At 57.0% G+C, this 57671-nt stretch carries 47 protein-coding genes (1 of these 47 running past the window's edge); 15 read left to right on the top strand and 32 right to left on the bottom strand.

The window, feature by feature from the left end; all coding sequences use genetic code 11:
* A protein-coding gene (locus AABO57_17430) for a hypothetical protein (GenBank protein ID MEK6287528.1) crosses the window boundary here: on the top strand, nucleotides 1-431 show its end. It extends 754 nt beyond the left edge of the window; 431 of the gene's 1185 nt are visible here — the last part of the coding sequence; its start codon lies off the left edge, out of view; it ends in the stop codon at nucleotides 429-431.
* Here the strand turns inward: AABO57_17430 and AABO57_17425 are convergent.
* The 4 genes from AABO57_17425 to AABO57_17410 all read right to left on the bottom strand — a co-directional run bounded on the left by AABO57_17425 (nucleotide 404) and on the right by AABO57_17410 (nucleotide 2596).
* On the bottom strand, nucleotides 404-646 hold the full coding sequence (locus AABO57_17425) for a hypothetical protein (protein ID MEK6287527.1): 243 nt from the start codon (nucleotides 644-646) through the stop codon (nucleotides 404-406). The genes AABO57_17430 and AABO57_17425 overlap by 28 nt on opposite strands.
* A 67-nt stretch (nucleotides 647-713) precedes the next feature.
* On the bottom strand, nucleotides 714-1124 hold the full coding sequence (locus tag AABO57_17420; protein ID MEK6287526.1) for a CoA-binding protein: 411 nt from the start codon (nucleotides 1122-1124) through the stop codon (nucleotides 714-716).
* A 35-nt stretch (nucleotides 1125-1159) separates the two neighbouring features.
* Nucleotides 1160-2017 carry an aminotransferase class IV gene (locus tag AABO57_17415; GenBank protein ID MEK6287525.1) on the bottom strand — a complete coding sequence of 286 codons (858 nt, stop codon included), beginning with the start codon at nucleotides 2015-2017 and terminating at the stop codon, nucleotides 1160-1162.
* Between the two features lie 147 nt (nucleotides 2018-2164).
* Nucleotides 2165-2596 carry a thioesterase family protein gene (locus AABO57_17410; GenBank protein ID MEK6287524.1) on the bottom strand — a complete coding sequence of 144 codons (432 nt, stop codon included), beginning with the start codon at nucleotides 2594-2596 and terminating at the stop codon, nucleotides 2165-2167.
* Nucleotides 2597-2907: 311 nt separating this feature from the next.
* On the opposite strand from AABO57_17410, the gene fusA reads away from it, so the two are divergent.
* Nucleotides 2908-5013: an elongation factor G gene (fusA, locus tag AABO57_17405; GenBank protein ID MEK6287523.1), complete on the top strand. Its 2106-nt coding sequence runs from the start codon at nucleotides 2908-2910 to the stop codon at nucleotides 5011-5013.
* Nucleotides 5014-5253: 240 nt separating this feature from the next.
* On the opposite strand, the gene AABO57_17400 is transcribed toward fusA, so the two are convergent.
* The 3 genes from AABO57_17400 to AABO57_17390 form a co-directional block, all read right to left on the bottom strand.
* Nucleotides 5254-6240 (bottom strand): YncE family protein, encoded by a 987-nt coding sequence (locus AABO57_17400; GenBank protein ID MEK6287522.1) that lies wholly within the window; start codon nucleotides 6238-6240, stop codon nucleotides 5254-5256.
* 46 nt (nucleotides 6241-6286) lie between these two features.
* The gene (locus AABO57_17395) at nucleotides 6287-6880 is read right to left on the bottom strand and encodes an SCO family protein (protein MEK6287521.1); all 594 of its coding nucleotides are present in this window, start codon (nucleotides 6878-6880) and stop codon (nucleotides 6287-6289) included.
* Between the two features lie 83 nt (nucleotides 6881-6963).
* A complete protein-coding gene (locus tag AABO57_17390) occupies nucleotides 6964-8805 on the bottom strand; it encodes a multicopper oxidase domain-containing protein (GenBank protein ID MEK6287520.1) in 1842 nt (613 codons plus the stop codon).
* 826 nt (nucleotides 8806-9631) lie between these two features.
* Here AABO57_17390 and AABO57_17385 point away from each other — a divergent pair.
* Nucleotides 9632-10183, top strand: coding sequence for a hypothetical protein (locus AABO57_17385; protein MEK6287519.1), 552 nt, complete (start codon nucleotides 9632-9634; stop codon nucleotides 10181-10183).
* A gap of 424 nt (nucleotides 10184-10607) precedes the next feature.
* On the opposite strand, the gene AABO57_17380 is transcribed toward AABO57_17385, so the two are convergent.
* The 16 genes from AABO57_17380 to AABO57_17305 all read right to left on the bottom strand — a co-directional run bounded on the left by AABO57_17380 (nucleotide 10608) and on the right by AABO57_17305 (nucleotide 30917).
* Complete coding sequence (locus AABO57_17380) at nucleotides 10608-11105, bottom strand: CopD family protein (protein MEK6287518.1); 498 nt, start codon at nucleotides 11103-11105, stop codon at nucleotides 10608-10610.
* A 134-nt stretch (nucleotides 11106-11239) separates the two neighbouring features.
* Nucleotides 11240-12511, bottom strand: a complete 1272-nt coding sequence (locus AABO57_17375) for an MFS transporter (protein ID MEK6287517.1) — start codon at nucleotides 12509-12511, stop codon at nucleotides 11240-11242.
* A gap of 225 nt (nucleotides 12512-12736) precedes the next feature.
* Nucleotides 12737-14005, bottom strand: a complete 1269-nt coding sequence (locus AABO57_17370) for an FAD-dependent monooxygenase (protein MEK6287516.1) — start codon at nucleotides 14003-14005, stop codon at nucleotides 12737-12739.
* A 258-nt stretch (nucleotides 14006-14263) separates the two neighbouring features.
* Nucleotides 14264-14866 carry a hypothetical protein gene (locus tag AABO57_17365; protein MEK6287515.1) on the bottom strand — a complete coding sequence of 201 codons (603 nt, stop codon included), beginning with the start codon at nucleotides 14864-14866 and terminating at the stop codon, nucleotides 14264-14266.
* On the bottom strand, nucleotides 14859-16163 hold the full coding sequence (locus tag AABO57_17360) for a lanthionine synthetase LanC family protein (GenBank protein MEK6287514.1): 1305 nt from the start codon (nucleotides 16161-16163) through the stop codon (nucleotides 14859-14861). Before AABO57_17360 ends, AABO57_17365 begins: the two co-directional genes overlap by 8 nt.
* 58 nt (nucleotides 16164-16221) lie before the next feature.
* On the bottom strand, nucleotides 16222-16914 hold the full coding sequence (locus AABO57_17355; GenBank protein MEK6287513.1) for a hypothetical protein: 693 nt from the start codon (nucleotides 16912-16914) through the stop codon (nucleotides 16222-16224).
* 404 nt (nucleotides 16915-17318) lie between these two features.
* Nucleotides 17319-18221 (bottom strand): hypothetical protein, encoded by a 903-nt coding sequence (locus tag AABO57_17350; GenBank protein MEK6287512.1) that lies wholly within the window; start codon nucleotides 18219-18221, stop codon nucleotides 17319-17321.
* An 83-nt stretch (nucleotides 18222-18304) separates the two neighbouring features.
* Nucleotides 18305-19735: a SpoVR family protein gene (locus tag AABO57_17345; GenBank protein ID MEK6287511.1), complete on the bottom strand. Its 1431-nt coding sequence runs from the start codon at nucleotides 19733-19735 to the stop codon at nucleotides 18305-18307.
* A 47-nt stretch (nucleotides 19736-19782) separates the two neighbouring features.
* The gene (gene yhbH, locus AABO57_17340) at nucleotides 19783-20943 is read right to left on the bottom strand and encodes a sporulation protein YhbH (protein MEK6287510.1); all 1161 of its coding nucleotides are present in this window, start codon (nucleotides 20941-20943) and stop codon (nucleotides 19783-19785) included.
* Nucleotides 20944-21333: 390 nt separating this feature from the next.
* A complete protein-coding gene (locus AABO57_17335; protein ID MEK6287509.1) occupies nucleotides 21334-21606 on the bottom strand; it encodes a hypothetical protein in 273 nt (90 codons plus the stop codon).
* A 104-nt stretch (nucleotides 21607-21710) separates the two neighbouring features.
* Nucleotides 21711-23621, bottom strand: coding sequence for a protein prkA (locus tag AABO57_17330; protein ID MEK6287508.1), 1911 nt, complete (start codon nucleotides 23619-23621; stop codon nucleotides 21711-21713).
* Nucleotides 23622-24027: 406 nt separating this feature from the next.
* Nucleotides 24028-24966 carry a tRNA pseudouridine(55) synthase TruB gene (truB, locus tag AABO57_17325; GenBank protein MEK6287507.1) on the bottom strand — a complete coding sequence of 313 codons (939 nt, stop codon included), beginning with the start codon at nucleotides 24964-24966 and terminating at the stop codon, nucleotides 24028-24030.
* A 104-nt stretch (nucleotides 24967-25070) separates the two neighbouring features.
* Complete coding sequence (locus AABO57_17320) at nucleotides 25071-25439, bottom strand: YbaN family protein (GenBank protein MEK6287506.1); 369 nt, start codon at nucleotides 25437-25439, stop codon at nucleotides 25071-25073.
* A gap of 34 nt (nucleotides 25440-25473) precedes the next feature.
* A complete protein-coding gene (locus tag AABO57_17315) occupies nucleotides 25474-27024 on the bottom strand; it encodes a SagB/ThcOx family dehydrogenase (protein MEK6287505.1) in 1551 nt (516 codons plus the stop codon).
* Nucleotides 27021-29165, bottom strand: a complete 2145-nt coding sequence (locus AABO57_17310; GenBank protein ID MEK6287504.1) for a tetratricopeptide repeat protein — start codon at nucleotides 29163-29165, stop codon at nucleotides 27021-27023. The genes AABO57_17315 and AABO57_17310 overlap by 4 nt, the downstream gene beginning before the upstream one ends.
* A gap of 12 nt (nucleotides 29166-29177) precedes the next feature.
* A complete protein-coding gene (locus tag AABO57_17305) occupies nucleotides 29178-30917 on the bottom strand; it encodes an alkaline phosphatase family protein (GenBank protein MEK6287503.1) in 1740 nt (579 codons plus the stop codon).
* Nucleotides 30918-31095: 178 nt separating this feature from the next.
* Between AABO57_17305 and AABO57_17300 the strand changes: the two genes are divergently transcribed.
* Together AABO57_17300 and AABO57_17295 are read left to right on the top strand one after the other, a co-directional pair.
* Nucleotides 31096-34341: a CHAT domain-containing protein gene (locus tag AABO57_17300; GenBank protein ID MEK6287502.1), complete on the top strand. Its 3246-nt coding sequence runs from the start codon at nucleotides 31096-31098 to the stop codon at nucleotides 34339-34341.
* A 144-nt stretch (nucleotides 34342-34485) separates the two neighbouring features.
* Nucleotides 34486-35199 (top strand): hypothetical protein, encoded by a 714-nt coding sequence (locus tag AABO57_17295; GenBank protein ID MEK6287501.1) that lies wholly within the window; start codon nucleotides 34486-34488, stop codon nucleotides 35197-35199.
* A gap of 581 nt (nucleotides 35200-35780) precedes the next feature.
* Here AABO57_17295 and rlmB read toward each other — a convergent pair.
* Nucleotides 35781-36509, bottom strand: coding sequence for a 23S rRNA (guanosine(2251)-2'-O)-methyltransferase RlmB (gene rlmB, locus AABO57_17290; protein ID MEK6287500.1), 729 nt, complete (start codon nucleotides 36507-36509; stop codon nucleotides 35781-35783).
* A gap of 236 nt (nucleotides 36510-36745) precedes the next feature.
* Between rlmB and AABO57_17285 the strand changes: the two genes are divergently transcribed.
* Complete coding sequence (locus tag AABO57_17285) at nucleotides 36746-37678, top strand: phosphatase PAP2 family protein (GenBank protein ID MEK6287499.1); 933 nt, start codon at nucleotides 36746-36748, stop codon at nucleotides 37676-37678.
* A gap of 27 nt (nucleotides 37679-37705) precedes the next feature.
* Here AABO57_17285 and AABO57_17280 read toward each other — a convergent pair whose 3' ends face one another.
* The 3 genes from AABO57_17280 to AABO57_17270 are packed head-to-tail and all read right to left on the bottom strand — an operon-like array spanning nucleotide 37706 to nucleotide 40082.
* The gene (locus AABO57_17280) at nucleotides 37706-38863 is read right to left on the bottom strand and encodes an FAD-binding oxidoreductase (GenBank protein ID MEK6287498.1); all 1158 of its coding nucleotides are present in this window, start codon (nucleotides 38861-38863) and stop codon (nucleotides 37706-37708) included.
* Nucleotides 38864-38907: 44 nt separating this feature from the next.
* Nucleotides 38908-39294: a plastocyanin/azurin family copper-binding protein gene (locus tag AABO57_17275; protein MEK6287497.1), complete on the bottom strand. Its 387-nt coding sequence runs from the start codon at nucleotides 39292-39294 to the stop codon at nucleotides 38908-38910.
* A 20-nt stretch (nucleotides 39295-39314) separates the two neighbouring features.
* The gene (locus AABO57_17270; GenBank protein ID MEK6287496.1) at nucleotides 39315-40082 is read right to left on the bottom strand and encodes a DUF420 domain-containing protein; all 768 of its coding nucleotides are present in this window, start codon (nucleotides 40080-40082) and stop codon (nucleotides 39315-39317) included.
* A gap of 222 nt (nucleotides 40083-40304) precedes the next feature.
* Here AABO57_17270 and AABO57_17265 point away from each other — a divergent pair, with 222 nt between their 5' ends.
* Entirely contained in the window at nucleotides 40305-41141 is an 837-nt protein-coding gene (locus tag AABO57_17265; GenBank protein ID MEK6287495.1) for a lysophospholipase, read from the top strand.
* A 19-nt stretch (nucleotides 41142-41160) separates the two neighbouring features.
* Here AABO57_17265 and AABO57_17260 read toward each other — a convergent pair whose 3' ends face one another.
* The 3 genes from AABO57_17260 to AABO57_17250 are packed head-to-tail and all read right to left on the bottom strand — an operon-like array spanning nucleotide 41161 to nucleotide 43878.
* Nucleotides 41161-42150: an ornithine cyclodeaminase family protein gene (locus tag AABO57_17260; protein MEK6287494.1), complete on the bottom strand. Its 990-nt coding sequence runs from the start codon at nucleotides 42148-42150 to the stop codon at nucleotides 41161-41163.
* Between the two features lie 33 nt (nucleotides 42151-42183).
* Complete coding sequence (locus tag AABO57_17255) at nucleotides 42184-43032, bottom strand: response regulator (protein ID MEK6287493.1); 849 nt, start codon at nucleotides 43030-43032, stop codon at nucleotides 42184-42186.
* Between the two features lie 18 nt (nucleotides 43033-43050).
* Nucleotides 43051-43878: a DUF1028 domain-containing protein gene (locus AABO57_17250; protein MEK6287492.1), complete on the bottom strand. Its 828-nt coding sequence runs from the start codon at nucleotides 43876-43878 to the stop codon at nucleotides 43051-43053.
* Between the two features lie 324 nt (nucleotides 43879-44202).
* Between AABO57_17250 and AABO57_17245 the strand changes: the two genes are divergently transcribed.
* The 4 genes from AABO57_17245 (at nucleotide 44203) to AABO57_17230 (ending at nucleotide 47524) form a co-directional block, all read left to right on the top strand.
* Nucleotides 44203-45321, top strand: coding sequence for a phosphotransferase family protein (locus AABO57_17245; GenBank protein MEK6287491.1), 1119 nt, complete (start codon nucleotides 44203-44205; stop codon nucleotides 45319-45321).
* A 105-nt stretch (nucleotides 45322-45426) separates the two neighbouring features.
* Nucleotides 45427-46146 carry a histidine phosphatase family protein gene (locus AABO57_17240; protein ID MEK6287490.1) on the top strand — a complete coding sequence of 240 codons (720 nt, stop codon included), beginning with the start codon at nucleotides 45427-45429 and terminating at the stop codon, nucleotides 46144-46146.
* A 211-nt stretch (nucleotides 46147-46357) separates the two neighbouring features.
* Nucleotides 46358-47026, top strand: coding sequence for an intradiol ring-cleavage dioxygenase (locus tag AABO57_17235; protein MEK6287489.1), 669 nt, complete (start codon nucleotides 46358-46360; stop codon nucleotides 47024-47026).
* Nucleotides 47027-47314: 288 nt separating this feature from the next.
* Complete coding sequence (locus tag AABO57_17230; protein MEK6287488.1) at nucleotides 47315-47524, top strand: hypothetical protein; 210 nt, start codon at nucleotides 47315-47317, stop codon at nucleotides 47522-47524.
* A gap of 397 nt (nucleotides 47525-47921) precedes the next feature.
* On the opposite strand, the gene AABO57_17225 is transcribed toward AABO57_17230, so the two are convergent.
* Complete coding sequence (locus AABO57_17225) at nucleotides 47922-50243, bottom strand: penicillin acylase family protein (GenBank protein ID MEK6287487.1); 2322 nt, start codon at nucleotides 50241-50243, stop codon at nucleotides 47922-47924.
* A gap of 247 nt (nucleotides 50244-50490) precedes the next feature.
* Here AABO57_17225 and AABO57_17220 point away from each other — a divergent pair, with 247 nt between their 5' ends.
* The 4 genes from AABO57_17220 to AABO57_17205 all read left to right on the top strand — a co-directional run bounded on the left by AABO57_17220 (nucleotide 50491) and on the right by AABO57_17205 (nucleotide 56967).
* Nucleotides 50491-53127, top strand: coding sequence for a GAF domain-containing protein (locus AABO57_17220; GenBank protein ID MEK6287486.1), 2637 nt, complete (start codon nucleotides 50491-50493; stop codon nucleotides 53125-53127).
* 55 nt (nucleotides 53128-53182) lie between these two features.
* Entirely contained in the window at nucleotides 53183-54073 is an 891-nt protein-coding gene (locus AABO57_17215; protein MEK6287485.1) for a hypothetical protein, read from the top strand.
* Between the two features lie 244 nt (nucleotides 54074-54317).
* The gene (locus AABO57_17210) at nucleotides 54318-54722 is read left to right on the top strand and encodes a toll/interleukin-1 receptor domain-containing protein (protein MEK6287484.1); all 405 of its coding nucleotides are present in this window, start codon (nucleotides 54318-54320) and stop codon (nucleotides 54720-54722) included.
* A gap of 43 nt (nucleotides 54723-54765) precedes the next feature.
* On the top strand, nucleotides 54766-56967 hold the full coding sequence (locus AABO57_17205; protein MEK6287483.1) for a cobaltochelatase subunit CobN: 2202 nt from the start codon (nucleotides 54766-54768) through the stop codon (nucleotides 56965-56967).
* 187 nt (nucleotides 56968-57154) lie between these two features.
* Here AABO57_17205 and AABO57_17200 read toward each other — a convergent pair whose 3' ends face one another.
* On the bottom strand, nucleotides 57155-57331 hold the full coding sequence (locus AABO57_17200; GenBank protein MEK6287482.1) for a hypothetical protein: 177 nt from the start codon (nucleotides 57329-57331) through the stop codon (nucleotides 57155-57157).
* Nucleotides 57332-57671 lie beyond the last annotated feature (340 nt).

Below are 57671 nucleotides of genomic sequence, written 5' to 3'. Positions count from 1 at the left end.
ACGGCACGGGACAGCAGAAGCGCTGGACCTGGATTACCCGAGACGCCGGCTGGCTGGTCAACGATCCACACCACACGGGCAAGGTCACCTCGGCGCTGCAGCTCTTCGGCAACGTGACGTTCTGGATGTTCTGGGAGAACGGCTACCAAGCGTTGGCCGCGCTGGACGACGACCGCGATGGAATGTTGGCGGGCAAAGAATTGGAGGGCCTGGCGATCTGGCAGCACCTCAATGGCAACGCACTTAGCGAGCGCGGCGAAGTAAAGCCGCTGGCGGAATGGGGAATCGTTGCGGTCTCCTGTGGATACGTGACGGATATGAAGCGCCCAGACCGGATCGCCTACTCGCCACGGGGAGTCTTCTTTTGCGACGGCTCGAATCGCCCGACGTATGACATCATTCTTCACCCGGCGACAGCGACGGTTGATTGAACCACCGTATTGCAGATGCCTAACTTCAAAGCATAGTGTTGATCCGCCGAACGGACGCGCATCAAGAGCACTTCAGAATAGCCATTTCTTTGCGCGTCTTGCTGTGCCTCATAGGCGTCCGCCCCTGTTCCGACAATCCTCTCTTCGGGCTCCAGTATGGCCACCCACTGATTTTCATACTTCATTAACTCGTAAGACAGGTCTTGATTCTCCATCGTGGTACACCTCCATCGTCGTACATATCCCACTGCCGCAGGCGGAGACCTTGAACAAGAAGGAATCTCACCGCGTTCGCTTGAGATGTTCTTTCAGAATGCAGCGGTCCATCACGACGGCGAGTCCCGCATCGAGCGCACGCCGAGCCGCTTCTTCATCAATCACTCCTTCTTGAAGCCACACACCTCGAGCGCCCAGTCGAATTGCTTCATCGACGTGGTGACCCGCTTCTTCGCTCCGCCGAAATATGTTCACAAGATCAATCTTGTCGGGCACGTCTTCAAGCTGTGCGTAAGCCTCTTCTCCCAGAACGCTGGTCTCGTTCGGGTTCACCGGGATGATTCGATAGCCGTGCGATTGCATGTAGCGCGACACGCTGTTGCTCGGGCGCGTCGCGTCGGACGACAGACCGACGACCGCGATTGTTTTCATTTCGTCTAGAATTGTGTCTATTGCTTCCGGATCATTGATCTCCAAAATTAGCTTCCCCCTTGTTAGACCGGTCTGCTCGCTCAAGAACCGATCGTAGCATCACGCACCAGCTTTTGGAATTCTCGGCCGATGAGCTTCGCAATGCGAGCCTGCTTGTTGCTGTACTCCTTGGAGTCGAAGCTCGAAACCAGGGTCACCTCTCGCGCGGTTGAAGTGAGAAACACTTCTCTCGCATCGAGCAATCTCTGGACTGGAAAACTTCCTTCCACAAGGTGAAGTTTCCATTGCGTCGTTATTTCGCGAATAAACCGGCGGGTGATGCCCGCCACGCAACCGGTCCCGAGCGATGGCGTGAAAACTTCGTCGCCTTGCACCCAGAAAATGTTTGCGGCCGCCGCCGACACGATCTCTCCACGCTCGTTCAACAGCACTGTCTCATTGAAGCCCCGCGCTCGGGCCTCCTCGAGAGCAAACAGGTTTTCGAGCATCGCCGTCTGCTTGACCCCGGCGAGCAACGCGGTCGATAGCAGGCGATAAGGCGACAACGTCAGCGCTAAATCAGCGGCAGCGCGCGGGACTTCCGAAGAAGTGAAAATCAGAAACTCGGTTTCCGGACCGGGGTCGACACGCCACGCGCCTGCATCGCCTTTCAGCAAGGTCAGTCTTGCTCTTCCATGCTCTACCGAGTTTGCCGCGATCAGTTTGTGGATCGCGCGCCTGGCCTGTTTGAGATCGAGAGTCACCGGCAGGCGAATCCGTTCGGCATGAAGCATCAGCCGTTTCCAGTGGCGATCGAAGGCAAAGGCTTTGCCGTCGTAAATCCGCAAGGTTGTAAACACGCCCCAACCGTAAAGCAGCCCCGCCGTTGTCGGCGCGATCCTGACCTCGGCTGCATCGACGATTTGATCGTTGTGGTAGATCAGACGGTGCATACTCATGGGACGAAAGCATTGAAAATTGAAAAATGAAAAATGAAAATTGCAAATTGAAAACTGGCCCGCGTACTCGGTCCGCAAGTTCTCAATTTGCAATTGTCATTTTTCAATTCTCAATTTTCAATATTCTCAGGGTCGCGCCTATGCTAGTTACCCTCGCAACAGCGCCAGGTATTTCTCCGGGAAGCTCGAGGGCCGGCCCTCGGCGTTGATCAGCACGTGAAGAGTCTCGCCAACGGCAACCGCAGCCTGGTCTGTGCGTTCAATCTCATATTTGAACCTGAGAGTTCTTCGCGTGAGCTCGGTGATTCTGGTCCGAATGATCAACTCGTCTTCGTATCGGGCCGGGGTCTTGTAGCGGCAACTCGCCTCGGCGACGATCAGAAACAGACCGGTTTCTCGCTCCATGTCGCGGTACGAGAAGCCGCAGTCGTTGCAGTACTGGCTGCGGCCCACTTCGAACCAAATGAAGTAGTTCGCGTAATAGGCCACTTTCATCTGGTCGGTCTCGGCATAGCGCACCTTAACGCGAGACTCGGCAGTCTGATTGGAAAGTACGTCTTCGTGTTTGCTTCTCTTCATCTGAGGAAAGACGGTGCAGCAACCCTCTCGGACTGGCGATTGTAGCGGCCTTGATGATGAACACTCAAGGCGAGAAAAAGCGACACGCACCTCAAACGCCTCCTCGCTTGCGCATCCAGCTTGCTCGGTTATAAGCTCACTTGGGCGAGAGCTCGGACGGCACTCATCCTCAGCCAGCCATCATCTTTGGAAGCGATGAGAAAGTTTAACTCAGCGAGTATACGCAACGAGCAATCCGTGTCAGACGGAGACTCGTCCGCGCCACCGCAGGACCGGACAACCCCAGCATTCATCAAAAGGAGACCGATTCTATGAAGGTCTATGGCACGAAGGAGATCAGAAACGTTGGCATTGTAGGTCATGGCCACGCAGGCAAAACGTCGCTGGTTTCGGCGATGCTGTTTGACGCGGGGGCCACCAACCGATTAGGCCGTGTAGACGACGGAACCACCGTCACCGATTATGATGAAGACGAGGTTGCGCGGAAGCTGACTATCATAAGCTCGCTCGCTTACTGCGAGTGGAACGGAACAAAGATCAACATACTGGACACACCGGGATTCGCTGCATTCATACTCGACGCGAAGGCTGCGCTGCGCGCTTCCGACTCGGCGCTTGTGGTCGTCGACGCTGTGAGCGGCGTCGAAGTGCAAACTGAAAAAGCATGGAGCTATGCGGAAGAGTTCGGCATCCCGCGACTGATCGTCGTTTCAAAGATGGATCGTGAGCGGGCCGACTTCGCCCAGGCGGTTGCAGGCATCACCGAGGCATTCGGCCGTTCGGCAGTGCCGATTCAAATGCCCATCGGAAGCGAACATGGCTTCCGCGGGGTGATCGACCTCGTTCACCTGCGCGCTTACACCTACGAAGCAGACGGCACCGGGAAAGCCACCCAGGGCGAGATACCCGATGATCTCAAGGATGCGGCGCAGACCGCGCGTGAAAAAATAATAGACGTTGTCGCCGAGAGCTCCGAGGCGTTGATGGAGAAATATTTCGCCGACGGCACTCTCAGCGACGAAGAGTTGATTCCGGGTATAAAAGCCGCGATCACCGAGCGCAGGCTATTTCCGATCCTGGTCGCATCCGGCATTCCGAATATCGGCATCCAGCCGCTGCTGACTTCTCTGGTCGAACTGGCTCCAGCCCCTGATGAACTCGGGCCAGCGAAGGGCCATCCCAATACCGACAGCGATGAGTGGATCGAGCGAGAAGTGAAAGACATCGCTCCATTCTCGGCACTGGTATTCAAGACCGTTGCCGATCCGTTCGCCGGCCGCATCACTGTGTTCAAGATTTTTTCGGGGCACACCAAGTCCGATGCCAACGTGTACAACATAACCAAGAACACAAGCGAACGCCTCGGCCCGCTGCATGTGATCCAGGGCAAAGCGCTCGAGAAGGTCCCGGAAGCTCACGCAGGCGACATCATCGCGGTAACCAAGCTGAGAGAGACTCACACCGGCGATACGTTTTGCGATAAGGCTTCGCCGATCGTTTATGAGACCGTTCACTTTCCGAGGCCCGCCGTCGCTTTTGCCATCACGGCGAAAACGCGCAGCGACGAAGACAAACTCTCGCAGGCCCTTCACAAGATGCTCGAGGAGGATTTGGCGCTGAGATTTGATCGCGAACCTCAAACGAATGAGTTTTTGCTTTCCGGTTCGGGACAAACTCACGTCGAAGTCGCGGTGAATAAGTTGAAACGGCGCTACGGCGTTGAAGTCGAGCTTCATCCTCCCAAGGTGGCTTACCTCGAAACTTTCAGGGGCCGCGCCGAAATTGTCGGACGTCACAAGAAACAAACAGGGGGCCGCGGCCAGTTCGCCGAGGCGACTTGCATATTTGAAGGCGTGCCTCGCGGCGAAGGGTTCCAGTTCGTCGACAAGATCTTTGGGGGTTCAATACCGCAACAGTGGAGGCCGGCGGTAGAGAAGGGAATCAAGGACGCCGCGGCGCGCGGAGCGATTGCCGGTTATCCAATGATCGACTTCAAAGTCGAGCTGATCGACGGAAAGTTTCACGCGGTAGACTCTGACGATCATTCGTTTCAGATGGCGGGGCGCAAGGCGTTTCGTACTGCGATTGAGAGGGTGAAGGCTGTGTTGCTCGAGCCGGTGATGAACGTCGAGATAACTACACCGCAGGAACACTCAGGCGACATACTCGGCGACATCAACTCGCGCCGAGGCCGCGTCTCCGGTATGGATACTAAGGGGAACCAGGCAGTGGTCAAGGCCCAAGTGCCTTTGTCTGAGATGCTGTCCTATCAATCGACCCTCAACTCGATCACCGGCGCGCGCGGTTCGTACACGATGGAGCTTGACCACTACGATGAAGTGCCCGCGCTGATCGCGCAGAAGATCATCCACAAGGCGCAGGAAGAAGGAAGAATCAGACCGACGGAAGAAGAGTAATTGCGCGACGAGCAGAGATTCACTGCCCAAGTTCGTAGTCCCGCCTTCAGGCGGAAGCTTGTAGCGGAAGGTCGTCGTCAGGATACCAACTTCCGCCTGAAGGCGGGACTACGAACTTTGGCCTACGCGGCTCTATCGCCGGCTCTCCTTTCGTAGAAAGGGCGGCGTGGCAAGAACCAGCGCCGCCCGAAGTTGGTTGGCAAAGATTGTTGTGCTTCAGTGCCGGCGCAACCCTCGCCATCAGTTCATTGATTGAGAATCTTTCTGACGCATTTTTAGTACTGAATTGCTGCCGGAGCTTGCGATCCAGATGTTGCGTCCGTCGAACAGAACCGGCGATGGACCTTTGCCGACAACAAAGCTGCTGACCAGGGACCCATCGCGCGGCTCTATCTTGGAGACGGTGCTGGCTCCGTAGTTGGATACCCAGATGTATCCGCCGGCGAAAGTAACACCGGTCGGGCCGTCTTGCACTGGGTAGGTATCGAGGATGGCTCCATCACTGGCCTGTAGCTTCGTCAGGCTACTCCCATAGAAGTTAGCCACCCATATGTTGTCTCCATCGAACGCGATGCCGATGGGCCTGCTCCCTGCATTGAACGTGCCGAGCACTTCTCCGTCGCTCGCACGCAGCTTGGTCACGCTGCCTGCTCCATTATTGGTCACCCAGATGTTGGCTCCATCATAGGCTATCGCCATGGGGCTTGAGCCGACCTTAAAAGTGCCAAGGCTGCTGCCGTCGCTAGCGCGCAGCTTGGTCACAGTGCCGCTCTGCTTATTGACCACCCAGACGTTGGCTCCGTCAAAGAGCAACGCCGTGGGCTGCTTCCCGACTCGATACGTTCCCAGGACAACCCCATCCGACGCGCGCAGCTTCATCACCGTGTTCTCGAAAAGATTTGCCACCCAGATGTTGCTTCTATCGAAGGCAAGTGCAACCGGGCGCTGGCCCACATCAAACTTACCGAGCTCGACTCCATCTTTAGCTCTTAGCTTGGTCACGGTATTACTGATGTGGCTTGCTACCCAGATGCTCCGGCCATCAAATGCTATTGCGTCAGGGCCGCCAGGCACACGAAAGCTCTTCGATCGATTTGCTGCCTTCTGCACGCCGTCGCCGGGGGCCTGCTGCGCTCGCGAGATGGAGATGCCCGGCCCGACCATTGCAGCAACCACCAGAAGCAGAGCAATGACTGATCCTCTCCTCACATCAGGATTCTGTTTCATGTTCGTCCTCCTTTGCTTCAAAGCGAGTCTTACTCACTGCTGGTGGTTAGCCTGCGGGTGGCTTTACATTCGTCTCATCCATCCAGAGGATAGACTCGACGATCCATGTAGGCTTGGCCTTGCCGGGGACCATGCCCCACCACTCTCGGCGCTCGTTCCCGTATTTTACCATGCCGATGTGGTTCGTCTTGTCTTTGTCCAGCTTCTGGTTGCCAGTGGAGAATCCCAGACTCCGCCGCAGCATCTCTATGTCTTCGGGCTTGCCGGTGAGAAACTGCCAGCCCGGCTTCACCCCATGCATCTTCGCGTAATGATTGAGCGCCGCCGGCGTATCCTTCTCCGGGCTGAGCGTCAACGAGTACATGAATATGTCGCGCCCTATTCGCGCCCCGAGGAGTTTCTGGGCCTTCACCAGGTTGGCTGTGATTGTGGGGCAGATGCCCTCACAATCGGCGTACATCAAGTTGATGACCACGATCTTGTCTTTGATCAGGTCATCGTAGAACCGTACTTTCTTTCCTTCGTGCGTCGTCAGCTCGACGTTGGGGAAATAACGCGCCCTTGTCACTGCGCGCGATTGGTCATCGACTCTGGATGACCGCGTCACCGCCAACGCCGCAAGCAAACTTCTTCTATTCATACGTGCCATGATTATCTCCTTTCACGCATTTCACATTGCGGTCCATACACGACTCGTAAAGCCATGCCGAGGAAACGCGAAGCCTAGAAGCGGCGTCCGCAATCAGATTCGTTGGAGTTCCCTACATCATCGATATCGAACCTGAGCATCATCGCGTGGTCCTCGTGAATCGTGTTGTGGCAGTGCATCGGGTAGCGCCCGACAAAGTCTCGGAAGCGGAAGAAGAGCTCGACATCGTCGTTCTCACCGAGCCTCACGACGTCCTTGCGGCCCCTCTCGATCAACGTCGGCGTGTTCCCGTTCCGTTTGACGATTTGGTGCTCTTCGAAGTGGATGTGGATCGGGTGCTGCCAGTTGAAGCCGCCCTCGAGGTTCCAGATCTCAGCGTCGTTGCGCTTCACTTTGAAGCGAACATCGTCGCAGGCAAAGACTTCGTCGTTGATGACCCACTGGCCATTCTCCCTGTCGAATTTGAAGCACCGAGTCTCGTCTTCCGGCTCCCTCGCCGGAACAGCGTAGAAGCTAGGGTTAGTGGCGGGGTTTACGCTGCCATCGCTGACGGCGTCGGAAGTCACTCGGAACTCGAGCACCTTGTTCCCCTGGCTTGCGGAAACGATATTATCGGTCGGTCCAGCCCCGTCGCATTGCTCCAGACGGTTATTGATATACAACTTGGTCCCCGCGGCGAACGACGAGAAATCGACGATCACATCCATACGCTCGGCTACCGCTATGCGGACGCCGTTACTCGTCAGGACAGGGTTGGGCAACAGGTTGCCGTCATTGGCAATCACCCAGAAGTTGTGATTGGTGTTGTCTTGCTTAGTGATGTAGAACTGGTAGAAGCGTGACGGCCCGCCGTTGAGCCAGCGGAAACGATACCGGCGCCGTTTGACGTTGAAGAACGGCTGAATCTTCCCGTTGACAAGAAACTTGTCTCCCAGGATGCCGTCCCGGTTTGCCAGGTCGAAGACCAGCAAGCCGGTAGTAGGATCGAAAATCTTGTCATTGAACATCATCGGTATATCGAAGTCGGGGAAGGTGGGCAGACGAAAGCCAGTCGTCTCGTTGCCGGTGTCGAACTGGTTGAACAGCAGGTAGAAACCGGCCAGTCCCTTGTAGACGTTCTGGGCTGTGAAATCGACGCGGTGGTCGTGATACCACAGGGTGCTCATCGACTCGTTTATGTCGCCGGTGGGCGGGTGCGTCGAGGCGAAACCGGCCAGCACATTCGGATAGTGCTGGTCATACCACTTCGTTACTCCAAAAAAGTCGCAGGGGAAGCCATCGCTTTCCGACGGGGTATGGCCGTTGTGAAGGTGAGTCGAGACGGACTGTATTCCGAAGCCGCCATTGTTGGCCGGCAAATCGTTGAAGTTGCGAACGAGATTCGGCTGCCCATACTGGGAAACATAAGTCTGACCCGGCACAGTGCCGTTGAACGTCCACAGTTTTTGCACCGGAAGCTGCGGGTGCATAGAGATGTTGGCTTCTATTTGGTGGACTTCATAGTACTTTTGCGGCGGAAGTGTGGTGAAAGCCTGATGTGTGCGAGTCCGACCCTCACCGGCAGCAGTGTTTGGTGCCGCCTGGGGCAAGGGCCCGGTCAAGGCATCTGCATTTAGAACAGGCTGCGCGATAGGCGGGATGGGCATCGCTTCGAGGTAGGGCGTGGTCGGCGGGCTTACGGGCGTGCCTCCCTGACCGTAGAAACCGAAGCAGTTACCGCCGAACCCGCCACCGCCGAATTGGGGGGCGCGAGCGCTCAACCCGTTCTTAGGGATTAGAAAGCCGGCGGTAGTCAACAGCCCCATTTTCATCAGGTCGCGCCTGCTGAACTGTGCTGCTATTATCTCGCGCCTGTTCTTAGACGCGTCCATTATCTCTTTCTCTCTCCTTCTATTTCTCTTAGAGATGTTCGCCATCTGAGATCCTCCTTTGTTGGCAAAAGACAGTGTCCCTTCCAGGGGAACTGCCGGGGTAAACGCTGAGATTGTTCTTGTTGCCCGATCTGTAACCGAGCCTGGTCGATGCCGCGCCCGCGTTGTGCGCGGCCTAATGAAGCCGACCCCGAGTACACCTTGTAAGATCGACTTGTTGCCTGAATAGGGCCTCGTCAACCAAATGTGAGGATAGGTTGACAGACAGATATTGTCAGCCTGTGAAGCAGGCCATAACGGATTATTCCCACTGAAAAATTGAGTCCGGAGAGAAATGCGCTGTGTATATAACCCTACTGCCCAGTCAATGTCAAGAAAATTCGTATTATTGCTTCCCAAGAGTCGGGCCGCAGGCGCCTTCACGAAGAAACGTATCCACCAGAAAGGAGTTATTCCAAGGAGGTCGCGGCTGGCGCTGCGACGGCCCGCGAACAAAAGGCCACACCTTCAAAGACCGCAGAGACAGCCGATGGAATTCGAGTTCGCCTATCCTTGGATGCTGATCTGTGTCGAATACTCCAAATCAGCTTGCTCGCGTCCGCACTTCCTCGTAATATGCATCGTGCAGCCTTCTTGTTCGACTGCGCTCCTCCTGCGACAACGGCACCTCAGAGAAGGCAGTTGAGCGAGGAAAGCGGGCAGATGTCTATGTACTGGTGGTCATCGAGAAAAGCATGTTCGTGTAAATGCCAGCCATTGTCGGCTTCTACGGCTAGATGCAAGCACCTAGAAACTGATCTGATCTAAACCACATCAGGGGCAGTGAGTCGGATGGATGGCGTGACATACCGCGAGAAGAAAGGAGGAAAACATGAATAAGCGTGCTATGGCTTTCTTCATGCTTGTGTTTGTGACGCTTTCGGCAAACTCACAAGCACTAAGCCAATCCAAGTGCAGTCTGACGAAGGACAATTCCCCAAGCGTTCGTGGTCTTCGGCTGGGCATGAGCACTGAACAGTTACTAGCCTTGTTTCCAGGCAGTGCTAAAAGGTGGGCGAACGAGCCGAAAACGATGAGGGACGCTCGCGAGCGAGCAATGGCGGCTACCAGCAATGAGACTGCGTATCTATCGTTCGACCCGGCCACTGACGCCGCGAAGGAGCAGTTCACCGATGTTCTTTCAGTCTCAGTCGGTCTACACAAGGGCCGAGTAGTGGATTTCAGTGTCACGTATGCCGACGCGACCATGAGCACGATTGATGAATGGGTCGCAAAGGTTGCGGAGATGTTCAAGCTACCAGGCACGCAAGCCTGGATGGTTGGACCAAGCGAGAATCCCAACAAAGTTCTGAAGTGCGACGGACTCGAGATTGAAGCTGCCTTGCAAGGCGGCAGCGCCTCAATCAGGATACGAAATGAGTAGTATCTAAAGGGTATCCAGGAGCGCACAACCGCAGGGGAAGAGAAGAAGCGGCGGGAGACCAAGCGTAGCTAGCATCGGCCCTGACAGCGAATCTCGCCGCTCAACTCGATAAACAAAAACCTTGAAGACCAGCGGGTGTGGCAGGTCTGTTCGTTGTAGCTGCGCAGCCGCCTCCGCTGGAGCCGCCAAGCAAGCGGCTCGCCTTCCGGCCTCGCCCTTTGCCCGGGCGCGTGTGGCCAACCTCGTTCAGACTTCAGACAGCCTTAATCGCGGGCTGAGCGGTTCGGAAGGTTCCACCGGACTGAAATCGGAGCCTGTGACGCTTCGACTGAAACTCGATTAAGCCGTCGAGCCAACTCGGCGGCTTTTCGCGCTATGGTGCCGCCCGTTTGCTATTACAAGTTTCACGCAAGCGTTCTCTGTGTCAGCCGCGCACCAGGCGCACCGATACGTACAATACGAGTATCGCCACGAGAGTTGCGAGCGCAGCAGCACGCGACCCCGCGCGACTGCCGGGCGCGCTCTCGGGCGTGCCTTCATGTCGTCTTGCGGCTCGAATGCTGGTGATGTCGTGAAATGCCATCAGCCCGATCGTGACGACTACAAGCATTAGCTTCCACGGAAGCCAAATCGCTATCAGCCGCTCTACCTTGTCGGGGTTGAACACGTCGCCGTTGAGGATTTGCGAAAACTTGATTGGGGTCAGACGCAGCACAAGGTTCCCGATGCCGGTCAGAATCAAAACAACGATCGAGCCCCACGCTATGCGCCGAAATCTGCGTCCGAGGCTGCGGAGGATTCGCTGGCGCTCCTCGACCGGATGCGAAAGCGCGAAGGGAACGACTACCGCCGCGGTGTAGATCAGGCCGCCTGTCCACACAGCCGCCGCCAGAATGTGAATCCAAACGCTCAAGAAATACATAGGATGTTTCACCTCCGAAGCTGATGAGACAAAGTGCAGGTTCAGCCTAAAGGGCGAACCATTAAAGCCCAACTCGAATCCCGAAGAGATGGCGACTATGCCATTAGTCCCAAGAGAACAAAGATACTACTCGATCACGCCTCTTCCGGACCTTCGGGTTCGATTCGCGGCCCTGCACGCTCCGCACTCTCCCCGCTTGCGCGAACGGTCATTGCCAGCCCGAGCGCGATCAGCATGATGGCAGCGCTTGTCCAATAAGGCGTTCGCCCGTAATGCGAACTGAAGTCCGGGTCACGGCTCAGCAGTGTGCCGCCAAGCACTGGACCGATGATTCGGGCGAGGCTAGCCACAGAAGCCATCAAGCCAAGCACACGACCTTGCCGGGATGCCTTCACGCTTTTGGACGCCAGACCGTTCAGCGTCGGCGTCATCAGGCTGTTGCCGATCGCGACTCCGGTGCTTGCGATGATCAGGGCGGTCACCGTCTGGCTCAGCGGAAAAAAGAACACGCTCGCGGCAAAGATCGCGGTGCCGGTCACGGCCAGGGACTTATCGCCAAACTTTTTTACGAGTCGCCCCAGCAGACCGCCCTGTATCACTGCGCCTATCACTCCGACATACCCGAACAGGAAGCCCGTATGCCACGCATCGAACTTGAATCTATGCGCCGCAAATAGAGCGAAAGTCGCGGTCATCATCGCAAAGGAAACCGTCGCAAAGAAGTATGTGGCCACCACTGCGCCGAGCTGCCAGCTCCCGGACTGCTCCATTATCTGCAAGAAGCCTCCTCGGCGAGCCTCGCTTCGATGCTCGTGCGAGAGGCTTTCCGGCAGAAGGAAGTAAAGAGCAGTCGCATTCGCAGCCGCCATCGCCGCCGCAAGGAAGAATGGAGCTTCCGGCGAGATGCGGCTAAGCACTCCGCCGATTAACGGTCCGAAAACAAAGCCCAGACCGAACGCTGCGCCGATCAGCCCCATCCCCTTGGATCGCTCCTCGGGCGGGGTGACGTCGGCGATGTAGGCTTGCGCGGTCGAGATGTTGCCGCCGCTTATTCCGTCGATGATTCGAGCTGCGAAGAGCCATACGAGCGTCGGAGCCAATCCAAATAGCACGAAGCCTGCCGGCATTCGAGGCGCGAGGCCCATGATGAGGAATCCGATCGAGGTCCCGATCAGGCTGACGAGCAGGACCGGTCTCCGACCTACTCGATCGGATAGCTTCCCGAGAATCGGCGCGAAGACAAACTGCATCGCCGAGTAGCTTGCGAGCAGTATTCCGACCGTCGCTTCGGATGCGCCGTAGCGTTCGGCATACAGCGGTAGCACGGGGATGACAATCCCGAACCCAACTAGATCGATGAAGATGGTAATGAAGATGATGACGAGAGGTGATCGACCTTTTGCCATTGAACGGGACAAGTTCCTTTCGCATTTCCATCCCACGAAGGGATGAACATCGAGATGGACATCGAGTGTAGCAGTCAGGTCCGTTGTTGAGAAGTTGTTAGTTGATAAGTCCCAAATGTACCGTAGACTGTCCAGTCTGCGGATGCAGCCACGCAGACTGGACAGTCTACGGTACATTTGGTTCGAAGGGCGCGGAGTAAGCAGTGTTGCTGCGAGATCGGTCTATCAGAACACCTGCCACGCGCGGCGGAGCAAATCCCGTTTTAAAGTTACATAGCTCTGGTCGCCCGTAAGTGCGCGCACAAGAATTGTTCGCACGCCGCGATGATGCCGGGCCAATCTGATCGTCGCGTCAGTGAAGATTCGCCCAAGGAACCGGCCGTGGTAAAAGTGTGGAAGCCGGAAGGAGGCGTGTTCGAGGTCGCGCCCAAAAGCATGACGCCACATTGTCTCGTAAGAATCGGCTGCCCGCTGGTAAGTGCTTGATGATCCATTTTGCGATTCGCCGGTGTCATGCCGATCGGGGGTTCGGTGTGCGTGGCGCACTGCATCAGCCAAGAGGTCCGCCGACTTGAACGCGTAGTAGATCCCTTCACCAGTTATCGGGTCCGCAAACCCGGCCGCGTCGCCAATCAACGCCCATCCGTCTCCGCTGGCTCGCAGGTCTTTCCAGCTCGCAAGGTCGAGCGTGGGAATCTTCGCGCCAAAGAAGCTGACACGAGCGGCTTCGGGCATGCTTCCGCCATAGTAGCCGCGAACGAAATCGATCAGCAGCGTTCGCAGCTCGCCGGAGGTGCGCTCGCCGAGCTTCGATGCGACGCCAAAGTTCATCACGCCCGGCCGAGGGAAAGCCCATAAGTAGCCTGTGAAGTCTCTCGGAAAGCGTACGACCACTTCGTCCATTGACGGTCCGCGCTGTTGTGCTTCGCTTCCGTTTGAATGTGGATTCTCGTCCGCATCGGCGCACGCGATGTTGTATCCAAAAGCCAACGCGAGGTCTTTCTTTGGAAATATACCGATGAGGCGGCGACGCGTGAAACTTGCCGCGCCGTCGGCCCCGACTAAGAATCTGGAGCGCCACTGATTTCCGGCGTGGGTGGAGAGAGTCCAGCCATCAGGCTCGCGAGAGAAGTCCGACACGCCTTCGCGCACGAACTCGGCGCCCGCCTCGATCGCTCGATCGAGAACCAAACCGTTCAGGACTTGTCGCGAGTAAACGGCGAAAGGTTCGTCGAGCTTTAACGTAACGCGCCGCTCCAAAGGCGAGATCATCGTTATTTGACGCACGAGCTTTCGTGGGTAGCTCGAGCTCTCCAGGATAAATGCGAATTCGCGAATGGCACGGGTTGGGACGCCGCCGCCACAAGGTTTTTCCCACGCGCCTTTTGGATCAAACAGGACTACGTCGCGGCCCTCAGCGGCGAGGCGCGATGCGAGATGAGCGCCTGCCGGTCCTGCCCCGATGATAGCGAATTCGGCTGAACGAGTTTGCATAGAGGGGAAAGTCTAACGGGGCGTTGTGAGGCTATCAAGCAGGTTCAGAGTTCCGGGTTCAGAGTTCAGAGTTCCGGGTTCAGAGTTCTGGGTTCAGGGTTCAGGGTTCAGAGCTCAAGTTGTAGCTTGCGGAACCTGACAAAGATAGGCTAAAGGCTGAAACCCTGAACACTGAACCGGCAAGCTAAAGCTTGAACTCTGAACCCTGAACTCTGAACCCTGAACCCCTGAACCCTGAACCCCTGAACCCACGGCAAGCTAAAGCTTGAACTCTGAACTCTCCGCGGTCTTCCGAATCGCGCGCAACACCTCCCGGCGGATCAGCCCGCTGAAAGGAGCTATCAGAGCCCAATACACGCGGAAGCGTCGGCTGCTTGCGTCATCCTGGCATCGTACTCTCGTCTCGGTCGCCAGCCTCGTGACTTCCGGGCCTTCTTCAACAAGAGAAAAGTTCCAAACGGCCTTGGCGTATCCAGGCAGATCGAAAGCTCGGAACTCATCGCGGTCCAATCGACACCTGCTTCCAGACAATGTCCAGAAGCGGCCAGCCAACCCAAGCGCAATTTCGTTCGGCGCGTTCTCGCCCAACAGGACAAATCCACCTCTTATGATCGCATCGAGGTTGAGCTGCAGATTTCGCTTAGGCCCGCCGATTGTGAACACCGCGGGCAACTCGCGCAATCGTAGCAGCAAGCGAACTATCGGGGAGCTGCCGAGGTCGGCAGTCCGAAGCGCGTCATAGACTCTTTGAACAGGCGCGCGAACGGTTGTCTCGTGGTACTCGCTCACATCGTAGGCCGGCATGAATTCATCAATCAGCCTGCGAGCGGACGGCGGAAGAGGGATTCGATGTTTAATCAAAGGGTGAGTCTGGGAACCTGGTCGACGTTTTCTTGCCTCGGTGAAAGCCGTCGAGGTGAAGAAGTAACATCCCAATACCGGCCGCGCCCTGCATATAACCGGTCTGCGCGACAAGGAGATCCGGCTTGACTCGATGCTCTGCTTGAATCCATCTCATGCCTTCGCGATCACGCGTTGCCTTTGCAAGCAACTGCCCGGTGACTCTCTTTGAGAAATCCAGATAAGCCGGATCGCGGGTAATCCGATGCAAGCTTAGGAAGAATTCCGCCACACCCGCCGAGCCGCAACATTGGCTGACGTTGTTCCAGAAACCAGGCGTTTGCTTCTCAGGAATCCCGCTGCGCAGTATGCCGCGCGCCGCCTTGTTTACCCAGTCCATCCAGACGCGATCACCAGTGACCAGGTAGAGCCGATAAAACAGCCGGGCCGTGCCGACCGGGCCATGACACCAGCCGAGGTAGAAGCGGTCCCTGCCTTCTGGTTCGTTGTGGAAAACCAGGCAGGCATCATCGTCAGTCTTGGCGACAGCTTGAAGATACTTCGCTCCGGCAAGCGCGGCATCGAGGAACTCGCTCTTCTTAGTCTCTTGATAAACTGTGGCAAGAAAGTATGCGATGCCTGCAGTGCCGTGCGAGAAGTTGGGCATGAGACGCGCAAAGCTTGGAGTCATCTTCCACTTCATTCCGTTCTTCTCCGGCTGTCCCAATTCGATCAGCCTCCGGGCGTCCTCGATGGCGAGATCGCGAAATGACGGCTCGTTCAGCTCTCGCGCTGCATACAACAAGAATAGGCCGATGCCGGCACCGCCGGCGACAATGTCGGTTGTATCATTCCACTCAATCCCTTTGCCGATTCTCGTAGCTCGCTCGCCCAGCAACCGCGCGCATTGCAGCGCGCCCTGGCGGTACTTGGCGTCTCCTGTGGCGGTGAACGTTTCAGTCAGAGCGAAGCCGATTCCCGCGATGCCAACGTACAGGCCGCACTCCTTTTCGCCGGCAAATGTAGCTAGCAGATGATCGGCGCCGGCGCGCGCGTCTTTCAAAAAAGCTTGATCGCCGGTGGACCTGTAGGTTTCGATAAAGAACAGGATCACTCCTGGGGTCCCGGCATACAGCGTTGCGTTGACGGACCCAGCGTCGCGAGGGTCCGAAGGCCAGACAGTGCCTCGCTCTGTTTGAATGGCGGAGGACCCTATCCAACGCGCGGCTTCAAGAGCAGCTTGATGGTACGGCCGATCGACTGCGCCGGTCGATGAAACCAGAATCGCCGTTACCGACAGCAAGGCAAGGATTTTCATCGCTGCCCTAACCGATAGGATCTCTCGGATGAAAGTCACAAAAAGGCTTGGCCTTGTTTTAGACTGCTTTGATTCCACTGCCAACTCCTCCGTTTGGCTTCTGTCCGGGCGCAGCTTCGCTGGCCGATTGCCTCTGCCATAGGAATTCAGTGAAGGCGATAAGGAGGCACGTTGTCCCGATAATCTCGCAGCTCTCCTCTATAAACCCTTCGGTTACCCGAGACATACTGAGACGCCACAAGCCTGCCTCGATCGATTCGGCGAAGATCGCACCGATCCAGCATAAGAGCCCACCAAAGGCCAGCAACAGAATCTTCCTGTAGCTTCGAAAAAGGTACGAGAACAAGACGGCCATACCGGCGGCGACAACGATGACCAGCGGCAGCAGTATTGGTATCCAATCGCCAGCTCCAACTTTGTACGACGTGCGGCCGCTGCCCTCATTCATCGCGTTGAACAGAGGGGCCAGCATCTCGTGTATCGTCGCCGTCTCGTCCATTGAAAGCGCGATCAGAACGAAAGCCATCAACAACCATCCCACGCGGTGTACCCGTTTGAACTTCGACGACACTGGAGCGAACCAGCAGTTGAGCAAAGCCACCGTGCCTGCGCACAAGAGAAGCACGCTTGAATACCAGGTCGCTACGTTTTGCTCGTACTTGAGATCAAATTGGTGTTTCAGGAAGTCAATCGAAGTGAGCCGCATCGGCTGACCCTCGACTACCGGAAGACTCATGAATGGTGTGTTCATGAACAGAAAAAGCAAGTCCAAAACAATAACCACAGTATAGAGAGTTCTGATCTGCTTCCTCCCTAACTGAATCCTAATCAATGTGCTCCGCCTCCTCGATTGCCCTGAGCCGGCAACACCGATTCTAAGCCACGCAGCATCGAGGATAAAACCTCAAGTCGATGTCGGACCATAGTTCTCCAGCGTGTTCGCCAACCAAACCGACTCGATAGATGGAATGCAAATTGTATCGCCGCTCGGGGACAACTCTGAAGCGACTCGAATGCTTTTGATAAAGTGTAAACGGCGGAGGCTACCCAAGATTTCAAATCGCTAACGTTTCCAGCCCGTGCTCTGGCTTGAGCGCCTCCGCCATTGATTGAACGACCCAGCCCTGCAGCTTTGCCAACTTTTTTTGGAAGAAACTACCGGCTGTCGGGCTTGTTGCTGGCGGAACCGAGGTACGCCGAGTACCAGAGGTTCGCAAGCATCTGCGAGCCGGCCGCCAGCCGCTCCGCGACAAATTTCTTTGAGTCGGCGCTTCGATTATTCGCGTCCCAGCGGACCGTCTTGTCCATTCGATAGAGGTCCGGCACGTGATTGTAAGAATCGATCAAGTATTTCACGATGTCCGCGAACGGGTCGGCCAGCTTCGTTGCCGTTTTCACCAACCCGCTGAAGTCTTCAGGCTTTATTTGCGCCTTTACGTACTCTCCTTCGAAGCGCCAGTGGAGCGGCTCGCGGGTGAAGAGCTGAGGATTCGAGCTTGTGCTCCAGCCGTTGAAGTGGATCGTCGCGTGAAGTGGCTGCGACCCATCCGCCACATAGTGCCCGAGCACACCGGCATAGTAGATAATGTTCTGCTCGATCTGATCGCGCTCCGAAGCGTGCTGGGGTTCGCGCCACATGCGAAACAATACTTGAACCTTCTGATAGCCTTCGAGGATCGAATAAGGCAAATAGCCTATATCCTTCGGATCTTTTCCATTCGCTCGCAGCCAGTCGGCATATAGATAGCGGTCGTTGGGGATCCCTTCGAAGTTCTCAGGTTTATCTATGTCGATGAAGTGGTCAGGACCGTTGACCTCAGTCAGCGCCTTGTAGAGCTCCTTGTTGTCGCGCCAGCGGTCTGGCTCCGGGCCGAGAAACGAAAGGCGCGCCGCGGCCCTGCGAAAGAAGGCCGGCATGTCCTCGGGCATATGCTCGGCCGCTGCGCGGTTGATGTAGCGGTGACCCTCTTCGCCCCACGCGTTTGCTGGAGGCACGTTGGTAAGAGTCAGGCTTACAGCGAAAACAGAAATGAGTCCGACGAGCTTTACACGATGCATTGGGTCCCTCATAGATTTCTTTTAGTCGAAGGCAGGATCAACAATACGCGGGCGGATGAAGAAGATTCAAGTTATCAGGCGCCTCAGTCTTCCTCGTGCTCGTGCCCGTCATAATGCATGACGAGCGGTTCATCATCAACCTGAGTTTCAAGATGCACGTCGCGCCCCCAGAGCTTATAGACATGTTCGAGTGTCTTGCGGGCGTACTTCATGTCCAGCTCGACTCCCTCATAACGGTGCGTGAGATACAGCTCGCGATTGCCGTCGTAGTCGCCGTCGACTACTTCGATGTAGGGGAAACCGAAATTGGTCATATTCAGGGCGAGCTGATCGCGCACCCGCTCCCAGTTCTTTTCTGTCACCGTCCAGTCCTCTTCGTCGACAAGCCGATAGACGAATAGATCCAGCTCCTCACAGAGCTCTTCGGTCAGGTAGTTGCGCAGGAACGAGATGTCGTTATCGAGTTCGCGCACTTCGAACATTTTCTCGCGGCCCTCGTCTCCACGCCGCCCGAACTTATCGCGATCGTCAGCGGTAGGATTGTCCCAGCGCTTTTCGATGTCTTCGAAAATCTTGTAGCCGAGATAGTAAGGGTTGAGCTGTCCCTTGTGCGGTGAAACAACTCCGGCGTGCAGTTCTGCGAACTCAAGATGTTCGTTGGTCGGCAGGTCCATCTCGCGCATGATTCGCGAGTGCCAGATGCTGGCCCAGCCTTCGTTCATGATCTTCGTTTGTAGCTGAGGGATGAAATACTCCATCTCCTCGTGAAGCATGGACATGACGTCACGCTGCCAGGGTTCAAGCGAAGGCGAGTGCTTCATCAAGAAATAGATCAGGTCCTTCTCCGGGACGTCGAGACTCGGTTTGTGCTTGCGATCGTCGCGTCGATTCTCCCTGTTCTCACTTTGCTCATCACGCTCCTCTCTGGACAGCAGATCGTCGTAGCGGCCTTCGCGCCGGCTGGGTTTCTCATCAGCCTGTTTGTCGCTATCCTCCTGCGGCTTCCTGATGAAGAAATTAGGATCGATGTGCTCCTCTATCGAAAGCACCGCATCGAGGAATTCTTCCACGACCTTTCTGCCATGCTTGAATTCGTACTCGCCCATTCGTCGCGCGTGCAGTGCGGCTTCATCGACCATTCTCCGGTTGGTCTTCGAGAAGTAAAAGTTGTTCTTGAAGAAGTCGATGTGACCCAGTACGTGCGCGATCACCATCTTATTCTGAGTGGGCGAGTTCGTCTCCAGAAGAAACGCGTACGCAGGGTTCGAGTTGATGACGACTTCGTAGATTTTCGACAGCCCGAAGTCGTACATCATCTTCATCCGATGGTATGCCTTGCCAAAGGTCCAGTGCGAGTAGCGTCCAGGCAAGGCATAGGAGCCGACTTCGTACATGACCGAAGCGGGCACGATCTCAAAACGCACCGGGAACGGATCGAGGCCGAATCTGGTGGTGGCAATGTCCCAGATTTGTTCGACTGCCTGTTCGAGTTCTTGTACTTCGCGGTCAACCATAGGCTCAATCCGCAATCCGCAATCCGCAATCGGCAATCCGCAATGGGCTAGGCTTCTTCTCCGCGCTTCCCGAAAAACTCTTTCAACGCAGGATACACGTCCTCTTTGTCGTCGATGCGAACACCGACGAAGCGGCTCTGACTCCTCAGCCTGTCTTTGAAGATCGAGAGCAGCGCACCTGAAGAGCGGCGATAACTCGACGCGCCTTCCTCGCCGATCTCACCATAGCCGAATAGATTGCATGCTGCGATCAACTCGTCGGCGAGCTTCACCGCCTCATCATTGTCCGAGTAGTAGTTGTCGCCGTCCGAAAAATGAAACGGGTAGATATTCCAATCGTGCGCCGGAAAGCGCTGGCCGACTATGTCGAGGGCCAAACGGTAGGCTGATGAAACGACCGTCCCGCCTGATTCGCCCTGGGTGAAGAATTGCTCTTCGCTGACCTCTTTCGCTTCGGTGTGGTGGCTTATGAACACTATCTTCACGTTGTCGTACTTGGTCTTCAGGAAACGCACCATCCAGAAGTAGAAGGAGCGCGCAATGTACTTCTTAAATTCGCCCATCGAGCCGCTCACGTCCATCATCGCAATGACGACCGCGTTCGACTCGTAAGTCATCTGCTCTTCCCAGGTCTTATAGCGCAGATCTTCTTTCTTAAATGGCCCAATGTGCGCCTTGCCGGTTTCACGCGCCTGGCGCTTGATGTTTTCCATTATGCTGCGCCGCTTGTCGAGATTGGACAGAATGCCCGACCGGCGAATCTCAGTGAACTTGGTGGTCTTCGAGGGAACCGCGTGCTTGGCTTTTTCTTCGAGGTACGGCAGGTGGAGGTCTTCAAAGATGAGCTTTGCGATTTCGTCTATGTCTACTTCAGCTTCGTAGTACTCCTGGCCCGGTTGATCGCCGCCGGGACCCTGCCCCGACCCTTGACCGGGTTGCCCTTCGTGCCCGATCACGTCGCCGACTTTGCTGCTGCCATCGCCGGTCCCGACATGCTTCTTCTTGCGGTAGTCGAAACGGAACTTGTATTCATCGAGCGAGCGAATCGGGACCTTAACAACGCGCTTGCCGTCGGAGAGGATGATCGACTCGTTCGAGACTATCGAACCGAGGTTCTTCTTGATCGCATCGCGGACTCGCTCCTTGTGACGATCCTGATCGATCTGACCCTTGCGTTGGAGTGACCAGTCGTTGCGTTGGACTGACATGATGGAGAGCCTCTTACTCAACTATGTAGATGCGACCGTCAATAAAATCAAACTGTAGTCGATGCCCGACAAAGGCATTCACGCCCAGAATCAATTCAATCGGCAAGCCTAACCTTGAAACCTGAAATACAGCCGCTCGGCAGGATCAAGATCAACGTTGCCGAAACCTACCGGTGGCAGTTGAACGGCTTGCAAAATCTGCCGATTGCCACTGAGAGCTACAACGACTTGAGTCCCAATACTCGGTAAGCCCAACCTCAGCGACAACTCAGGAGCAATGAGACTCACGTCTGCACCGGTATCGATCAGAGCCCCGATAGCGGTCAGGCTGGATTCGCACACTCACGATCGGAGCGCGTCGGGGATCAAATTGCAACCAGCTTCTTCCCATCAACCTACGAACGCCGGTTGAGGCTCAGTATAGACGCCCCTGGTGGTTAGGTTCACTATTCCACGATCACTATAGGACTTCCCAAGCTCGACAAACTCCATCGGCTCCTCAGCGGTTGCCACGAGCTTACCTTCGTAGACCTCCCACTCATCCTCGCGCGTAACTTCTATGAACAACCATAGATCGGGGTAGAACCGCTCCCACTCTTCAATTGGTCTGCACTGGTCAGAGTTGATGATACGCAACGAACCTTTCCGCTTCACGTCATCCATCAGGGGTCCTCCTCGAAACCGTCACAACCCATCGTTACCCGTCAGCGAGCGCGCGGTGAAGACTAGCCCATGCGCACGAGTTCAAGCTAACCGGGCCCGCTTGCTCACCGCGACAGCAGCGTCCCAACGTAAGTCAGCAACTCATTCGCGCACACCGTGCAGTAGCCGTTCTGCGACACCAGCCTATCTATCACCTCGTTGATGCGTCGTAGCTGATCCGCGTCGGGCGTCTTAGTCGAGGTCGTGATCTTCACAACGTCCTTCAGATCGGAGAAGATTTTCTTCTCGATCGCTTCCTTCAAACGCTCGTGCGACTTGTACTCGAAGGGTTTGCCTTTTCGCGCGTGGCTCGAGATTCGTATCAGAATCTCTTGCCGGAACGTGTTCTTCCCGTTCTCACTAACCCCGATCTGCTCTTCGATCGAGCGCATAAGCCTCTCGTCCGGCTCGATCTCTTCTTCGGTTATCGCGTCCTTAAGCTTTTCCTTGTTGCAATAGGCTTCGACGTTGTCGAGGTAGTTATCGCAAAGAGTCTTGGCCATCTCCTCGAAGGAATAGACAAACGCCCGCTGAACGTCGTTCTTCGAAATGTCGTCGTATTCGCGCCGGGCGACCGATACCAGGTTCAGATACCGCTCGCGCTGCTCAGCCGAGATGCCGGTGTGCTGCTCGAAGCCGTCCTTGATCGCTCGCAACGCATCGATCGGATTGATGCAGGTGATGTTGTCGCGAACCAGCGCGCCCGAGAGCCGGTTGATGATGTAACGCGGGCTGATGCCGTCCATTCCTTCGCGAACGGTGTCTTCCTGTAGCTCGCGCACGTCCTTCGACTTGAAACCCTCTACGTCTTCGCCGTCGTACAGCTTCATCTTCTTGACGATGTCGATGTTAGCCTTCTTCGGTTCTTCCAGCCTGGTCATCACCGCAAACATCGCCGCGACCTTGAGCGCGTTAGGCGCGATGTGAATGTTGCGCAGCGCGTCGGACTGCTTGAGCAACTTATCGTAGATGCGCTCCTCCTGTGAGACCTTCAAGTTGTAAGGAACTCGGATCATTATGATTCGGTCCTGCAAGGCCTCGCTCTTCCGGTTGGAGACAAACCCAACGTATTCATTCTCGTTCGTGTGCGAGATGATCGCTTCGTCTGCATAGATCATCGCGAAGCGCCCGGTCTTGATGTTCTGTTCCTGGCTGAGGGTGAGCAGGCTGTAAAGGAATTTCTCGTCAACCTTCAGCATCTCGACGAACTCCATCAATCCGCGATTGGCAATGTTCAGCTCCCCATCGAACCTATAGGCGCGCGGGTCGGATTCAACGCCGACTTCGCCGATGGTGGAAAGGTCAATCGAGCCGGTCAGCTCGGTGATGTCCTGAGACTTCGGGTCGGACGGAGCAAACGTGCCGATGCCGATCCGATCCTTCTCGGAAAAAGCCAGGCGGTGCACCAGAACGTCTTCGTGACGCCCGTGGTAGACGTGTTCGAGGTTGTACCGGCACTGGGGGCACAACTCGCCTTCGATGTAGATACCATAATGGCGTTCGATCTCCCGGCGGAGCTCGGGCGGAATCAGATGCAGCGGTTCTTCGTGCATCGGGCAGTCTTTGATTGCATACACCGCGCCCTCATCGGTGCGCGACCATTTTTCGAATCCCCGCTTTAACATCGTTACGATTGTAGACTTGCCGCCGCCCACCGGCCCCATCAACAGAAGAATCCGCTTGCGCACTTCCAGGCGCTGGCCGGCCGACTTGAAATATTCGACGATCTTTGAGATCGGCTTTTCGATGCCAAAAAGCTCATCGCTGAAGAAGTTGTATTTTACGGTTTCGTCTCGCGATCCCTCGTTGATCTTTTCCATGCCGGCGGCCAGGATCATGTCGCAGATCCGCGCGTGCGAGAGCTTCGACGCATTTGGGTTTTGAGTCACCAGCTCGAAGTAGTCTCTGAATGTGCCTTCCCAGGCCAGCCGCTCACGATCGCGGCGGTGAGTCTCGAGGAGGTCGCTCAGGTTCATTTTGTTCTCTCCCATGTCTCCCTCCGTATCGATTCAGAATGCTGGGCGGCCGGCGCGAGCCTGTCCGGCCCAATGCGTCCGCACGCCAATCGATTTTGCTCTGAAACCGTTCCTGCTGGGGGGGCCAACCTTAAACGGCTTCCGCGGCCCATTCACTACGAGAGTTAGGACGACACTCAGTCTACGCCCTTTCGGGCGGACAGTCGGAGGTAACAACCCGGCTGCTCGTGGCTCGACTGGATGCACGCTCAACCTCGATAAATCAAAGCGAAGCATCTTGTCAAAACAAGCTCGAACTCAACGATCGATCTTCATCCTTTAGCTGCTTGCAGGAGTATAGCACAGGCTGCAAGCGGTGAGTCTCCAACGCCAAATCCACCGATAACGATATGAAGATTCGCCACGATCAAGTAGCTTCGCCGCGCAGCACGACACGCGGTTTCACCAGATTGAAGCGCGAATCATAGTCTCCCACCGCCAGAAGAGCGCCCGCCCGATCGCACAATCGTACCGAAAGCCCGCCGCGTAACGCGACGACCGCTTCATCTTCCGGCAATGATAAGGCTCGGCCGTTCGTCACCTGGTTGGCCTGCTCGTCATCCAGCCTCAACAGCGGCAGATGCGAAAGCATGTCCGATGGGCTTATAAGCGCGTTGGACAGATCCTCACGGGTCATCCTTTCCAGGTCGTCCAGCGTCGAAGCATCCGCGAGCCGAAAGTGCCCGGCCTCCGTGCGTCGAAGCTTGACCAGATGCGCGCCAACGCCGACCCTTTCGCCGATATCGTGAGCAAGCGTTCTGACGTACGTTCCAGATGAACAGCGCACCAGCATACAAAAATCGCGAGTACCGTCTTGATTAGCAGTCAGCGCAGAATCGTCATCTTCGATCAGCTTCATCGAATGCACGATGATACTCACGGGCTCGCGGACGACTTCGCGGCCGGCGCGGGCTGCGCGGTACAGTCTTTCTCCCGCGACTTTCTTAGCTGAGAACATTGGCGGCATCTGCGACTGGGGGCCCGTGAACTGATCCAACACTCGCCGCAACTCTTCGAGACTCAACTCGTTTGATGAGCGAAGTGGTGTGATCTGTTTGCCGGTGCCGTCTTGAGTATCCGTCGCGTAGCCGATTCGGACCGTTGCGATGTATTCCTTGTCGAGCCCGACCAGAAACTGAACCAGTCTGGTTGCCGGACCGAGGCAGCAGACCAGCACTCCAGTCGCGAAAGGATCGAGCGTGCCGGCGTGTCCAACCCGCCGCGTGCCCGCAATACGCCGAACGCGCGCAACGACGTCGTGAGAGGTGAGGCCTTCGGGTTTGTCGATGATCAGCGCGCCGAGCATAAGCTTTTCTGAGTGCAGCTAATCATAGCAAAACACTTCGGGCGGGCTCGACTTGCGGGAGCACGACTTGATGGATCAAGTCGATGAATGGCGAGGTTGAGATCTCAATTCCGCGACAGGGTCTTCATCTTCAGAATTAATGTCGTGACACCTATTCCAACGATGAGCAGTGTCGAATCCAGCAGCAACGAATCCACTCGGTACATTGAGAACAGCAGCGACACCCACAGAACAGTTATCGTAATAATCTTAGCTTTAATCGGCATGCCTCTCTTGTCTTTAATGTTGGTTATGTAAGGCCCCAAATACTTATGGGTCATCAACCAGTTGTGAAGAGTTGTAGACCCCCTCACGTAGCAAGCAGAGGCTAGTAGGAGAAACGGGGTCGCCGGGAGTAACGGCAGGAACACTCCCAGTACGCCAACCAACAGGAACATAGTTCCAAGTGTGTTAAAGACAACCTTGCTGAACACGTTTCAAGCACCTGACACGGCCAAGTTGGTCAAACTAGTAAACGGGCCGCTTCCCGGGCACGCCCACAGAAACCACCAGCATGCAGCTCTTGCCGGCTGCGTGAGGTGAGAAGAATTCAGTCACGTCGTCATCAAAAAACGTCAAACCGGTTGCGCCTCGCTTGAGAGCATACGAAGCCAGGTACATCTTGCCTCCTATTATTCCTGCTTCCATCTGCGCCGCGCGATAGCCGCGGTTGCCGTAGGTGTCGAGCACCAGCTTCAGGCCAGCCATGAAAAAAAAGGTCACGCTCGCGTCGCCGCCCAGGTCTTGCCCCAGCGTCAGGTACGCGGCCTGTTTGCTAAAGTCACCCGGCTTTAGCAACTCGAGCGCGCGATCTTCCCTTCGATAAAAATAAGCACCCGGCGGCTGGCCTTCTACTCGATTGACTATCGCGTAGATCTCATTGAGATGGGCTCCGTCGCGCGCCAGGAAGTCAGTTGTTATGCCTCTCGTCGCCCGATCGATGATCGTAGAGAGATCGGCAAACGGTACCGGCTTCCGCGCAAATCGACGCGTAGAACCACGGCGTTGAATCACTTCCTCGAGCGCCTCAGCCGGCATTTCCTCGTCAGGCATCGGGGCAAGCGCAAACACTTCTCCTTCGATTGCAAGCGGACTCGAATCGATCCTCGCGCCGCGCCACTCGCGCACTTCATCGCGATTCGTGAACGACGACGCGGCGTGCGCCTCGCGGATTGAAGGATAGCCAACGGGTGATTCAGAAATAGGCAAAACATCGAAACCGATTTTGGTCAGCTCGTCGATTGGCGGGCCGTCCGGCAATGCCTCTTCGCTATGACCGAGCGCGAGCAAGCTCAACGCAAGCTCCTGCTGCCCGTCGATCCCAATAAGCTCATTCATCTCCGACTCAACAAAGCCCATCACAACCTTGGCAGGCAGCTCGTGCGCGGCCGCAATCGCTAGCGCGTTCGCCGCTATCATTCCGTTGTCCCAGAAGTGGTACCGATAAGCCCGATCGCGATACTTCCATGTGCTACGCCAGCTTATCGACGTGAAGACCAGCGTGACCGGCGCAGTGACAACGCCTGGCTCATTTCCACTCGCGCGCGCCAATGCTCCGCGAAAGTCCCCGCTACGCAAGCGTCTCAATGCGAAGTCCCCGGGATTGAAGTGATAGACGCCGGCATCCAGGCCTTCGATATCGCCGCAGACCACGTAGACTTCCGTCGGATACAGCGCGCCCGCGCAAGCTGCCGCTCGGAAATAGAGCTCACCGCCGGGATAGGTCTTGTGCTTTGTTACCCCAGCCGAGTAGAACAAAATGCTGGAAAGGCGGGCCATGTCCAGTTTCTTCTCGCCAATGAACGCGACGCCCGGTGATGACACGACTTCAATCGCGGGAGCAAGCGTCTGCACCAGCGCGCGCGGCAGAGGGATCGGTTCAATGCCTGGATAAATCTTGAATGGCGATGGCCTGTTTGCCCAGTCGAGGTAGTGCGCGTCAGTGCGAATGCTCCAATACGAGTGCTTTGTCAGATCGTGATAGCGCCACGCCGCTTCAGTGTCGCGATTCTGCGTCATTGTTGCTTGAGCTTCTGGTCGAGGCCCGCGAGCGAGCCGTTGACCCTCTTGTAGAGCGACTCAATCTGCGCTCGGCGCACCGACGCCATAGGAGACTCGGGCTCGTAGCTTGCTATGTAGAGTTCGAGCGCCCTCCGGTCGTCCCCCGCTTCCTGAGTTGCGACTGCTAGATGCCAGATCGCGGTCTTGCGATCGAGGCTCGTTGGATAAACGTCAACCGACTTGATCAAGCTCTCGAGCGCTCCACGCATGTTGCCTTTCTTGAATTGCGCCCAGCCAAGCGCGTCATAAGCGCGGCCCAGGAACATCGCGCGCCGGCCCTGGCGGTCGAGCGTCGGGGCGTCGCGCATGGAGCCTGCCGGCTCGGTAGCAGTGTCGGCAATTGCGATCGCGCGCCGAGCGAGTTGTTCCGCCGCGTCCTGCGCAATATCCGCTTCGGTCAGCCTGCGAGCCACCCACACCATTCGAAATGCCTGACGGCCATCGTCGAGCGTCGTGAAAGTCGTTATTGCTCGCAGAAGATCGGGCATGCCCGGCAGGTTTGCATCGCGCCCCGCGGAAAGCTCCGCGGTTAAGGACGGTTCGGCGATCGCGCGACGAGGCCGAGTCGCGCCTTTGGTAGCCTCGTCTTCGGTTGCGTCGGCGGCCTTCGTTTGTCCCGGCCGACCCCGCTTTCGAGCCGCGGCTTGAGTCGCCGGTTTGCGTCCCGCGAGCGCGACTTTTATATAGTGATCGATTCTGGCAATCGCTTCCGCCAGCCTGTATTGAAACGACGTCGTCGGGTCATAGTTCAAGAACAAAGCGGCCTGTCTTTCGCGTTCCAGCAACAAGTCGAGCCTCAGCGATCTGGCTTTGATTGCGCCGCCAAGCAACGCTTCGAATTCCCCGTCGCCGTTTACGGTGATCGCTTTGCCCATTACTTCGGTCGCTTGATCGTAGCCGTCAAGTGACATCAACGCCTTGGCCAGTCCGAACGTCAGCGTCGCGAATCCCGCTTGACCTTGCGCGCTGATCAAAGTCGCAAGCGCATCTCCGAATTTACCTTCAAGCACGTCCGTTTCCGCTTTAGCAATAAACGCCCAGGCGTAGCGCGGCTCGATGCGCGCCGCCCGGTCGATTAGCGGCCGGGCGAGCGCGGGTTTCTTGCGAGTGAGATAGAAAAAAGAGAGTTGAGTCAGAAAACGATAATCCGCAGGCCCAAGCTCCTGCGCCCGTTTGATCTCAGGAGCCGCTTCTTCATCGCGGCCCAGCGCAAGCAGCGCAATCGCCAAACCGCCGTGAGCTTCGGCATCGTCTGGCTTGAGCGAAATCTGTTTGCGATAGTAGGAAACCGCGCGCTCATTGTCGCCCATTGCGCGAGCTAGATTGCCCAGATTCACGTTCGCGAATTCATCCCTGGCGTTCAGCTCGAGCGCGCGCTGAAACTCAGCCGCCGCGTCATCCAATCGCAAGCTAATCAGGTAAGCCGTGCCCAGGCTGTTGTGCGCGCGATGGTCCTGCGGCGCTAGTTGAACCGCCCGTTCGAGCACGCGCACGGCCTCAAAGGGCGCTTCGATCTGAACGTAGAAGAATCCGATTTGAACAAGACGATTGGGTTCACCGTCGAAACGCGGCTCGAACGATCGCATAAGGTCAGCAGATTCGACGCGGTAGCCGAACGCATTAACGGCCATCGGCATTGGAAAAATGTACTGGCCGAAAATCTTGTCGTCGATGACAGCCGGCGCCGCGCGAAACGCGGCCTTGAACACCTGCATCGCCAGTTGAGGATTCGCTTCTCTTAGCGCTTGCTCACCCTTGAGTGAGTATTCCCGCATCAACAACTCGCGCGCTTCGTTTTCAAGCGCGGAGCCGCGATTTGCAGCCAGGAACTTTTCGAGCAGGGTTATTCGCTCCTGCTGAGCCGGCGCGTTGCGCGCTCGGTCGAGCGCTTCCTGAGGTGAGAGCGCTTGCGCGGACGCTTCACTGGGCGGAGACGGCTTCCTTGGTTCCGGCTTTCTTTGCTGAGGGCGTTGAGAGGCGGCTGACGAATCTTTCGCTCCGATGACCAGCGCGAAAACTAAGACCCAAGCAAATGTCAGCCTGCGTCCGCGCTTTGTTTCGGGAATCGATTTGGCAAGAGTGTACTTCTTTGCTTCCATACCGGGTCTTAATCACCTCGCTGCTGCGTTCGATGCCTGGATCGATGGGGCGAGCGCTTCGACCAGTACCCGGCCGGTTCGATTCGACGGCGGCTCTATGCCCAGCAGCGCCGCGAGCGTGGGGGCTATGTCCGATGGCGAGCAGTCAGCGTTGTAACGTCCCGGTCGCACGCCCGAGCCGAACAAGATCACCGGCACGTGTGTGTCGTAGTTGTAAGCCGAGCCATGAGTAGTTGGCAGCTCGCCCTCGGCGAAGAACCAAAGCGGTTTGGTTATGAGCCACACGTCGCCCGAACGCTCACGATTGAAGCCGTTGATCACTCGGCGCGCAACTGATCCGGCAGGCATGCGGCCCGCGACAATTTGGGCGCGGGTGAAGTAGTTCACCACACCTTCGGCCTCGAGCGCCGCCTCACCGGCCACGCGCTCCGCTTCGCCGGGGTCAATCTTCTTCTCAACGATGAGTCTTTGATCGAGGTAGAGTTGATCGTTGATGAAGTTGACGACCCACTTTGCTTCGCCGAAGCGGGCTCCCAGAGCCTTGTTCGCGGCCTCGACCACTTCGCGAGCCGGCAGTCGCGCGGCGTCAAATCCCTTCGACTTCATGTATTCGGGCACTGGAGCGACTCCATGATCTCCGGTTACCACCACGATCATATTGGCAAGCCCGATTTTCTTGTCGAAGTAACTGAGCAGGTCGGCGACTACCCGATCCAGCCGGATGTAAGTGTCTACGATCTCCTGGCTGTCGGGGCCGTAGTAGTGACCGGCGAGGTCGGGAGAAGAGAAGCTTATCGAGAGCAAATCGGGGAAGTCGTCGGCGCCAAGCGACTCGGCTTCGACTGCCGCTTTACCGAACGCGGCCAGATACTCAGAAGCGAACGGTGTGATTTGGAAGGCGGTGTAAAACCTCTGGCCCGGCTTCTCATCGCCGCCGGTTATCGCGTATGGAAAGCGTGAACCCAATGCGGAGCGCTGCAGCGAAAGGTTCTCGGCTTGCGCGCGCTTGTATGCTTCCGGCGGAAGCGCGCGTTCCCACTTCATGCCAAAGTATTTGTCCGGCCGCTCGTTCGCGTCGAACTTCTTTACCCAGGCGGGTAGCTCCTTCGAGTAGTAATCGCTCGACACGAACTCACCGTTTGCGTCATTGAACCAGAATGCGCCGTTTGGACGTTGACCGCCGGGAAGCACGGCCGCGCGATCCTTCAAGGATGCGGCGACCACCTTGGACTGAAAACCATTCGCCAGCCTCATCTGATCGCCGATCGTGGTGCCCTGTAGATATCGAGGGCTGGCAGCGCCGCTTTTGGCCGATTGTCCGCTGGCGGTTACCAGGTGGGCGGAGTCATCAGTCACCATAACGCGGACCTTGCCCGACTCGCGATCGAACCACGCGTTGCCGACGATGCCGTTTTGAGCCGGGCTCGATCCGGCGAAGATCGCCGCGTGTCCACAAGCGGTGAAGGTCGGAACGTAGTCATAGTTCGCGTTAGTGAAGAGCGCGCCTTCATTCATCAAGCGACTGAACCCGCCGCTGCCGAATAGATCGCCGAAGCGTTGGAGAAAATCGTAGCGAAACTGGTCTACTACAATCACCAGAACAAGCTTCGTCTTCGTCGATGTGGCGGACCGCGAGGCGCCGGCGCGCGGCGATGTTTGCCGTTGCGCCTCGCCCGGCGGCGGAAGAAGGGTCAGGACGAAGAGTAAAACAACGATAATCCGAGCAAGATATCTGTTCTTGTTATTAGCCATCGGCCTCTCGTTACAACAGACACACACCGTAATTCACGGATGCAGTGGGTGTCAACCTGAGGCTTTTCAGGCTTCCAGGGCCCGCCGCTGCTGCGCAATCCATTTCATCAAAAATCGATTCATTCACCGCGCCAGGTGTGATATACAAGACTCCCACACAAGCCAAGGATTCCTAACGATGGCGGCTATCGAAGAAACACTCGAGAATGAACCACACAACCGCCGCGCTGCGTTCATATCGTGGAGGCTGTTGGCGGTCATCCTGGCGTTGATTGTTGTTCTGATCGTCGCGATTGTGATCGCATACAAGAGGCGCGCCTCACCCGTCGAGCGCGGCACACGCGCGCTAGTCGAGGCTTTTAGCAAGCGACGTTTGATCGAGCCTCGCCTGTCGGGTGGGTTCAAGGGCGGTGAGTTCAGACCGTCGGTTGGCGACGCTTCCGACATCAAGTCATCGGAGGTGGAACGGGCGCGCGACTTGATCACGAACGCGGCAGCGAAAGGTGAGCCTCGATCGCAGCTTGCGTACGCGCGATTGCTGTTGCTGAGCGAAGCTGAAAAACTGCCCGAGGCGCTCAAGTGTCTTCGGCGCGCGGTTGCCAGCGAACCCGACAGCGATGAAGCGCACAACGACCTGGGTGTCTGCTTGATTCAACAGGGCAAGCTCGAGGATGCGATCGAAGAGTTCGACGACGCGCTGAGGCGCCGGACCGATATGCCAGAGGCGCTGTTCAATCGCGCATTGTGCTACGAGCGCCTGCTGCTGCGCGACGCAGCAGCCGTCGAATATGGCCGCTTCGTGGAGGTTGAGCACGACAGTGGCTGGCAGGATGAAGGAAGGCGGCGGCTTCAGGAAGTATCATCTCCGCTAGCACCCCAGAAACGCGAAGCTGACATCATCGCCGCATTCGATGCGCAGATTGCTGCTAAGAGCATTGAGGAGGCAAAGCGATTCGCAGATCACAACCTTCAGGTGATGATAAAGCACGCTTCAGAGAGGCTGCCCCGAGAATACTTGAAGGACCTTGTAGAAGGGCGTCTACAACAGGCTCAACAGGCGTTGTTCTTGATTGAGTTGATCGGCGAGCGTCTGGCTGAAGCGAAGCAAGACGCCTCAATCGCCGATCTCGGACGCTACTTGCGCAGTCTGCCCGAAGCGGAATGGCGTGCTGAGTTGAGACTGATCTCCGATTACACCGAGGCAGGAAAGCTGGCGTATCAAAGCCCTTCTGCCGCGCAGAACTCGTTCGACCTGCTACGGAGGGAGTTCGCCACCCGCGGCAACATTGTCTTTGAATACTTCTCAATCCATTACTTGGCATCTTGTCACTATAGCGCGAGTCAATTGGCATCCGCCGTGGCAGCCTCGAAGGAAGCGCTCAACATTGCGCAAAAGCACACCTGGCCCTATCGGCAGGCCCAGGAGTTGATGCTGCTAGGCATTCTGTACTCGAGACTCGGTCAAGACTCTCTCGCGATCAAGTCGGTTGACCAGGCCAGGCTTCCCGTGCGCGGGATGCCGATCGAGGCGTACGCGTTCCAGTACCTGTCGGACGCCTACAATAATCTTGGGGATATCGATAAGGGACTTTCCTGCCTTCGCGAATCAACGAAACGCTTTCTTGAAAGTATGCCAACCCGCAAAGAGGTTGCGAGCAACTACTTGAATATTGGCGACCTTTACCGGCGCCGGGGCGACCATGAACTTGCCTCGCTTTATGCCAGGCAGTCGCTCAGCGTTTCTGAGTTGGTGAACGACAATAAGCGCGCGGCACAGGCCTCGGCGTTCATCGCCGTCGAGCACTCGCGGTTGAACCAGGTTGATCCCGCTGAAGCCGAACTGAATCGCGCGTTCGATTACTTATCCAAAGTTGATGCCAAGGAGCGGGATTACACGGAAAGCGTCGTGCTGACGTTAGCTGGTGAAATGGCCCGCAAGATTGGCGATGCATCGCGCTCGCTCGAATTCTATTCGAGGGCGGAGGCGATCATCGAGCGGAGCGAAGGGAAAGAGATCCCATTGCTGGAAGTTCTGCGCGGCCGGGCAAAGACGTATGTTGAAGCGGGGGAATTCAGCAAAGGTCGGGCTGATCTCGAGCGCGCGGTGACATTGCTGGAGAGGTACCGCACGAACATAGTTGAACGCGACAATCGCAGCAGGTTTCTCGATGCGCGCCAGGGAGTATTCGATGAGCTAGTTGCGCTAAGCCTGGATGCCTTAGGCCGCAAGGAGCAGGCGTTCGACTTCTCTGAAGCGTCGCGTGCTCGCACGCTGCTGGATGAAAGCGCACCTGTGAAAGGTGCACGGTCAGCATCTGGGAGAACCGCTACGCCACTCAGGCTTCAACAGATTCAGGCTGAATTGCCTGGCGATCTTCGGCTGGTGACTTACTCGGTCACTGATGAGCGGACTTACATCTTCACGATCACGCGATCACGATTCGACGTCGTAGAGTCATTCGCCACGACTGAGATTATCGACCGGCTTGTGCAGGAATATGTCTCCGGACTGAAGAGTAGGAGTTCGCTCGATGAGCTCTCGGGGAAGGCGAAACAGTTGTACGAGTATCTGATCGAGCCAATCGGCGCACAGCTCTCCGACGGCAAGAGGCTGTGCATAGTGCCGGATAAGGCCCTTCACTTTCTCCCGTTTGCCGCACTCATTGACAGGTCCGGCCAGTTTCTCGTCAAGCACTACAACGTTACTTACGCGCCGTCGGCCACTGTGTTGGCGCATTGCATTGAGGAACGCCGATTAAAAGGGACAAGCGGGAACGAGCGCGCTCTGGCGGTTGGCAATCCCAAATTCGATCGTGAGAGGTTCCCTACCCTGGAGACGTTGACGGATGCTGACCTTGAAGCGGCTGAGATTGCGAAGTTCTACCCTGGCAGCGTGTTTCTTAACTCCGCTTCTGCGAGCAAGAAGAGGGTTAAAGAGGCGCTCAACGTCGAGATAGTCCACCTGGCAGTGCATGTACTCGTGGACGAGAAGTCGCCGTGGCTGGCGGCGCTGGTTCTCGCCGGGGATGGTTCGGCGTCTCAAGGGTCGCGAGGTGGTGATGGGTCGGGCGACGAGGGATTGTTGTACCTCAACGAGATCTACGGAATCAGTTTGCCGCGAACGCGACTGGTCGTGTTGTCCGCCTGTCAAAGTGCATTGGGACAATACTATCGAGGCGAGGGAATCGTCAGTCTTGTTCGCCCTTTCTTGGCGCTGCAGGTCCCAATGGTCGTGGCAAGCCTTTGGTCTATCGACTCGGAAGCGACTGCCCCTCTCATGATCGAATTCCACAAGAATAGAACATCGGGCAGTATGGACGTCGGAGACGCGTTGCGCCATGCCCAAATCAAGTTGGCCGAAGACGAGCGCTTCCAACATCCGTTCTACTGGGCGCCGTTCATCGCCATCGGAAGCGACAATTGATCGCTTCGACACGAATTGTTAACAGCAGACATATAAGAGGGGATCGGCAATCAACAGGTTCTAAATGCCTCCCCCACAAATGCATCTCGTGAATCCTCATTCGCAGTTTGATCTAAGACCGATAATCGAGAAAGGAGAGAATGTATGCCTAAACGAGCGAAGCTGATTTTGGATAGCGGGTGCTTCTTGCCGCTGAACGACAAGAAACAAACCTACTCTCAAATAGGGTTGTTTCAATGTGACAAGTCCTGGGCTGATTTCACTGTTCGCGTTGACGGTAAGGAGAAGGACTTTCCTGCGCTTCGAAAGCTTGGCAGCAATTGCAAGATCGAGGTGCGTCACGTTAACGAAAATGGAACCGCCAAGAAGGGGAGGGTAACATTCCCGAAGACGTTTCACCGCCGGCTACTTGAGTTGAAGGATCTGTACGGCGAGCATGTTCCGGTTAACTCAAAGACCTTTGACTGCATAGTCCTCTTGAGAACCGGCCAGTTTTCGTCCAAGGACACGCGGCTCGGGCGCGTTTTCAAGAAACATACGAAGCGCGCAAAGGGAAGGCCCGTACTCCAGACAAGGGTCGCGCCCAAAGAGCTCAAGAAGCCTATCATGCACGACATTGTTGTGAGATATTCGCTGGAAGAAGGCGAATCGATCGAGTTCCTAAGAGACGGTACGCCGTTTTGGTCGACCAAGGAGGCGAATGCGAAGCAGAGTATCGAGATCAAAATAAATGCAGACGAGTCCACGGTGCCGAAGTACTTTGGCGATTCGTTTCAGACACGCCGGGGTGAGTTGTGGCTGCCCAATCCGAGCGATCCACCGCCGATGTGTCCGAACCCGCCATGCGAGCCGGAATAAGAGAAACTCGCTCAAGCGGTTGTGTAAGCCCAAGTCAATGGCATCAGGCTGTTAGCGCCTCCAGTATCGCAGGAGTGTGTGCGTGAGAGATCGCACTCGCGAGGCAATGAGCTCGCGGGAGGGACCAGATGCGAGCGTAGCTACCGGATTTGAGCTTGTGGCTACGAGTAGAGAGGTCTTCGATGTTCCCGTGATCGCTGGTCAGGATGATTGTCTGTCGAGAAAAATCCGCAGTCTCGATCACGGCTCGCAGAACCCTCGTCGAGCATGTGATCGCGAGCTAGATCGCCTCGGCGGGCGTGACCGATGCGGTCGGGTGATTAAGTGAACGTACAGCGACAACCGGAATGCTCTAGAAGTGTGGAGAAGGCTACGGTTCCACTCGACATTGAGCACGCGGCCTGTTTGTGGGAACGTAGCGGTCCCACGCCCTTCAAACCAGCCTTAAAGTGCGACAACGGATTGCTCTTTCGTGGTTGAAGAACCGCTCGTGTGAGCCGGGTCGATCCGTCGGCTCTCGGACGTTAGCTCGGACCGAACAAGGGCAAGGTGTGGTGTATGCCCGCGAAAGCGCAAACCAACTACTTCTTGAAGCGCTGCCTGAGTGCTTCAAACAAAACGATACCCACGGCTACCGACACGTTCAGCGAAGTCACCTTGCCGCGCATCGGAATTGACACCACCGCATCACAACGTTCGCGCACCAGCCGATGAAGGCCCTGGCCTTCGCCGCCAAACACCAGAGCAAGCGCTCCCGAGTAGTCGAAATCCGTGTAAGCCATCTGGCCTGAGGCTTCCACACCCACAACCCAGACGTTGCGCCGTTTCAAGTCTTCGATGAATGAAGCCAGGTTGGTCACCCGAGCGACCGGCAGGTGCTCGACGGCGCCCGCTGAAGTTTTCGCAACAGCATCGGTGACGTGGGCGGCTCGGCGTTCGGTTACGATAACCGCGCTCGCTCCACCGCACTCCGCTGTCCGGATGATTGCGCCGAGGTTGCGAGGGTCTTCAATTCCATCGAGTAGAATAAAAACAGTCCCGGGCGAGATTCGGTCCAACAGTTCGTCTCCATCAGAGTAGGTGGCGGCCGTGGTGATTGCGATGACGCCCTGGTGATTCGCGTTGCGAGTTAGCCGGTCCAGCGACACTCGCGGCTCACGGCGAATCGGAACGCGGGCGCGGCGAGCGGCTTCCATCACCTCGCGCAGCCTGGCGTCTCGCACCCCTTCCGCTATGACTATGCGATCTATGCGACGCCCGCCGGCTTTCAGCGCTTCGAGCACCGGCAGCACTCCGTAGATGTTTGGCATATGGTCACCTTTTAACGCATGACTTCGGCAAACTCAAATCGCTTACAGAATCCGAGCGAACGGAGTTGATCAGGTGCAGCGAGAATTCTCCATGTGTCGTGTGAAGCTGACGCACTCTTCGGTTCGATCCGGCTATTCAGCGTGCCAGAGAGCGATTTCTTGCACATGCATGCGTGGTACGCCGCTCGCCCTTTGAGTAGCCGGCCTTAGTCTAACCCTGAGCCGGTGGAGCGAGCTTGTCATCGAATACTCTTTTCAAGGATCGCGTACAGTCCTGGCAGATAGCCGTTTGCCTCGGGGTCTGCGCCTATCTCGCGCTGGGTGTGGCCACCAACAGCGTTCGAGCTTACCACTGGTTCATGCTCCTTGCTCTACCCGCCGCATTGATCTCATCCGAACGCGGGCGAAGGTGGTTCATGGATTGGGCGCCCCTGTTTGCCTTCTGGCTCGTGTACGACCGGCTGCGATTGATTCAACCGCTGCTCTATGCCCGGGTAGCCGTCGGCCATCCCTTCGAGATCGAACGGTGGGCCTTTGGCTGGGCCGCAAGAGGCGCCGTGCCCGCGCACGCGGCGCATGCGTGGCTCGGAGCGCACTCCGGGGCATTCGCGGTGACCATTGAATGGGCGGCACAGGTCATCTACTTCTCACATCTTTTTGTCGCGCCGCTGGTCATCCTGTCGTTGTGGGCGTTGGGTGCTTCTCGAGAGCGATACCGCGCAGCATTTCTTCAGCACATCCGTGCGTTCACGCTGTTGAACTTCGCCGCTATTGTTGTGTACCTGTTGTTGCCGGTCGCGCCACCGTGGTGGGTAACTCTGAACGGCAAGGCGCAACCAACCGCCGAACTTGTCGCCCAGGCGAACATTGCAGCAGCGATGCACGGGAGGTTGATTTGCGGAATGATCGGGAACGCGTCTCAGTGGTTCGCGGCTGTGCCATCGCTGCACGGCGCCTATCCGGTGCTCTTGTTGTTGCTCGGTTGGAAGAACAGAAGCCTCAAAACACTAACCGGCCTCGCGGTGTACGGGACTGCGATGTGGATGGCAACGGTGCTCTTGAATCAACACTACATCGTTGACCTTCTGGCAGGCGGCGTGTTAGCGATAGCCGCATTTTATGCGGCCAAGTCTCGCCACTTCACAAAAGTCTACAAGCTGGGATTATGACGTCAGAGATCTCGTCGAGCGCGGGCCTCACACAACGTTGGCTTCTCGATCGGTTGCGCCTCGCGAAAAACGATCGAACGAGAACGGCGTGATGTCTGTCTCTCGAGCGTCCCCTTGTACGATTAGTTCTGCAAGAATGCGGCCGGCCGCCGGCGAGTGTTGAAACCCGTGCCCGCTGAAGCCCGTGATCATGAAGCAGCCTTCGACTTCACTGGCGGGACCGATGATCGGCATTGCGTCGGGCGTCATTTCATAGAGCCCGGCCCACGCGTGCGCGATGCCGGCGTCTGCGAGGACGGGCAGTCGACTGACTGCCGTTCGAGTGACCTTTTCAAGGAACTCCCAGCTCACCGTCGTGTCGTAACTCGAAGGTTCACTCGGATCTGACATGCCAAACAGAATCCCCGCGCCCTCGCGATGAAAGTAGAACGTAGTCTCGAAATCTATCACCATGATTCGCGACGCTGGCGCGGAGCCCGGGGCGATCGGTTCGGTGATGAAAATATGCCGCCGAAACGGACGCACCGGCACATCGAGGCCCACCATCTTGCCGATGTCGCGCGCATAAGGCCCAGCCGCGTTAACGATTCTGAAAGTTGATATCCGGCCTCTTGTCGTTTCGACCGCGGTGATCTGACCTGCTTCGGTTTTGATGTCAGTCACTTCAGTTTCGCGATAGATCTCGGCGCCTGCGGCTTGAGCGGCCCGCGCAAACCCCATAGTCACGCCGTTAGGGTCGGCTATCCCGTCGCGCGCGCAGAAGGTCGCTCCGGTCACGCCGTCGACCTCAAGCCCGGGTGCGAGCTTCTGTGCATCACCGGGCGAAACGACTTCGACTTCAACGCCGAGGCGGCGCTGCATCTCGATGCTTTCGCGAAAGGCATCGAGGTCGTTCTCGCGCGTCAGAAGAAACAGATAGCCGTCTTGATGAAAGTCGATCTCGGTGCCGACTTCTTCGGCGAAGTGCTCGAACAGCCGGATTGATTCGATTGAAAGCCTGACGTTTGCTTCGTTTGAAAACTGATGACGGACGCCGCCCGCGTTGCGCCCAGTCGAGCCCATCCCAAGCATCGGCTGACGCTCTACAAGCACGACATCGTGAAGCCCATTGCGCGTGAGATAGTAAGCGACGCTCGCGCCCATGCACCCGCCGCCGATTATGACCACTTCTGCGGTTGTCTTCACGGTGAAGCACAGCTTTCAGGAAGTTTGAAGGTGGCGGAAAGGTTTTACCTCTTTTGTCCGGCTTTTACGACAATCTTGCCCGCCATATCTTTGCCGCCTTTTTCGCCGTGAAATTCGCAGTGATAGGCGAACGTGCCCGCCTTATCGAACTTGTGCTCGAACTTGTCTCCTTGTTTGAGCGCTTCCGATTTGAACGAGCCGTCGTCGGCTACGACCGAGTGCCGGCCGCCTTCGTTGACCCACTCGACGGTAGTACCGGGGGCTACGGTCAGCACTTTGGGATCAAACTTGAAACTGCTTATCTTGACCGTGACTTTCCCTTCGGTCGTGACAACGGTTCGGCTCGCAGCGGTTTTGGGTCCCGCCGAGGAGACTATGGCAACTGCAGAAGCTATTGCCGCGATCGAAATGATCAATGAGAGTTTTCGCATGAGTTTCTCCTTCTTTGAGTTTACTTTTCGCGAGGCGTCACAGTTACGACTCCGGCCATGTCTACACCGTGCGTGTCGCCGTGAAAGCTGCAGTAATAGGGATACACGCCGGGCGTGTCGAATTTGTGCGCGAACTGCCCGCCGGCTGCGAGCGTGTCAGACTTAAACGAGCCATCGTCGGCCTCGACCGTGTGGCGGCCCTGTTCGTCGGTCCACTCGACGGTTGTTCCGGCCTTGACGGTCAGCTCTTTGGGTTCGAACTTGAAGTTTGAAATCTTTACGGCAACTTTTTCCGGGGCTGCGGCTGAGGAAGTTACATTCGCAGGCTGAGCGCTGGATGCTGGCGCGATGTACCAGAGGTAATAAGTGCCGATGCCGATTAGTATTACGAGCCACCACAGCGCAAGCTCGGTCCGCATCCACGGTTTGTAGCGTTTGAAGCGAAGCTTCCTAGGCACAAGCCTGGTTGCCGCGACCAGCACAATGTAGATCCCGAGCACTTCAGCTATCGTGCCCAGGATTGCGTGCACATTGGGCACCAGGTAGTAAGACTCTTTCAGGCCGCCGGGCACCTGCGGCTCCACCTGCTTATGAAAGGATGGAGCCATAATCAGGAAGATCATCACCAGGTTCAGAAGCATGACCGATGACTGACAGTACTTGTGCGCGCGAAACTTTTTGCGTTTGGCAAGAAACATTCCAGCAAGGAGCGCGAGGCCCATGGTTATCTGGACAATCAGGTTCAAGTCCGCGCTAAGAGTCGCACCTGTTCCTAAAAGGCCGTTCATTCGTTTCTCCTGAAATTGGTATCGAAGCCCGAATATTCCCTGACAAACAGTCTGGCGTCAAACTTCATTACGCGAGCCAATCACGATTCGGATTGCAGCCGCGAGTATTTCCGAAGGCGCCTGCGAGCTCGCAAACGTAGACAAACTCCCAGCCCAGGCGCACAATCACAGTCAACATCGAGGCGGACCACTTCAATCGCAAGCTCTGACAGAGGTAGTTCAATGACCTACATCGAAGAGACAGTTACGACCAGTGACGGGTTACGCCTCTATCTGCGAAGGCGCGAGGTTGCAAATGCGCGCGGTGAGATACTCATCTCTCACGGGTTCGGCGAGCACAGCGGCAGGTATGGCGCGCTGACCGACCACCTCGTCGCTCACCACTATTCGGTGACCGGCTACGATCACCGCGGGCACGGACTTTCCGACGGATTACCGGGGCACGTTGAAAGCTTCAATGAGTACGATGATGACCTCGATAGAATGATCGCCTCCGTGCGCTCGCGCGGCGAGTCACGGCCGCTGTTCCTTATCGGCCACAGTATGGGCGGGCTGATCGCGTTGAGATACGCGGAGCGAAAGAGCGGTACGCTAGCCGGGGCGATAATCTCTGCTCCGCTGATTGAAGTTGCGGTCCCGGTCCCTGCTTTTAAGCTCATGATCGCGAGAGTAGGCGCCCGGATGGCCCCGCGAATGCGATTGGACAACGAAATAAATCCCGCGAATCTAAGCCGCGACCCTGAGGTTGGGCGCGCCTATGCCGCGGACCCGCTGGTCAATCGCAAGGTGAGCGCAAAGTGGTTCTCCGAAGCCACACGAGCTATGCAAGAGGTGGCCGAGCGGGCTTCTCAGATGACCACGCCGTTGCTGGTGATGCACGGTAGCGAAGACAAGCTCGCGAGCGTCGACGCAACGAAGCGACTGTTTGAACGTATCGGATCTTCTGACAAAGAGTTGGTGATATATCCGGGCTTCTATCACGAGCTGTTCAACGAGCCGGAGAAGCTGGAAGTGTTCGCGCGCGTGACCGAGTGGCTGGATAAGAGAAGAATTGGATGAACAAAGGCAGGTGCGCAATCTACAGATTCACCCTTGTGCCGATGTCTCCGGCAGTCGCTCTCGTATACGCAAGTCTTGCTGTAACCAAATCCTCAATCGCAAGGCCACAGGATTTGAATAGGGTGATTTCCGACGGTGACTCACGCCCGGCTACCTTGCCTGAAACAATGTCTGCCAGAGTTCCTTTTATGTGACCGGAGTTGATCGCGCCTTGCGACATTGGAATCAGTATATCGCCGGCTTCGCGTCCCGCCGCGGACTCCGCGTCGACGATCACTCGCGCGCGCCCCACCGTTTCAGTGTCCAACTCGCGAGTCGTAGGAGTGTATGCGCCGATCGCGTTGATGTGAGTACCAGGGTTCAGAAGCTTGCCGTCGAACAACGGCACGGGCGACGAGGTGCAGGTACAGATCAAATCAGCCGTCGCGGCAGCTTGCTCCGCGGATACAAGTTCACACGGAAGATGATGGGCCGACCGGACGCGATCACCGAGCGCGCCGGCCTTATCAGCCGAGCGAGATGCAATCATCACGCGGTCTATTTCCGCCACCTCGATCATTGCTCTTATATGAGCCTCCGCCTGCACGCCTGCGCCGAAGACGGCCAAACGCCTTGATCCTGGCCTCGCCATGAATTTCGTTGCGACCGCCGAAGTGGCGGCGGTGCGAATCGCGGTAATGAGTCGCCCTTCCATCAGCGCAAGCGGAACGCCGGTCTCGCTGTCGAGCAGCAAGTAAACGGATTGAATGGTGTCCAAGCCGCGCTTCGCGTTTTGCTCAAAGACCGAGACAATCTTGGTGCCGAGCGTGCTGCCTTCCGCGGTATCGATGGAGCCCAGATATGCGGGCATCTCGAGCAGCACGCCTTTATGCGCCGGCACATCGAGTCGAAGGCGCTCGGGCGCGTAAGCCGTGCCGCCGGCCAACGCGCGAAAGCCTGCTTCAACGGCTTCGATTACTTCGCGCATCGAGAGAACGGCGCGGAGGTCTGATTCGCTGAGGATCAACATTGAGTGTTGCTGGTAAGTTCGAGCGTGAAGGACTCAGCTCTGCGGCTTTTCGTCAACGTACTTAACGAATATCAACTCATTGTGTTTTTCGTTGTAGACAAGTTCGTCGATGACCTGCGAGGCCAGCATGATTCCAAATCCGCCCGGCCGCAGGCCCAGCTCCTGGCGCACTTCCATGTGCTTAGTCGGTTGGTCCGGAGGATTGGCGAATGCGGCGTGCGCGATCTCTTCGATGTTGAAGCCCTCGCCTGGGTCTTTGATCGAATAGAGTATCGCGCGCTTCAGGTTGATGAACTTGATATCGACCCGCTTCGAAGGGTCGCACTTGCCCCCGTGCTCGATCGCGTTGTTGAGCAATTCACGGAATACCGCACCTACGGCGTCGCGAGTCTCCTTCGGGATGTGGTCGTGAAGATGCCCGAGGAATTTTTGGATCGGTTCCACTGCGTTCAGGTCGCAGGGTACGCGCAGTTCGATCCAATCGGGCCTGTCGGAGATGACTTCGATCTGACAGCCGATCTCCCTGCTCATCACCGATCTGACTGCTTCGACAAGCTCCTCGGTATGGAAAGGCTTTGACAGAAACTCACAGGCGCGATTACGCAACGCGCCGATTACCGTCTCACTTGTCTTGTGCCCGGTCATGACGATCGCTCGCAAGTCGGGGTAGATCTTCCTGGCACGTTCGAGCAACTCGATCCCGGTCATGCCGGGCATCATTATGTCGGTGAGCAAGAGGTCCACCGCTTCGCTGTTGAGCACGACGAGCGCCGCGTTTCCATCGGCGGCATCGATGACGTGATAGCCTTCGGCGTCCAGAACCGCGTGATAGATATCGCGGCTGGGTTTGTCGTCCTCGGCTAGCAACACGGTGGCTGACATAAGGTCCCTCAGTGATTTCTAACGCCCGCGCCGGGGGCGCTCCTTGACCCAACGATCGTAGCGCATTCGCAGAGTCTTGACTGGATTGTCGTTCTCGTGGGGTTTGATGTCCTGATCCGTCACCTGAATCTCGACGAAGTAGTTTCCGTCGTTGAGCCCCTCGCCTATCTTATCATTCTTGTTGGCGACGACAAGATAAGCGACGTGAGCCGTCTTGTTATCGCATGAAGCAGGAGGGTCGGGCGGGGTGCCGCAGTTGCAGCGCCGGTCTCCGCCGCGAGCGTCCGCCGCTTCCATCGCAGCCATCACGCGATCCGCAAGCGTTCCTCGGGCCTGCTTGAAAGCCTTGACCGCCTCTTCGACAACATCGTCTTGCGTAAGAATGTTTCCCTGGATAGAAAAGTAAACCTCGGCGCCTTCGACTCTGCCCTGCCGGTCGAGCGATTGCTTGCCGTTGCTCGCTCCCGAATAACCCCCCGAGCGTCCCTTAAGATCGACGATGCCATACTGACGCGAGGGATGATTCTGATCGTCGGCCTTCAGCATATCTATGATACGAGCGGGATCAGTGCCGCGGTTCAGCTCATTAGCGATCAGCTTCTGAAGCCGGCGAGTTCGATCCACATTAGCCTGGGCGGCGGCAACGCCAATGCCGGGAAGGATGATGGCTTGAACGTCTTTCAATCCTTTTGCCGGGAAACCGGCGAACGCTTGTTGAGGAACGCAGGTGGCGGATGCGATGACCACTTGCCCTGTCTTTCGATCTACGGCGATGACCGACCATGTGGCGAACGCTCGCGCATGAAGTGTTACGAGGAGAAAAAGAAGAAAACCGGTTTTTCGCATAAGTCTCGGGCACCTGAGGCCAGGACATCGTATCGGGCCGCGACGATAGCATGAAGGTTACGTGAGTTTCAACCGTAACTCGGATTTTGTGTAGCTCGGGTTTCTAGTTGCCCGGCCTTCAGTCCGGGTCACGAGTTTGGAATTCAGAAGAAGATTGAAAATTGAGAATTGAAAATTGAAAAATGAAAATTGAGAAGTGCGCGCGACAGCATCACGCCAGCCAATTTTCAATTTTCAATTTGGCCCGCGTTGCCCGGGCTAAGGGCTATGCCACCTCACCTTGAATTCAGAAGGTTCACCGCATAATATTCGCTGACTACATCGATGCAATCCGACACGATTACAGAGAACGGCGACACCGCGCCGATCAGGCCCGGTGAAGAACTCGACCTCCAAGCGCTCGAGGGATACTTGCGTGCGCACCTATCGGAGCTGCTTCCGGGCGAGCCCAACGATCACGCGCGCATAGAAGTCGAGCAGTTTCCCGGGGGGCACTCGAACCTGACTTATCTGGTGAGGCTTGGCGGGCACGAATTTGTTTTGCGGCGGCCTCCGTTCGGCCCGGTCGCGCCGACGGCACACGACATGCCTCGTGAGTACCGACTGCTCGGGGCCGTTCATCCGCTGTTTCCGCTCGCGCCACGGCCTTACTTGCTCTGCGAAGACACCTCAATTATCGGCGTGCCCTTCTATGTGATGGAGCGAAGGCGAGGTCTGGTCATTCGCCGCGATATACCCAAAGAGATTGGCGGTGATCTCGGGCTGCGCCGGCGGGTGAGCGAAGGCATGATCGATACGCTTGCGATGTTGCACGCAGTCGATATCTATTCGTCAAACCTGGTTAATATCGGCAAGCCTGTCGGCTTCGTCACCCGCCAAGTAAAAGGCTGGACCGAACGATGGCACCGCTCGAAGACAAACGAGCTGCCGGATATTGAGGAGGTGATTCAATGGCTCACCACCCGCATTCCGCTCGAGCCTGATCGCGAAGCGGGACGACCGGCAACGCTCGTGCACAACGATTTCAAGCTCGACAACACGATGCTTGATCCTCGGGACCCGGCTCGCGTTGTTGCGGTGCTGGATTGGGAGATGTGCACGGTTGGCGATCCGCTGATCGACGTTGGAATCTTCCTGTGCTACTGGGCCATGAAGGGCGACCCCGAGGCGCGCCGCGAATCGATAAGTCCTGTGACGACCGAGCCCGGCTGGATCACCAGGCAAGAGATCATCGAGCGCTATGCCCAAAAGACAGGTCGTGATCTTTCGGGCATCGCGTTCTACGAAGTGTTTGCGCTGTTCAAAACGGCAGTCGTGCTGCAGCAGATCTACTTCCGTTTCGTAAAGGGTCAGACCCACGATGAGCGGTTTAAGCAGTTCGATCGGCGTGTGAATGGCCTGGCGCGGGCGGCGTCGGATCTGGCGGAAGAATCGGGAATCTGAGGATTTCGGATTTTAGATTTTTGATTGTCCCAGGGTTGATCGCTCGACTTGGTCCCCGCAATCCAAATCTAAAATCCACAATCCAAAATCACCGAGGGGGATTGGTTGAGCTACATCTATTTCATACGTCACGCGCAGGCTGGATCGCGCGACAACTACGACGTGCTGTCCGAGCCGGGTCAGCAGCAAGCGCGGTTGCTCGGTGAGCACTTCCTGGCCCAGGGCGTCGAGCTTGGGGCGGTCTATTCGGGTGGAATGCGCCGCCAGCGTGAGACGGCGCAGATCGCTTGCGAGGTGCTGACGCGCGCAGGACTGGAGGCGCCCGAGGTGATCACCGACGAACGCTGGAACGAGTTCAGCCTGATATCGGTGTACCGGGCGATCGCGAAACGAATGATGAAGGATGACGCTGACTTTGCGCGCGACATTGAAGAGATGCAGCAAGCGATCTCTCGCGATCCCCACACGACCGGAGGCGCCGTGGGCCGCTGCGACCAGGCAGTAGTACGAGCCTGGATGGAGAATCGTTATCCCGATTATGCCGGAGAAGCCTGGTCTTCATTTCGATCCAGGATTCATACTTGTGCAGGAGACATATCGTCGAACCATCATACGGAGAAGGCGATTGCCATTTTCACTTCTGCGACACCCATCGCGATAACTGCCGGAGCCGCGCTGGGGTTGAGCGACGAAAAGCTGTTGAGCATTTTAGGCGTCATCTACAACACCAGCGTGTCGGTCATGAGAGCGCGCAATGGCGAGCTGCGCCTGTTCAGCTTCAACGCGACGCCGCATCTCAGCATATCGCAACGTACTCTCAGGTGAGCGAGGCCGTCCGTCTTGCGTAACCGCGATGGATGCTGTTTATTAAGAAGTGCCAAAGCTGCGGAATGTCCTTAAAGCGCCGCGACGACAAGGTGGCAGGACAAACGCCGACGGTTTGAACCTCTCGATGTATTGGAAAGAGCGAGGGTTTCACAAGATGACGCTTCAAAAAGGTAGAGCATATTGGTCGATAACCTAGGAGACACAGAACATGAATAAGAACAACTTCTCACGACGGACTTTTTTGGGCAGCGCCGCAGTTGGGGCATTGGGGACCGCTGCTTTCTTTGCGCCGGGCGTCTTTGCCGAGCACTTGACGCAAACGCCTGCGCAAACCGAGGGGCCGTTTTATCCGGACAAGATGCCGCTTGATAAAGATAACGACTTGCTGATCATCAACGATTCGATCACGCCGGCCGTTGGAGTGATCACGCAGTTAGCCGGGCGAATCCTCGACCGCCGTGGCGACCCAATCAGGAACGCCGAGGTTGAAATCTGGCAGGTGGACAACAACGGCTCGTATCTCCACACCAAGAGCGACAACTACCCCAAGCGAGATCCGAACTTCCAGGGCTTCGGCCGTTACGAGACCAGCTCGACCGGCAAGTATCACTTCCGCACGATCAAGCCGGTGCTATATCCCGGCCGTCAGGCTCCACATATTCACTTCATGGTCAAGGTTAAGGGCCACGAAAAGTTCACGACTCAGTGCTACATCAAAGGGCACCCGGGAAACGCGGCTGACTTTGTGCTGAAGGGAATTAAGGACGCGAAGGCTCGCGAGTCGGTTATTGTTGACTTCACTCCGATCGAGACGTCGCGCATCGGCGAGCTTGCCGCGAAGTTCGACATCGTGCTCGGCTACACGGCGGTAGCGTGAGGGGAAGGCGAAGGTGCAAATGAATCCGGTAAGAGAAGCCCGCGTAGCGGGCGAAAGCGTGTAGCCCAGGGCAAGTCCGCGCAGCCCTGGGTCGGCGTCGCTGGGATCTCACGAGCCCGCGTACGCGGGCGACAGCGGTGATTCGGGCAGCAATCACGCAATTGGTAACAGTGTGCCGCGGCCTTCGAAGCGAGACCATCTGCCGCCCGCTACGCGGGCTCGACGCAGCGTCCATCGCGGTTCCCAAACGCGGCAAAACGCTGCGTGGAATAGTTGAGGTGATCAGCGATGATTCGGAACAATGATGAACTCGAAGCAACGAAGGAACGCATCCGGTACTTTCAGGACCAAGTGGAGAGACTGCGCGTGGTTGAGACCAATCCACACAATTATCGGTCGTCAGCGGGCGGCTATCTGGCCGAAATAGACCGAATGAATCTTGAGGTCAGAGAGTATCTGTCGGTTCACCCGAGCGAGATGAATGACCAAGCCGCCTGATATTGGCCTGCGGGCCAGATAAAGAATGGTCGGTACGACCCATCTACCAAGCGATGCAAGGCAGGAGGACTTGGAACATGGGCGGAAGGAATCGCATCTCATTTTGTTCTTAAAGACGAACTCATCGCAACTCTCTTGAGAAAGCTTGAGTCTTCAGACCGAGGAGAACAGGAGTACGTCTTCCGGTATTTCCTCCATCTTATTCCCGGAGCTTATGGACGCTCCCTCTCGCAGATATGTTCGAATGATTCGAGCGGGTCTGCAGAGCGGAAACAAGCTTTTTCGCGATGCGTTGGAGGGCATTGAGTTCCTTGTCGCTGGCAAGGCGGATCCCTGGCTGGATCCTTTCGTCGAGGATTTCGAGAGGTTCGAAGAGGGCAGCGAAGCTATCCCTTTCTCACGCCGCTTTGCGACGCTCTGTGTCACCAGGATGATACACACGCTTACTATGAGCCTTGATCTCCGGCAGCGTGAACCACGCGGGTTTGAACTCCTTCTTCGAGTAAAGCTGAGCCTGGTCAAAATGGTAAGGCGACTTCGGGTCGGCGCTTTGACCAAACACCAACAATGACCGGGCCTGAACCTTCGGGCCGAATTCGACTACGCTCACAAACGATGTGCCCGCCACTCCGTAGCGCCGTTTCTGACCGTCAACCGGTCGCGTGTAGAAGTTGTTGACGATGCCCACTGGCCCGGGCGCGCCCGCGATAGGCAAGCTCGGACGCTCGTCGCTGAACTTCTCAAGCTCGCCTCCGGATTGAATGCGCTGTAAGCGATTCACTTCGCCCCACGCGACCTGCCACGTGCCGAAGTCGCGATTCAGATCGGCGGCTACTTCTTCAAGCGCGCGAATCTTCAGCCAGTCGTCGCTGACCTTCTGGGCGCGAAGCCTGCCCATTCGCTCGAACCAGAGAGCAAACAGCGTCATCGCTTTTGAGTCGATGGTGCTGACGTGGTTCCACGACTTCAACTCGGCGATCGGGTCGGCGAGCTTGGCCGCTCGGGCGGCATCTTTCTCTTTCAGCTTTTCCCATTCTTCGGCAAGCTGCGGTATCTGAGTTTCAGACTCGAGCACGGTCGTGTCTAATCCCGCGCGAGCCCAATCGTCGAAGGTGAACTTCTCGCGGCTCGAAAGTATTCTTCGTGAAATTCGAGCGCGCGCGTTGTCGGATTCGCGAGTCATATAGCTCGGGAAGCTCTCCTTGACCGGGTTGCCTTCGGTGGTCGTCGTGAAAGGGGTCTGGTTGCAGTTCTGCATAAAACCGGTCTTCGGGTTGGTCAACTGCGGCAGTTCGTCGAAGCTGTGGTAGCCCTGCCACTCGGCCTCGGGATTGCTGCCGTCCACGGGCTTCGACCAATCGAACTTAGTCGAGCGACGCGGCACCGCGCCGTTATACGCGTAGAAGATGTTTCCGTCGCGATCCGCGTACATCACGTTAAACATAGGGACCGCGCCCCCCGAGATCGCCGCTTTGAACTCAGCCAGCGATTTCGCTTTCCCCATCAAGTACCGCTGATAGGCCGAGCCGCCGTCTTCCAATTTCGCGAGCTTGATCGAGAGCGGCTTGCCCTCTCGCACTGACACTATCGGTCCGTGATGAGTCTTGCGGAACTTGAAGCTCTTGGGCTCAACGCCCTTTGCAGTCTTCACTCCGATCGTGTCGGTCCATTCAGTGGCCGCTCGGTATCCGTCGCCGTAGCGATATGCGAGTTGGTTCTTGGCATCATCGAACTTCTCGATAAACACATCGACGATGTCAGGGTCATTGACCGTGTGGCTCCAGCCGAGATACTCGTTGTGCCCAATGGTCGGATGAGGCGAGCCAAAGAACGACGCGCCGCTCAGGTTCCAGCCTTCATCGCTGTGAATGTGTCCTTCGTACCACTGGCCGGGACCGAAGAACGGCTGATGCGGATTGATGAACAACAGCGCGTGCCCACTCGCGCTCCTCGACGGCGTCACCGCCCACATGTTCGAGCCAACCACCGGCTCGCTTTCCGGTTCTTCTAGACCCCCGAGGGGAATGCCAGGAGTGTTCAGCGAAGCAGTCGTTGACGCGGGCGCGCCGCCTGAGTCGAGCGCCCCGACGGCTGTCTTTATTTCATCAACCTTCAAGCCTGACTTCCCGTAGATGAACTGTTGATATATCAGGAACCGCGTGGCTGCGTACGAGTACCACGGCTCGAAGCGCGTGATCAGCCGCGGCTTTACTTGCGGGTTCCGAGCCAAAAAGTAGTTGAGCCCATCGGCGAGCGCATCGCTCAGTTCGCGCTCGCGCCCGGTCGCGCGATCGTATTCGGTTTTAGCCAGTTTCGGAATCTCGAGCGCGCGGTTCAGCATGTCATCCGCGAGAGTTCTGTCGCCGTAGACTTCCGACGCGCGGCCAAGCGCTCGGATGTAGCTGTCTTCGATCTGCCAGAAGTTGTCCTCGGCTTGCGCGTAGATGTACCCGAACACGCAGCTCGCATCCGTCGGCCCGTAGACGTGCGGCACGCCGTAGCTGTCTCGATAGATCGTGACCGATCGCGCGATCTTTTCGGCCTTTGCTTCGGCTGAAGTCTTCGCCGGTACGGCGGCCGTCAACGCGAAAGAGACCAACAACGCCGCGAGCGCCAACCGCGTCACCTTCGCGCGGAGAGCTTGCGCTATCGTGAGTCTATTCGCGAGGGTGCGTTGATTTCGGGAGCCCCGAGTCCGAAGAGAGTCGTTGAAAGCCATGGCAGATCCTCCTGAGATTCTTGTCGATGACGGTGTCTGATTGGAACTGCACGAATTCTACAGTTCGGGTTGCGGGCGCGCAAGCGAATGAGCCGCGCAACGTTAGCGGTTGCACGTTGCGCTAGTCCGGCATTTCCGACTAAACTCTTCGCGCTCCCTTCAGCGACAACTGAGCCGCCAGCGTCAACGAGCGGAACAGGCTTGCGCTTACCCCATAGGTCTCTTTGCAGTTCGTTCGAGAGTAGACATGCCATCCTTACTGATTCAGACGGGCTCGGCGACGATAGTGATTGCCGTCGTTGTTTTGGTCCTGGCTATTGGACTCATGGCTTTTATGTTTGCGCGGTCGGGCGCACAGAGAAGAGAGCGCGAGGCTCGAGTGCGCGACCGGCTGTTAGAGATGGAACGCGAAGGGCAGTTTGCAGCGGCAGCCGACCGCGTACCGGTTTCTCGGCGGCCCGCCGAGATGGTCTCGCATATTGCCGGCCTATTCCACGAGTATCTGTCGATGTGCTTGCTGGCTGTTTATGCAGGACAGGAGACGGAAGCCAGCCTCGTAGATGTGAGCGGCGAGAGCGAAGTGTGGGCGCCGTCGCTTTCAATGGCGTTGCCGGATTCGGTGCCTGCATCATTGCTGACAAAACATTCGCAACCGGCAGTCGTGAACCTTGCTCTGATCGGCGGTAAGGAAGCTGCTACGTCCCACGTTGCCGAAGAACCTTCGGATGAACAAATCGCGCTGAAGCCAGAAGAGAGCGCGGACGCCGACCACATTGAGCAAGGTCAGACTTGGGTCGGGAGCGGCAATGAACCGCCAGCCGGGCCAGGTATCGAGGACGTGATGCTTGTGCCGTGGCACGGTCCATTTCAGTGGAACGGGCTGATCGTTGTGTCGGTTCCTGCGGGTACCCCGGCGGATGCGCTTGATCCGTATCGTGAGTCACTGGCCCGATTGACGGACCGGCTTGCGGTGGCGCTCGAGCTTGAACTCACTGATGCGGCGATTGAAGCTTTCGACGAGCGGGCGTCGCGCACTACGGACTTTTCGCGGTCGCTCATTTCGTGCCTGGAAGAGGTGTCGCCCCTCGACGCAATCGTCCGCGAGGTGACCAGGCTTATGGGCAGCGACAGCGCGGCGTTGTGGCGGGTCGACGAAGCGGGCGCGATGGTAAGGATGGTCGCGGCTTATGGGTTGAAGTCGCCGGAGTTCTTGCCGTTGCCGATTGGGCAGGGACTCGCCGGCGGAGTAGCCCAGAGCGGTGAGACGCTCGCGATCGAAGACGCTCCCGCCGATCCGCGCTGCATCTTCCCGCGTGAAGCTCGCGAGAGCGGCATCGTCGCCTATCTGGGCGCGGCGCTGGCGGCGGATAGTGACATCCTGGGTGTCATCGAAGTTCATTGCGGCACCCGGCGCTCGTGGACAGAGAGCGATCGGCGCGCACTGGAATCGGCTGCGACGGTTATCTCCGAACTGGTCAAGAGCACAGACTCACGAGGTAACCGGCTGAGAGTCGAGAGCGCGTACCTCGGTTTGTCGGAGGCGCTTCAACGACTGCGCTCGCCCGACGAGGTCAAAGAAGCGGTGGTCGAAGTGCTCGGTCATGCGCTCGGGGCATCGCGCGTTATGGTGGTCGAGTTCAACGATCTCGGTCAAACGGATCCGATCAGGCAAGAGTACCGGCAGCCTTCCGCAAAATCGGCTCTAGGAGCCACTTTTGAGGAGACGCTGGTTGCCAAGGTTGCGTCCTCGGCGGGCACGCAGGCGATAGCGATAGCCGGCTCTCAAGAGCTATCGTTGATGGGCGCGGAGATGGCAGCCGAGCTCGACGTAGTGTCTGAGCTGGCAGTTCCGATCAGAGTCGACGGCAAAACAAGCGCGATCGTCTATGTTCATCAGTGTGACCGCGTCAGGGAATGGGAGCACGAAGAGGTCGAGTTTGCAGAGCGGGTGGTCCGTCAGTTATCCCTTTCACTCTCGAACCTGGGCTCGCGAGAACTGGCGCTTACCGAGGCGCAACTGGCTCGCGACGAAGCGCGGCGCGCGAGTGAAGGAGGCAGCCGCGCGGAAGCGATGCTGACCGGGCTTCCGGAGATGGTCATCGGCTTGGATCGCGAAGGCAACTTGAGCTTCTTCAACGCGGCAGCCGCGGATCGGCGCGGTCTCACACCTGACGATCTGGGCCGCCCGGCGGAATCGCTGACCAATGCCGAGAACCCGATTTGGCGGCAAATCGCGACATGTGAAAGCGTGACGCGGTTTGATGCGCAGATGAATCTAAGATCGGGGGCCCATGATGCAATGACGCCCGTCAGCATCTCCGCAGCGCCCCTTCGCAATGAGAAGGGTGAGATCAGCGGCCGCCTGATCGTCGCGTCAGACTTGAGTCATACAAAGTCGGGCGATGCTTCGGAGCGCATACAGCAACTTGAACAGAAGCTCCAAAGCCTCGAGCGGGTGCTTGCGCATTCGCGAGACGTGGAAGAACAAGCTCGGGCGATGCTCGGGGAAGCATCGGCGCTTGAAGCAAAGGCGCGGTCTGAAGCTGACGACTCGCGGCGCGCTGAAGCAGAAACCAGACAACAACTCGAGCGTGTTCAGGAAGAGCACAAACAGGTGCAAGGCTCAGCTCAGCAATTGCTCGAGATCAACAAGCTCAAGAGCGAGTTCATTGTGAACGCCGGGCACGAAATAGAGGCATCACTGCAATCGGTGTTGGGCCTGGCCGAGCTGCTTGAACGCGGCTCATACGGCAACCTTACGGCCGAACAGCGCGAGGCAGTTCATGGCATATACGGTTGGGCCCGACGGATCAAGAGCGATGTAGACTGGCTGATCGAATACGGCTCGACGCGCACGCGACGGCTTGAATCGAGCGGCGGCTAAGGCGATCATCCGATACAAGTACTAATTCCGAACATCCTTAGAGAGGTGAAGAACAATGAAAAGAAATGTCTGTCTCTTGCTAGCAGTTTCGGCGGTGTTGTTAGGCACGGTGTGCGCTGCGGCGCAGACAGCGCCCCAGTTACCCAAGGTGCTTTGGATCTACCGCGAAGATGCCAAACCCGCTCGCGGCACGGCTCACGAGAAAGTTGAGCGCGGGTTCGCGCAGCATTGGGCGAAGAGCAAAGTCGATCCTTTTCTGGCGTTGGAAGCTGTGTCGGGTAACGCGACGGAAGTGATGTTCTTGTCGGGCTACGACTCGCTTGCGGCGATGGAGAAGGACTATCAGGCCTTCGGCAAAGCGGCTAACGGACCGGAGTATGAGGCGCTCGAACGTCAGGAAGCTGAAGTGGTGAATAGCGTACGTTCGATGGTAGCCGTGCTTCGTCCGGACATGAGTTATCGCCCGGAACGATTGATGGGCGTTCTGCCGCAATGTCGCTACTTCAACATCGAAACGTTTCGAGTGCGGCTAGGGCGTGACGCCGATTTTGCGGCGGGGGGAAAGCTGTTTCGTGACGCATTCGAGAAGATGAAGCGCGAACAGCCTTACGTAATGTACCAGGTGATCATGGGCGCGCCCCAGGGGACTTACTTGCTTTTCACTCCGATCAAATCGTTCAAGGAAATTGACGACGAGTTCGCGACTGAGGGCGCTCTCATGCAGGCGATGGGGGAGGAGAACATGAGGAACCTGATGAAGGGCACGGGAGATGTTTTCCTGAGTATGGAAAGTAACGTGTACGCCTTCAATCCCAGCATGAGCAACCCGTCGAAGGAATTCGCCGCGGCCGATCCCAAGTTCTGGACGCCAAAGCCAATGAGCAAACGGGCGCCGGCGGGGAAGAAGGAAGGCGCCAAGCCAGCTGCGGAGGGCAAACCTCAGTAAGGAGTCGACAGTTCACGAGGAACAGTAAAGCCTCGGGTCGCGGCGCAAGGAACGACCTGAGGCATTCAACTTGTAGGTCGCTGCCTTATCTAGCTGGCCTGTGAAGACTGGGCCTATCATCCGGAGAAACTGAATGCAAAAGAGCCCGCAAGATCGGCGGCTGGTGTTCATCAGTCACAGCGGGAAGGATACGTGGGTGGCTAGCAGCTAGAGTAAACGCGGGCGCTAATGAGGGAACTGAGTGATGAGCACACACAAAGTCTTCATATCCTATTCTCAATCTGATAAGGAATGGGCACGTAAGTTTGCAGAGACTATCGCGAGTAGCGGGGTCGAAGTTTGGTTCGATGAGTTCAATATCAAACCAGGCCAACCGCTAGTCGAGGCGCTAGAAAAAGGGCTTAGGGAAAGTGACGCCGTGGTGTTATTGATCAATGCAGAAAACGTAAATCGCCCGAACCTCTTCTTCGAGATAGGTGCAGCCTTGGGGATGAACAAGGCAATAATCCCGGTCGTGCCGAAAGACTTCGAGTATAGTAAGTTGCCTCTCCCCCTCCAACGCATAAAGTTTCTTGTTCGAAACTCGCCTGAAGAAACAGCAAGAGAATTAGCCAGTGCGGTGGAAGCGCTCTACGGCGAGGCAGCATAAGGCCGCGCTTTATCGAGCAGTTGAACCAAGCGAACCTTTTCACGTGAAGATAACAGTTTTTTATGTAGGAACGAGTTTGCTCGCGCCGCTCAGACGCGCCGAAGCCGAGATCAATTCTCATCACAAACTCGAGCTGCAAATTGCAAGCTACAACTGTGGCGCGCCGCTCACCGAGCCCCAATGGAATTCGGCTGAGCGTGATGTTGGCGGCAGCGACCTGGTCTTCGTCATACACGTGACCGAGGGGGAGAACGCCGCCAGAATCGCGGCGGCCCTCGATCGTTGCGGCAAGCGTCACAGCGCTGTAATCGCCTTCAATTGTATGCCTGAGCTGATGCGCCGGGTGCGGATGGGCAAGCTCGACTTCGGCAAGCTGATGAAGCCGCGCGAATCGGACGAGCAAGGCGGCGAGAAAATATCGGGGCCAGGCATTGCGCGGAAGCTAGGCACGTGGATGGCTGACTTCGTCAAAGGCCGCACGCCGGTCAGCGGCGATTCACCCAAGCGGGTAGGGCCCCCGGCGAACGCAGACCAGTACGTCAAACTCATCGGCCGGCTGCCTTCGATTCTGAAGTTCGTTCCAGGCGCCGGCAAACTCCGCGATATTAAAAACTACCTTCTGCTGTTCGGCTACTTTCTTCAACCGACGCCAAACAACATACGCTCGATGCTGCTGTTTGCGATCAAAAGCTACGCGCCCGGGGATCATCGCTCCCTCGAGATTGAACCCGCGGAAGCTATGCCCGTGATGGGCGTCTATCATCCGGACGCCCCGAAGCTGTTCGAGACTTTCGAAGCTTACAAGGAGTGGTATGAGCGCAAGCGCCGGCGCAAGCTTGATGGTGATCAGACTATCGGACTGCTGTTGATGCGGCCGCAGATTATCAGCGATGCGCGGCGGCACTACGACGGATTGATCCGAGCCATAGAGGAAGAAGGCTTGTGTGTGATACCGGCGATTTCAACTTTCATGGACAATCGCGACGCTTGCCGGAAGTTCTTTGTCGAAGACCTCGACGTGGTGGGGCGCGCGAAGCCGGAGGAGCAGGGCTCCAAACGAAACGGGGGAGGGAAGCCGCGTGTAAGCCAGGTTGTTTCACTCACAGGGTTCAGCTTCGTCGGCGGGCCCGCGATGAACGACAGTCAGGCGGCGGCCGAGTTTCTGAAGCGGCTGGACGTTCCGTTCCGTTCGATGGTCTCGCTCGACATTCAGACGATCGAGAGCTGGAACCAAAGCAAGCTTGGACTGAATGCGATTCAAGCCGCGATGCAGGTTGCCATTCCGGAAATAGACGGAGCGACGGAGCCGTTTGTCTACGGCGGCTTACCTGCGAACGGGAATCAGCCTGAACCGCTGGAGGAACGCTGCCGGCGAATTGCGCGGCGGCTGGCTCGATGGAACCGATTGCGAGTTGCACCGCGCGCCGATGTGCGGCTTGCGCTTCTGGTCTTTTGCTTTCCCCCGAACAAAGGGAACATCGGCACTGCTGCGGACCTCGATGTTTTCCCGAGTTTGTGGGAGATACTCTCGAAGTTGCGATCAGACGGCTACGCTGTCGATGTGCCGGACAGCTCAGAGCAGTTGCGCGAGATGTTGCTCGAAGGCAACTCAGCCGAGTTCGGTATGCTGGCGAACGTCGCCTATCGAATGAGCGTGGACGAGTATCGACGGCTTTGTCCTTATGTCGGCGATATCGAGCGCGAGTGGGGACGAGCGCCTGGCACGATCAACTCGAATGGCCGCGAGATTCTCGTGTTGGGATTACAGCTTGGAAATGTGTTTGTCGGTGTGCAACCGACATTCGGGTACGAAGGCGATCCGATGCGGCTGCTCGCGGCTGAGAGCGGCGCGCCGCATCACGGGTTCATGGCGCTGTACACCTACCTCGAGAAGGTCCTTTGCGCGGATGCAGTGGTGCACGTGGGCACTCACGGCGCGCTGGAGTTCATGCCTGGGAAGCAGGCAGGCTTGTCGGAGAAATGCTGGCCCGATAGGTTGATCGGAGAACTGCCCAACATCTACCTCTACAGTGTCAACAATCCATCTGAGGGAACGATCGCAAAGCGGCGCTCTTACGCGGAGCTGGTTTCCTACCTGACGCCTCCCATAGAAAACGCCGGGTTGTACAAAGAGTTGGTCTCGATGAAGGAGCTGCTGACTGCGTATCGCCGGGCCGGCGGCGAGGTCGAACGCCATCGATTGTTCGAGGCAATCGAAGAGAAGGCGCAGCAATTGAATCTGTAGAGCTGTTCCTATTGATTCAAAGGGCTGCCGCAGATTCTACAATGCGACCTTCGCTTCGCGTTGAGGTTTCGGCATTCCGCGCAGCGATAGTACATTCTGCGCGTAAAGAGGTTGGTGGCAATCGCGCTGATGACGAGAATCCCCCCGAGCACGGCAATGGTCAGCAGAGTGTCGGCGAAACTTTTCATCAGTTCCTACCCGCCACTCGTCCTTCCGCCGTAAGAGCGTAAAAGTCGCTCCCGCGTTCTTCGAGCAATCCTTGGCGAACAAGTTTGGCCACGAGGTCGAGCACTTGCCCGCGCGCCTCAGGATCGTTGCCGCCTGCTTCGAAAAGGGTGTGCAAGTCCAGAGTATCGCTGTTCATCTGAGCGAATAGGTTCAAGATTCTTTGCGTCGATTCATCCAAAGCGAGTCACCCGGAAATTAGAAGAGTCAAACGTCCAGCACATCGACTCAATGATAGTGGATATGGACTTCGCTGTCATTGACACACTCAGGCTCGGCGTAACCTCTTCCGCTCCTTGCACCGCCCGCTTCACGCTTCCCAGGGACTCTCGTCTACGTAACGCGTCTGCGCTTGGCGGCACTTCGCCTCGGTCAGGTCGGCAAGAGCACTCCCCGTACAAGGCGTGGAAGACGTTCGGCAAACAAAAAGAGGAGGGTCACTCGATCGTGACCCTCCTCTGGTTCGTAAGCCGGAGTGA

The sequence above is a fragment of the Acidobacteriota bacterium genome, assembly GCA_038040445.1.
GTDB lineage: Bacteria > Acidobacteriota > Blastocatellia > UBA7656 > UBA7656 > Onstottus_A > Onstottus_A frigus.
The sequence above is the reverse complement of the archived record's forward strand: the minus strand, read 5'-3'. Positions and strand labels throughout refer to the sequence as shown.

Excerpts from the sequence above, each read along its gene's own strand:
- AABO57_17225 (MEK6287487.1), bottom strand. The coding sequence starts at position 50,243 with ATGGCTTTCAACGACTCTCTTCGGACTCGGGGCTCCCGAAATCAACGC.
- AABO57_17210 (MEK6287484.1), top strand. The coding sequence starts at position 54,318 with ATGAGCACACACAAAGTCTTCATATCCTATTCTCAATCTGATAAGGAA.
- rlmB (MEK6287500.1), bottom strand. The coding sequence starts at position 36,509 with ATGCCAAACATCTACGGAGTGCTGCCGGTGCTCGAAGCGCTGAAAGCC.
- AABO57_17400 (MEK6287522.1), bottom strand. The coding sequence starts at position 6,240 with ATGAAACAGAATCCTGATGTGAGGAGAGGATCAGTCATTGCTCTGCTT.
- AABO57_17300 (MEK6287502.1), top strand. The coding sequence starts at position 31,096 with ATGGCGGCTATCGAAGAAACACTCGAGAATGAACCACACAACCGCCGC.
- AABO57_17295 (MEK6287501.1), top strand. The coding sequence starts at position 34,486 with ATGCCTAAACGAGCGAAGCTGATTTTGGATAGCGGGTGCTTCTTGCCG.
- AABO57_17390 (MEK6287520.1), bottom strand. The coding sequence starts at position 8,805 with ATGGCGAACATCTCTAAGAGAAATAGAAGGAGAGAGAAAGAGATAATG.
- AABO57_17235 (MEK6287489.1), top strand. The coding sequence starts at position 46,358 with ATGAATAAGAACAACTTCTCACGACGGACTTTTTTGGGCAGCGCCGCA.
- AABO57_17260 (MEK6287494.1), bottom strand. The coding sequence starts at position 42,150 with ATGTTGATCCTCAGCGAATCAGACCTCCGCGCCGTTCTCTCGATGCGC.
- AABO57_17310 (MEK6287504.1), bottom strand. The coding sequence starts at position 29,165 with ATGGAAGCAAAGAAGTACACTCTTGCCAAATCGATTCCCGAAACAAAG.
- AABO57_17250 (MEK6287492.1), bottom strand. The coding sequence starts at position 43,878 with ATGCGAAAAACCGGTTTTCTTCTTTTTCTCCTCGTAACACTTCATGCG.
- AABO57_17380 (MEK6287518.1), bottom strand. The coding sequence starts at position 11,105 with ATGTATTTCTTGAGCGTTTGGATTCACATTCTGGCGGCGGCTGTGTGG.
- AABO57_17335 (MEK6287509.1), bottom strand. The coding sequence starts at position 21,606 with ATGGATGACGTGAAGCGGAAAGGTTCGTTGCGTATCATCAACTCTGAC.
- AABO57_17375 (MEK6287517.1), bottom strand. The coding sequence starts at position 12,511 with ATGGCAAAAGGTCGATCACCTCTCGTCATCATCTTCATTACCATCTTC.
- AABO57_17395 (MEK6287521.1), bottom strand. The coding sequence starts at position 6,880 with ATGAATAGAAGAAGTTTGCTTGCGGCGTTGGCGGTGACGCGGTCATCC.
- truB (MEK6287507.1), bottom strand. The coding sequence starts at position 24,966 with ATGCTCGGCGCGCTGATCATCGACAAACCCGAAGGCCTCACCTCTCAC.
- AABO57_17230 (MEK6287488.1), top strand. The coding sequence starts at position 47,315 with ATGATTCGGAACAATGATGAACTCGAAGCAACGAAGGAACGCATCCGG.
- AABO57_17370 (MEK6287516.1), bottom strand. The coding sequence starts at position 14,005 with ATGCAAACTCGTTCAGCCGAATTCGCTATCATCGGGGCAGGACCGGCA.
- AABO57_17350 (MEK6287512.1), bottom strand. The coding sequence starts at position 18,221 with ATGCATCGTGTAAAGCTCGTCGGACTCATTTCTGTTTTCGCTGTAAGC.
- AABO57_17270 (MEK6287496.1), bottom strand. The coding sequence starts at position 40,082 with ATGAACGGCCTTTTAGGAACAGGTGCGACTCTTAGCGCGGACTTGAAC.
- AABO57_17305 (MEK6287503.1), bottom strand. The coding sequence starts at position 30,917 with ATGGCTAATAACAAGAACAGATATCTTGCTCGGATTATCGTTGTTTTA.
- AABO57_17245 (MEK6287491.1), top strand. The coding sequence starts at position 44,203 with ATGCAATCCGACACGATTACAGAGAACGGCGACACCGCGCCGATCAGG.
- AABO57_17385 (MEK6287519.1), top strand. The coding sequence starts at position 9,632 with ATGAATAAGCGTGCTATGGCTTTCTTCATGCTTGTGTTTGTGACGCTT.
- AABO57_17425 (MEK6287527.1), bottom strand. The coding sequence starts at position 646 with ATGGAGAATCAAGACCTGTCTTACGAGTTAATGAAGTATGAAAATCAG.
- AABO57_17215 (MEK6287485.1), top strand. The coding sequence starts at position 53,183 with ATGAAAAGAAATGTCTGTCTCTTGCTAGCAGTTTCGGCGGTGTTGTTA.
- AABO57_17345 (MEK6287511.1), bottom strand. The coding sequence starts at position 19,735 with ATGGTTGACCGCGAAGTACAAGAACTCGAACAGGCAGTCGAACAAATC.
- yhbH (MEK6287510.1), bottom strand. The coding sequence starts at position 20,943 with ATGTCAGTCCAACGCAACGACTGGTCACTCCAACGCAAGGGTCAGATC.
- AABO57_17315 (MEK6287505.1), bottom strand. The coding sequence starts at position 27,024 with ATGACGCAGAATCGCGACACTGAAGCGGCGTGGCGCTATCACGATCTG.
- AABO57_17275 (MEK6287497.1), bottom strand. The coding sequence starts at position 39,294 with ATGCGAAAACTCTCATTGATCATTTCGATCGCGGCAATAGCTTCTGCA.
- AABO57_17355 (MEK6287513.1), bottom strand. The coding sequence starts at position 16,914 with ATGAACACACCATTCATGAGTCTTCCGGTAGTCGAGGGTCAGCCGATG.
- AABO57_17255 (MEK6287493.1), bottom strand. The coding sequence starts at position 43,032 with ATGTCAGCCACCGTGTTGCTAGCCGAGGACGACAAACCCAGCCGCGAT.
- AABO57_17415 (MEK6287525.1), bottom strand. The coding sequence starts at position 2,017 with ATGAGTATGCACCGTCTGATCTACCACAACGATCAAATCGTCGATGCA.
- AABO57_17220 (MEK6287486.1), top strand. The coding sequence starts at position 50,491 with ATGCCATCCTTACTGATTCAGACGGGCTCGGCGACGATAGTGATTGCC.
- fusA (MEK6287523.1), top strand. The coding sequence starts at position 2,908 with ATGAAGGTCTATGGCACGAAGGAGATCAGAAACGTTGGCATTGTAGGT.
- AABO57_17360 (MEK6287514.1), bottom strand. The coding sequence starts at position 16,163 with ATGAAAATCCTTGCCTTGCTGTCGGTAACGGCGATTCTGGTTTCATCG.
- AABO57_17200 (MEK6287482.1), bottom strand. The coding sequence starts at position 57,331 with ATGAACAGCGATACTCTGGACTTGCACACCCTTTTCGAAGCAGGCGGC.
- AABO57_17265 (MEK6287495.1), top strand. The coding sequence starts at position 40,305 with ATGACCTACATCGAAGAGACAGTTACGACCAGTGACGGGTTACGCCTC.
- AABO57_17410 (MEK6287524.1), bottom strand. The coding sequence starts at position 2,596 with ATGAAGAGAAGCAAACACGAAGACGTACTTTCCAATCAGACTGCCGAG.
- AABO57_17330 (MEK6287508.1), bottom strand. The coding sequence starts at position 23,621 with ATGAACCTGAGCGACCTCCTCGAGACTCACCGCCGCGATCGTGAGCGG.